The 57671-nt window shown below is 35.4% G+C and carries 55 protein-coding genes (1 of these 55 running past the window's edge); 17 read left to right on the forward strand and 38 right to left on the reverse strand.

The genetic code is table 11. The features are described from left to right. Together GTR01_RS00005 and GTR01_RS00010 are read left to right on the forward strand one after the other, a co-directional pair. On the forward strand, positions 1–185 hold a 185-nt coding region (locus GTR01_RS00005), incomplete at its 5' end, for an integrase core domain-containing protein (RefSeq protein WP_160135854.1). Positions 186–426: 241 nt separating this feature from the next. After that, positions 427–1086 carry a hypothetical protein gene (locus GTR01_RS00010; protein ID WP_160135855.1) on the forward strand — a complete coding sequence of 220 codons (660 nt, stop codon included), beginning with the start codon at positions 427–429 and terminating at the stop codon, positions 1084–1086. A gap of 10 nt (positions 1087–1096) precedes the next feature. On the opposite strand, the gene ruvC is transcribed toward GTR01_RS00010, so the two are convergent. Together ruvC and GTR01_RS00020 are read right to left on the reverse strand one after the other, a co-directional pair. Next, positions 1097–1651 carry a crossover junction endodeoxyribonuclease RuvC gene (ruvC, locus tag GTR01_RS00015; protein ID WP_160135856.1) on the reverse strand — a complete coding sequence of 185 codons (555 nt, stop codon included), beginning with the start codon at positions 1649–1651 and terminating at the stop codon, positions 1097–1099. 95 nt (positions 1652–1746) lie between these two features. Beyond that, a complete protein-coding gene (locus GTR01_RS00020; protein WP_160135857.1) occupies positions 1747–2277 on the reverse strand; it encodes a 2'-5' RNA ligase family protein in 531 nt (176 codons plus the stop codon). Positions 2278–2357: 80 nt separating this feature from the next. Between GTR01_RS00020 and GTR01_RS00025 the strand changes: the two genes are divergently transcribed. Both GTR01_RS00025 and GTR01_RS00030 read left to right on the forward strand, forming a co-directional pair. Then, positions 2358–2681 (forward strand): PadR family transcriptional regulator, encoded by a 324-nt coding sequence (locus GTR01_RS00025; RefSeq protein ID WP_160135858.1) that lies wholly within the window; start codon positions 2358–2360, stop codon positions 2679–2681. A 108-nt stretch (positions 2682–2789) separates the two neighbouring features. Then, positions 2790–3404, forward strand: coding sequence for a hypothetical protein (locus GTR01_RS00030; RefSeq protein ID WP_160135859.1), 615 nt, complete (start codon positions 2790–2792; stop codon positions 3402–3404). Here GTR01_RS00030 and GTR01_RS00035 read toward each other — a convergent pair. Beyond that, entirely contained in the window at positions 3388–4494 is a 1107-nt protein-coding gene (locus GTR01_RS00035; RefSeq protein WP_160135860.1) for a serine hydrolase domain-containing protein, read from the reverse strand. The two genes, GTR01_RS00030 and GTR01_RS00035, sit on opposite strands and share 17 nt — an antisense overlap. 176 nt (positions 4495–4670) lie before the next feature. Between GTR01_RS00035 and GTR01_RS00040 the strand changes: the two genes are divergently transcribed. Continuing rightward, positions 4671–6077: a pyridoxal phosphate-dependent decarboxylase family protein gene (locus tag GTR01_RS00040; protein WP_160135861.1), complete on the forward strand. Its 1407-nt coding sequence runs from the start codon at positions 4671–4673 to the stop codon at positions 6075–6077. 164 nt (positions 6078–6241) lie between these two features. Here the strand turns inward: GTR01_RS00040 and GTR01_RS00045 are convergent, their stop codons facing one another. The 5 genes from GTR01_RS00045 to GTR01_RS00065 all read right to left on the reverse strand — a co-directional run bounded on the left by GTR01_RS00045 (position 6242) and on the right by GTR01_RS00065 (position 13156). After that, positions 6242–6952, reverse strand: coding sequence for a diphthine--ammonia ligase (locus GTR01_RS00045; RefSeq protein WP_160135862.1), 711 nt, complete (start codon positions 6950–6952; stop codon positions 6242–6244). Positions 6953–7060: 108 nt separating this feature from the next. Then, on the reverse strand, positions 7061–8092 hold the full coding sequence (locus tag GTR01_RS00050; RefSeq protein ID WP_160135863.1) for a hypothetical protein: 1032 nt from the start codon (positions 8090–8092) through the stop codon (positions 7061–7063). Between the two features lie 33 nt (positions 8093–8125). Next, positions 8126–9010, reverse strand: coding sequence for a hypothetical protein (locus tag GTR01_RS00055; protein ID WP_160135864.1), 885 nt, complete (start codon positions 9008–9010; stop codon positions 8126–8128). A gap of 97 nt (positions 9011–9107) precedes the next feature. Beyond that, positions 9108–9713 (reverse strand): DUF3841 domain-containing protein, encoded by a 606-nt coding sequence (locus GTR01_RS00060; protein WP_160135865.1) that lies wholly within the window; start codon positions 9711–9713, stop codon positions 9108–9110. A 95-nt stretch (positions 9714–9808) separates the two neighbouring features. Continuing rightward, positions 9809–13156 carry a methylmalonyl-CoA mutase family protein gene (locus GTR01_RS00065; protein ID WP_160135866.1) on the reverse strand — a complete coding sequence of 1116 codons (3348 nt, stop codon included), beginning with the start codon at positions 13154–13156 and terminating at the stop codon, positions 9809–9811. A gap of 256 nt (positions 13157–13412) precedes the next feature. Between GTR01_RS00065 and GTR01_RS00070 the strand changes: the two genes are divergently transcribed. After that, on the forward strand, positions 13413–13745 hold the full coding sequence (locus GTR01_RS00070) for a hypothetical protein (protein WP_160135867.1): 333 nt from the start codon (positions 13413–13415) through the stop codon (positions 13743–13745). Positions 13746–13784: 39 nt separating this feature from the next. Here the strand turns inward: GTR01_RS00070 and GTR01_RS00075 are convergent, their stop codons facing one another. Next, the gene (locus GTR01_RS00075) at positions 13785–14909 is read right to left on the reverse strand and encodes a DUF3667 domain-containing protein (protein WP_160135868.1); all 1125 of its coding nucleotides are present in this window, start codon (positions 14907–14909) and stop codon (positions 13785–13787) included. A 495-nt stretch (positions 14910–15404) separates the two neighbouring features. Between GTR01_RS00075 and rplM the strand changes: the two genes are divergently transcribed. The 3 genes from rplM to rpsB all read left to right on the forward strand — a co-directional run bounded on the left by rplM (position 15405) and on the right by rpsB (position 17222). Beyond that, positions 15405–15860 (forward strand): 50S ribosomal protein L13, encoded by a 456-nt coding sequence (gene rplM / locus GTR01_RS00080; protein WP_027375420.1) that lies wholly within the window; start codon positions 15405–15407, stop codon positions 15858–15860. Between the two features lie 6 nt (positions 15861–15866). Continuing rightward, a complete protein-coding gene (gene rpsI / locus GTR01_RS00085; protein WP_047373582.1) occupies positions 15867–16253 on the forward strand; it encodes a 30S ribosomal protein S9 in 387 nt (128 codons plus the stop codon). Positions 16254–16460: 207 nt separating this feature from the next. Beyond that, positions 16461–17222: a 30S ribosomal protein S2 gene (rpsB, locus tag GTR01_RS00090; protein WP_045501217.1), complete on the forward strand. Its 762-nt coding sequence runs from the start codon at positions 16461–16463 to the stop codon at positions 17220–17222. 239 nt (positions 17223–17461) lie between these two features. On the opposite strand, the gene GTR01_RS00095 is transcribed toward rpsB, so the two are convergent. The 9 genes from GTR01_RS00095 to tsf all read right to left on the reverse strand — a co-directional run bounded on the left by GTR01_RS00095 (position 17462) and on the right by tsf (position 32425). Next, positions 17462–17899 carry a DUF6759 domain-containing protein gene (locus tag GTR01_RS00095; RefSeq protein WP_160135869.1) on the reverse strand — a complete coding sequence of 146 codons (438 nt, stop codon included), beginning with the start codon at positions 17897–17899 and terminating at the stop codon, positions 17462–17464. A 2-nt stretch (positions 17900–17901) separates the two neighbouring features. Beyond that, positions 17902–18579 (reverse strand): DUF6759 domain-containing protein, encoded by a 678-nt coding sequence (locus GTR01_RS00100; RefSeq protein WP_228452122.1) that lies wholly within the window; start codon positions 18577–18579, stop codon positions 17902–17904. A gap of 22 nt (positions 18580–18601) precedes the next feature. Next, positions 18602–19279, reverse strand: coding sequence for a tRNA (guanosine(46)-N7)-methyltransferase TrmB (gene trmB / locus GTR01_RS00105; RefSeq protein WP_160135870.1), 678 nt, complete (start codon positions 19277–19279; stop codon positions 18602–18604). Between the two features lie 100 nt (positions 19280–19379). Further along, a complete protein-coding gene (locus tag GTR01_RS00110; protein ID WP_160135871.1) occupies positions 19380–20153 on the reverse strand; it encodes a DUF6759 domain-containing protein in 774 nt (257 codons plus the stop codon). 494 nt (positions 20154–20647) lie between these two features. Then, positions 20648–21460 (reverse strand): hypothetical protein, encoded by an 813-nt coding sequence (locus tag GTR01_RS00115; RefSeq protein ID WP_160135872.1) that lies wholly within the window; start codon positions 21458–21460, stop codon positions 20648–20650. A gap of 191 nt (positions 21461–21651) precedes the next feature. Further along, a complete protein-coding gene (locus GTR01_RS00120; protein ID WP_185155077.1) occupies positions 21652–25047 on the reverse strand; it encodes a T9SS type B sorting domain-containing protein in 3396 nt (1131 codons plus the stop codon). Positions 25048–25159: 112 nt separating this feature from the next. Further along, positions 25160–27982 (reverse strand): gliding motility-associated C-terminal domain-containing protein, encoded by a 2823-nt coding sequence (locus tag GTR01_RS00125; RefSeq protein WP_160135873.1) that lies wholly within the window; start codon positions 27980–27982, stop codon positions 25160–25162. A gap of 78 nt (positions 27983–28060) precedes the next feature. Next, positions 28061–31321: a gliding motility-associated C-terminal domain-containing protein gene (locus tag GTR01_RS00130; RefSeq protein ID WP_160135874.1), complete on the reverse strand. Its 3261-nt coding sequence runs from the start codon at positions 31319–31321 to the stop codon at positions 28061–28063. Between the two features lie 279 nt (positions 31322–31600). Next, complete coding sequence (gene tsf, locus GTR01_RS00135; RefSeq protein WP_068944942.1) at positions 31601–32425, reverse strand: translation elongation factor Ts; 825 nt, start codon at positions 32423–32425, stop codon at positions 31601–31603. Between the two features lie 143 nt (positions 32426–32568). Here tsf and GTR01_RS00140 point away from each other — a divergent pair, with 143 nt between their 5' ends. Further along, entirely contained in the window at positions 32569–33351 is a 783-nt protein-coding gene (locus GTR01_RS00140; protein ID WP_160135875.1) for a DUF6759 domain-containing protein, read from the forward strand. Positions 33352–33409: 58 nt separating this feature from the next. On the opposite strand, the gene GTR01_RS00145 is transcribed toward GTR01_RS00140, so the two are convergent. From GTR01_RS00145 to GTR01_RS00160, 4 genes are all read right to left on the reverse strand, one after another. Further along, positions 33410–34366, reverse strand: a complete 957-nt coding sequence (locus GTR01_RS00145) for an acetyl-CoA carboxylase carboxyltransferase subunit alpha (RefSeq protein WP_089737962.1) — start codon at positions 34364–34366, stop codon at positions 33410–33412. Positions 34367–34415: 49 nt separating this feature from the next. Further along, positions 34416–36143: a glutamate--tRNA ligase gene (gltX, locus tag GTR01_RS00150; protein WP_160135876.1), complete on the reverse strand. Its 1728-nt coding sequence runs from the start codon at positions 36141–36143 to the stop codon at positions 34416–34418. A 225-nt stretch (positions 36144–36368) separates the two neighbouring features. Continuing rightward, positions 36369–37199: a glycosyltransferase family 2 protein gene (locus GTR01_RS00155; RefSeq protein WP_160135877.1), complete on the reverse strand. Its 831-nt coding sequence runs from the start codon at positions 37197–37199 to the stop codon at positions 36369–36371. Beyond that, positions 37196–38098: a glycosyltransferase family 2 protein gene (locus tag GTR01_RS00160; RefSeq protein WP_160135878.1), complete on the reverse strand. Its 903-nt coding sequence runs from the start codon at positions 38096–38098 to the stop codon at positions 37196–37198. Before GTR01_RS00160 ends, GTR01_RS00155 begins: the two co-directional genes overlap by 4 nt. A gap of 39 nt (positions 38099–38137) precedes the next feature. On the opposite strand from GTR01_RS00160, the gene GTR01_RS00165 reads away from it, so the two are divergent. Together GTR01_RS00165 and GTR01_RS00170 are read left to right on the forward strand one after the other, a co-directional pair. Further along, positions 38138–39262: a glycosyltransferase gene (locus GTR01_RS00165; protein ID WP_228452123.1), complete on the forward strand. Its 1125-nt coding sequence runs from the start codon at positions 38138–38140 to the stop codon at positions 39260–39262. 5 nt (positions 39263–39267) lie between these two features. Continuing rightward, positions 39268–40353 (forward strand): glycosyltransferase family 4 protein, encoded by a 1086-nt coding sequence (locus GTR01_RS00170; protein WP_160135879.1) that lies wholly within the window; start codon positions 39268–39270, stop codon positions 40351–40353. On the opposite strand, the gene rocD is transcribed toward GTR01_RS00170, so the two are convergent. Further along, positions 40350–41600, reverse strand: a complete 1251-nt coding sequence (rocD, locus tag GTR01_RS00175; protein WP_160135880.1) for an ornithine--oxo-acid transaminase — start codon at positions 41598–41600, stop codon at positions 40350–40352. The genes GTR01_RS00170 and rocD overlap by 4 nt on opposite strands. A 33-nt stretch (positions 41601–41633) precedes the next feature. Here rocD and GTR01_RS24725 point away from each other — a divergent pair, with 33 nt between their 5' ends. Beyond that, a complete protein-coding gene (locus GTR01_RS24725; protein ID WP_262885733.1) occupies positions 41634–41759 on the forward strand; it encodes a hypothetical protein in 126 nt (41 codons plus the stop codon). Positions 41760–42214: 455 nt separating this feature from the next. Here the strand turns inward: GTR01_RS24725 and GTR01_RS00180 are convergent, their stop codons facing one another. The 8 genes from GTR01_RS00180 to pdxA form a co-directional block, all read right to left on the reverse strand. Continuing rightward, the gene (locus tag GTR01_RS00180) at positions 42215–42766 is read right to left on the reverse strand and encodes a YdcF family protein (RefSeq protein ID WP_160135881.1); all 552 of its coding nucleotides are present in this window, start codon (positions 42764–42766) and stop codon (positions 42215–42217) included. A 98-nt stretch (positions 42767–42864) separates the two neighbouring features. Continuing rightward, positions 42865–43986 (reverse strand): FAD-dependent monooxygenase, encoded by a 1122-nt coding sequence (locus GTR01_RS00185; protein ID WP_160135882.1) that lies wholly within the window; start codon positions 43984–43986, stop codon positions 42865–42867. A 76-nt stretch (positions 43987–44062) separates the two neighbouring features. Then, a complete protein-coding gene (locus GTR01_RS00190; protein ID WP_228452124.1) occupies positions 44063–44635 on the reverse strand; it encodes a Crp/Fnr family transcriptional regulator in 573 nt (190 codons plus the stop codon). Positions 44636–44781: 146 nt separating this feature from the next. Continuing rightward, positions 44782–46137, reverse strand: a complete 1356-nt coding sequence (gene accC / locus GTR01_RS00195) for an acetyl-CoA carboxylase biotin carboxylase subunit (protein ID WP_065399495.1) — start codon at positions 46135–46137, stop codon at positions 44782–44784. 98 nt (positions 46138–46235) lie between these two features. Further along, positions 46236–46718, reverse strand: coding sequence for an acetyl-CoA carboxylase biotin carboxyl carrier protein (accB, locus tag GTR01_RS00200; protein ID WP_065395338.1), 483 nt, complete (start codon positions 46716–46718; stop codon positions 46236–46238). Positions 46719–46845: 127 nt separating this feature from the next. Beyond that, a complete protein-coding gene (gene rpmF, locus GTR01_RS00205; RefSeq protein WP_007843326.1) occupies positions 46846–47049 on the reverse strand; it encodes a 50S ribosomal protein L32 in 204 nt (67 codons plus the stop codon). Between the two features lie 67 nt (positions 47050–47116). Continuing rightward, a complete protein-coding gene (locus GTR01_RS00210; protein ID WP_160135883.1) occupies positions 47117–47647 on the reverse strand; it encodes a YceD family protein in 531 nt (176 codons plus the stop codon). 84 nt (positions 47648–47731) lie between these two features. After that, entirely contained in the window at positions 47732–48823 is a 1092-nt protein-coding gene (gene pdxA, locus GTR01_RS00215) for a 4-hydroxythreonine-4-phosphate dehydrogenase PdxA (RefSeq protein WP_160135884.1), read from the reverse strand. Positions 48824–48871: 48 nt separating this feature from the next. Here pdxA and GTR01_RS00220 point away from each other — a divergent pair, with 48 nt between their 5' ends. From GTR01_RS00220 to GTR01_RS00230, 3 genes are read left to right on the forward strand one after another with little or no spacing between them, the layout of a single operon-like run. After that, complete coding sequence (locus GTR01_RS00220; RefSeq protein WP_160135885.1) at positions 48872–49456, forward strand: riboflavin synthase; 585 nt, start codon at positions 48872–48874, stop codon at positions 49454–49456. Between the two features lies 1 nt (position 49457). Continuing rightward, positions 49458–50912: a sensor histidine kinase gene (locus tag GTR01_RS00225; RefSeq protein ID WP_160135886.1), complete on the forward strand. Its 1455-nt coding sequence runs from the start codon at positions 49458–49460 to the stop codon at positions 50910–50912. Continuing rightward, complete coding sequence (locus tag GTR01_RS00230; RefSeq protein WP_160135887.1) at positions 50912–51616, forward strand: tRNA1(Val) (adenine(37)-N6)-methyltransferase; 705 nt, start codon at positions 50912–50914, stop codon at positions 51614–51616. The genes GTR01_RS00225 and GTR01_RS00230 overlap by 1 nt, the downstream gene beginning before the upstream one ends. Before the next feature lie 41 nt (positions 51617–51657). On the opposite strand, the gene GTR01_RS00235 is transcribed toward GTR01_RS00230, so the two are convergent. Further along, on the reverse strand, positions 51658–52368 hold the full coding sequence (locus tag GTR01_RS00235; RefSeq protein ID WP_160135888.1) for a cell division ATP-binding protein FtsE: 711 nt from the start codon (positions 52366–52368) through the stop codon (positions 51658–51660). A gap of 154 nt (positions 52369–52522) precedes the next feature. Then, positions 52523–52681, reverse strand: coding sequence for a 50S ribosomal protein L34 (gene rpmH, locus GTR01_RS00240; RefSeq protein ID WP_039365072.1), 159 nt, complete (start codon positions 52679–52681; stop codon positions 52523–52525). 235 nt (positions 52682–52916) lie between these two features. On the opposite strand from rpmH, the gene GTR01_RS00245 reads away from it, so the two are divergent. Further along, positions 52917–53921 (forward strand): DHH family phosphoesterase, encoded by a 1005-nt coding sequence (locus GTR01_RS00245; RefSeq protein ID WP_160135889.1) that lies wholly within the window; start codon positions 52917–52919, stop codon positions 53919–53921. Positions 53922–53982: 61 nt separating this feature from the next. On the opposite strand, the gene GTR01_RS00250 is transcribed toward GTR01_RS00245, so the two are convergent. The 5 genes from GTR01_RS00250 to GTR01_RS00270 form a co-directional block, all read right to left on the reverse strand. Then, complete coding sequence (locus tag GTR01_RS00250) at positions 53983–54789, reverse strand: patatin-like phospholipase family protein (RefSeq protein ID WP_160135890.1); 807 nt, start codon at positions 54787–54789, stop codon at positions 53983–53985. Between the two features lie 44 nt (positions 54790–54833). Then, the gene (locus GTR01_RS00255) at positions 54834–55646 is read right to left on the reverse strand and encodes a hypothetical protein (RefSeq protein ID WP_160135891.1); all 813 of its coding nucleotides are present in this window, start codon (positions 55644–55646) and stop codon (positions 54834–54836) included. A 4-nt stretch (positions 55647–55650) separates the two neighbouring features. Continuing rightward, positions 55651–56433, reverse strand: a complete 783-nt coding sequence (locus tag GTR01_RS00260; protein ID WP_160135892.1) for an alpha/beta fold hydrolase — start codon at positions 56431–56433, stop codon at positions 55651–55653. Positions 56434–56540: 107 nt separating this feature from the next. After that, complete coding sequence (locus tag GTR01_RS00265; protein WP_160135893.1) at positions 56541–57068, reverse strand: ExbD/TolR family protein; 528 nt, start codon at positions 57066–57068, stop codon at positions 56541–56543. A gap of 252 nt (positions 57069–57320) precedes the next feature. Then, positions 57321–57671 carry the final stretch of a protein-disulfide reductase DsbD family protein gene (locus tag GTR01_RS00270; RefSeq protein WP_160135894.1) on the reverse strand. 1716 nt of this gene lie beyond the right edge of the window, so 351 of the gene's 2067 nt are visible here — the last part of the coding sequence; its start codon lies beyond the right edge, outside the window; the stop codon is at positions 57321–57323.

A 57671-nucleotide genomic window follows, 5' to 3' on the forward strand; every position in this document is an offset into this window, starting at 1 on the left:
CATATATTGAACGCTTAAACCGTACATTCAGAGAAGACGTTTTGGATGCATACCTATTCGGGTCTATAATGGAGGTAAATGCAATGGCTTATGAGTGGCAAATCGATTACAACAGTAATCATCCGCACACATCTTTAAATGGACTTAGTCCTTGGCTATATGCTAAAGAATCTTTAGTCAATTAGAAGGGATTTTATATTTATTAACTGTTTGAAAAAAGGTAAGTCTTCAAAAAAGGTAAGTCTTCACTTCTTCTTTAGAAAAAGATAAATGGTATCGTTTTAAAGTTGCTTTAGAAACAAAGATCTGTAAAGATTGTAACTCTATAAGCAATAATTGGATGTACTTTAAAAATTCATTAAACTGATTCTTAAAGAAAAATGTTTTGGATAATGGCTCCGGAATTATTGTAAATATAGAAAAAGTATGAAACAGATCATATTCCTGATGACTTTTATAATGTGTTTGAGCTGTACTCGAAAAGAAATGAAGCTCAACTTCTGTGATACAGTATACCGCACCAAGCAAAATTCCTGTTTTGTACTCGAGAATGATACTGATGTAAAGTATATTTTTTATCCCCCTTCATTTATTGGTGACGAAGAATGGGGCTATTTAGGGGCTATTGTAAAGATAACTGATGAGGAAGGCAAAGAACCACGCGTTAATACAGTTTATATTAATAAGGGCACACCTACGGGAAAAGCAATGGATCAGTTTATGATGAATGCACACAAAGATTATTTGCTATGGAAAAAATTATTGGCTCAGGGTGTCCGTATTGATTACCTGGGAGCAAAACAATATAAGGTAATTACAAAAACAAAATTTGTTTTGAATCCTGGCGACGAAAGGGAAATATCAAAGAAAATTTCCATCTTTCAAAAGGATTTGGAGTCTTCAGGTACTTATTATAGTTTTGATCAAAAAAAGAAATACTTTATTCAGATTGAACTCGACTTTGACAGTACTGAAATTAAAAAATACCTGCCAGCACAACAATTAGATTCTTTGAAAAAGAATAATCTCAAGATATTTCATGGTATTCTAAAAACAAAGAAAATTCCAATACAATTAACCCAATAATGGATATCGATTATTTCAGTCTATCCGGGTTTTGCTTCAAAAAGCTCTCCCATCCTGAATACGACTTGGTATCAGTTATTGTTCCGGAATTAAAATGATGGCAGATTGCTACTGCAAGACCATCAGAAGCATCTAAATATTTGGTGGGAAATTCCTTTAGTTTAAGAAGATTCTGAAGCATTCCTGCTACCTGTTCTTTACTGGCGTTTCCATTTCCGGTGATGGCCATTTTGATCTTCTTGGGTGAATATTCTGTGATGGGAATATTTCTGTAAAGGCTGGCTGCCATAGCTACTCCTTGTGCGCGTCCAAGTTTCAGCATACTTTGTACGTTTTTTCCAAAGAATGGTGCTTCCAGAGCTACTTCATCCGGGTGATATTCGTCAATTAAGGCTAACGTTTTTTCAAAGATATATTTTAGTTTGGTTTCATGGTTAGGGTATTTTTTCAGGATAAGTTCATGAATAGAAACCATCTCCATTTTACCTTTTTTAACGGAAATAAGACCAAATCCCATTACTGTTGTTCCGGGATCAATACCTAAAATTATCTTCTCTGCAATCATTGGGTCAAAGATAGGACTTTATAAAATAATAATGGGATAGGAGATGAAGAGATAGGATTTGAAACTGGGAAATCATGGATAATATGTATTGAGTGCTAAATTACGCCTTTAAAAGATTTCTCTGCAATAGGAACCCAATTTTCGTCGTGACGTAATAATATAATTTTATTAACTAAAAATTTAGTTTTGTATTCTTTGTGTTCGTATTTTTCCCATGCTTTAAGATAGTTCTCCCAGGTTAAATTCCTGTATCCTACAGTCATATGAGGTGTAAAGGAGTATTGGGTGAAGTTGAACTGCTGTTTTACTCTATGATAAAGATCTATTAAGTGAATATTGTCTTCAGGATGTACAAAGATTACCGGGTTGTTGGGATTGGGAAAGCTTCCAAAGCCATTCAGCTCAACTTCAAATGGTAAAAGCTGAGTGTTTATTTTTTGAAAAGCGATGTGAATGTCTTCTTCTAATTTCAACTCTCGGGAAAAAGGTGGGAAAAGCGTAATATGAGCTTCATTTTTCAACGCTTTGGAATTATCATAAGAAATAGCCAGATCTCTTTTAAAAACCTTTATTTCCTCAATGATTTCCTCGGGTGGATAGACGGCGATGAAGTACATTTTTTTCATATAACAAATTAAAAAAAATAAAATAAATTTAAATACATAAAAAAATTATGCATAGATTTGCAATGTATTGAAATGACACCATGAAGAAAAACAGTCTTTATAAAGGAACCTTACAGAACATTATTTTGAAGCTGCTTTCAAAAGAAGTTAAAATGTATGGCTATCAAATTACCCAAAGAGCTAAAGAGCTTACCCAAGGAGAACTTGAGATGACAGAGGGTGCACTTTATCCATTATTGCATAAACTGGAGGGTGATGGAATGATTACTTCTGAAATTCAGAAAATAAATGGAAGAGACCGTAAATATTATCTGCTTACTGAAAAAGGGAAGAAACAGCAGGTAGAGCAGGAGAGTGAAATGAAAAGTTATCTGGTCAATCTTCAATCTATTTTTAGCATATAATGAATACCATGCAGAAAGACAAAATTACAGATTATCTTTTGTGCTCCTAATGCTGATCATCAATAAATATATCTACTCAAAAAAATAAAAACTAATAACCTTTTTTATATGATTACACTTACACAAGAAAAAGAAATACAGCAATACCTTTTATCAAAGCATTTGAATCAAAAATTATTTCTGGAAATTAAAGACCATTTTATTCAACAGATTTCCACTCTTATGGAAGAGCAGAAATCAAATTTTGAAGACGCTTTTCAGGACACCAAGCTAAGTTGGAAGCAAGAATTAGACTTTGTAAAAGCAGATCTATTCTCCTTTCGAAAAATTACAAAAATTGAAAAAGAAATACTTCAGAGAAAATTCAGGAATATTATGCTGTATGCCGCTATTTTCACATTGCTTTTATCTCAATTTGTACTTACGGTATCAAATGTTTTTATGTATTCTGAAATGATATTGATAGGAGCTATGGTCTCACTCTTAATTTATAATGTCATTTTCCAAAAAATGAGACTGTATCATTACCTGCAACTCAGTTTCCATCCTTTGATCTTAAAGAATGCTCTTGCTGGTATTGTACTTTTCACTTCTGCGTATCTTTTGTATAATCATCTGGCAGTGCAGGGAAGCGGAATGATGAAGCTTTTCTTTTTATATGCTATGGCCGTTAAAATTCAGATTCTGTATTACAAAGCACGAAAGATTAATGTCCTGATCTAAGCTGATTAAGAGTGTTTTCAAGATGATCTGTAATCTTTTTTACTTCAATATGCGGCTTGAAGACTAAGCCTTTTCCTTTTTCTTCATCCGCAATATTCGAAAGAATGATAACGGAGGTCTTGGTCTCAGGATAATAAATATTCAAAGAAGGAGACCCCTTTACATAGCCGCTGTGAAAGTAAGAATTGGGTTTGCCAATATTCAGCATAATTCCATAGGCGTAGCCCATTTTTCCGAAGATAGCATGTCGTCTTTCTGCACTTTTTGCCATAAAAAGTTTAAGCGTTTCGGGTTTTAGAATTTTCCCACCGTAAAGTGCATTGTTCCATGTATGGAGATCCTCAATAGTAGAAAGAATTCCTCCTGCAGGAGTGCCAATTTCTTTTCCTCCCAGTCTTTTAGGCATATTCGGCACTTCAGAAGATGTAGTTGCGTTTCCAATATAGGCTGATGCGAAGTTGCTTCCTTTAAAAATGTCTCCGGTAGAAGACTGAGTCATTCCTGATTTTTTGAAAAGGTCCAAGGCATTCTGGTGATATGATTTTCCGGATACTTTTTCCACAATTTTTCCCAAGGCATTAAAACCGTCATTCGAATAGAAGAAATCTGTACCACTTTTAAACATCAGTTTTCCACCCATCAGATTCAACCCTGATGTATGATTCAGAAGCTGATGAATCGTAATATTTTCATATTCCTTGGTTTGAAATTCTTTTAAATATTGAGAAACTTTATCCGTAACATTTAATTTTCCTTGTTCCATCTGAAGTAAGATCATCACAGCAGTGAATTGTTTACTTACTGACCCGATAGCAAAAATAGTATTACTGTTGATCTTCGTTTTTCTCTTAAAATCGGAATAGCCGTTTTCTTTTCTGTAAAGAGGAAGAGAATCTTTAAATACAGCTATACTTCCATTGAAACGATATTTTTTGAATACAGAATCAATCTGTTGCTCCAAAAGGGTTTTCTGAAATGCTGTTATGGTAGAATCAACAATTGCTTTTTTATCAACAGGTGGCACTGGAGTTTCTGTTTTACATGATAATAAAAAACAAAAAGGAAGAAGGAACATTAAATTTTTGATCACGGGTGTTTATTTTTTAAGATTAAAATTGATATTCTTAAAGATATTGAAATTTTTAAGAGTTGTATAGGATGCAAAATGCGTGCTAAGAAGGGATATTCAGGGTATTTAATAGGTATTTAATGATTCTTTCACGACTATTCAATACATTTGAATAGATTATTTGTAATCTCAGTATTATGAAAGAACATTTGGAAAATGACTCAGTAGGTATCAGTCATCTATTGGATATTATAAAAAAGCAAGGGGCTGAATACCTGAACTCTCTTGCAGACAGACCCACCTCCATCAATAATGCTCTTATACCAGAAGCAATAGATCTTCCGGAACATGGGTATGGTACGGAGGAAGTCATTAAGATCTTCAACAAAAGATTTGAACCTATCATGGTAGGATCAGCTGGCCCAAGATATCTTGGATTTGTAACAGGTGGTACAACACCTGCTTCAGTGGTTGGGGATTGGCTGACTACTATTTATGATCAAAATACCCAATCCACAAAAGGACAGGGAGATATTTCGGCGAACGTAGAACTGGAGACCATTAAATTTATCCTGGAACTTTTAGAACTTCCAAATAGTTTTCTGGGTGGTTTTGTCAGCGGAGCAACAATGTCTAATTTTACTTGTCTTGCAGTAGCTCGACAATGGGTGGGAAGAGAGAAAGGTATCGATATAGCGAAAGAAGGCGCTTCTGGTGTGATGAAAGTTCTGACGGCAACCCCTCACTCATCCTCCATAAAAGCCTTGTCTCTTCTGGGAATGGGCAGTAATAATATTATTAAAATTAAAACGGATGGCAGTGATCGTGAAGCTATTTCTATTACAGATCTGGAAGAACATATTATACAGTTGAATAACGAACCGTTTATCCTGATTTCTAGTGGAGGAACTGTAAATACCGTGGATTTTGATGATTTCACGGAGATTAAAAAACTGAAAGATAAATATAACTTCTGGTGGCACATTGATGCTGCATTCGGAGGTTTTGCGGCGTGCTCAGAACATTATAAGCATTTGGTTAAAGGTTGGGAATATGCGGACAGTATTACCGTTGATTGTCATAAATGGCTGAATGTCCCTTACGAAAGTGCAGTATTTTTTGTAAAAGAAGAATACAATATCTTGCAGGTAGAAACCTTTCAGAACTCCAATGCTCCGTATTTAGGAGATCCATTGGAAAACTTTGGATATCTAAATTTCCTTCCCGAGAATTCAAGACGGTTAAAGGCACTCCCAGCATGGTTCTCTTTAATGGCTTATGGAAAAGAAGGGTATAAGAATATTGTAGAAAATAATGTTTCACTGGCCAGAAACTTCGGAAGACTGATTGAGAATAGTAATGATTTTAAACTCTTAGCACCAGTACGCCTTAATACAGTATGTTTTACCCTGAAAGATGAAGGAAAACAGGATGAGGTAATAAAATTTCTTGAAATGCTTAATGACACTGGAAAAGTCTTTATGACTCCTACATTTTATAGCCAGCATAAAGGGATCAGAGCTGCTTTTGTAAATTGGAAGACAAGTGAAACAGATGTCCAGCTGATCTTTGAGACGATGAACAACATCATGGCACAATTATAATAAAAATTGTATCACTGCGAATGCGCAAATAATAGCATTTCTACATCATATTCTATGTTTCTATGTGGTAAAAAAACAGCGTAATTTTTATAACCACATAGAAATATAGATTTTTTTTAACTATTTAGAAATTAATATTGTGTAGATGGAAAAGGATAGGTGTTTTATTTTGAGATCAGATCACAGAACCAGAAAACATATTCTTCATCCTTATCTTCCGGAGCGGATTTTGGTTTAGGATAAGTTTTTTTTACGGTTTCTCCAATTTCAAACTGAACCGGGCTTTTAAAAATAGGCCCATCAAAGGTAAATGTATGGAACTCTCCATTTTCTCCACATGGATCTACATTCTCAGGAAGATCAGCAAGGAATTGCTGATCAATAATTCTTCCTGCAAAACTTTTATCCAGATAGTTGCCATTTACACAGGTAACAATTGTTTTAAATCCTAATTTCAAAAACTCCTGAATAAGATCGGATGTGTTTTGTTTCCATAGAGGAAAGACAGCCTGCATACCAATAGAATTTAATTGGTTTACCCTGTATTGCCGAAGGTCTTCCAGAAAAATATCCCCGAAAATAGAGTGAGTAACACCCTGAGCTTGTATTTCAGCCATGGTTGTGTTCATAATTCTCTGATATTCTTCCATTGAAGGCTCTTTTGGAAGCTCCATTTTTTTCAGGGGAATATCCAGAAGAGAAGCCTGCTGTTCCAAAAGGGATACATTAACACCGTGCATAGAAATTCTCTGAAACTCTTTGTTTATACTTGTCAATAGAGTAGTGATCTCATACTGATCATCTTGTATTATTTTGTAAAGAGCCAATGCAGAATCTTTTCCGCTGCTCCAATTGAATAAGGCTTTAGGCTTCATTATCGATTTTAAAAAATGTAATTTTATTCAAATGTACAATACTTATGACGAAAATAAGTATAAGATAAAGCCCAGAGCTATTTGTATCTTTTTCTTTTAAATGAATCCCTATTTTTTATTCTCAATTTCTCTGACAGGAATAAAATTACCATTGAAATAATCAATTTTCTGCTCATAAGGAATAAGAGGATTGACTGTGAATGAAACTCCAATGCTACCATAAGAGTATGTAGGGGCAATGGCTACCCCTGAGACATTTTGATTTTGCTTTATTTTTCCTACAAAATAATAATCGTTGTCTCTTTTCTCTGCCTTTGTCAACAGATTTTCTATAGAAAGATAAACATAAAGTTCCCCTTTATAGATAATGGCATATATATTATCTTTTTTAATTTCTTTTTCTTCACCGTTTACCGTTTCATAGATTCGGACGATTTTGGGAGCATTACCGTAAAATTTTACCCGGCTAATTTCTTTGCTGGGTTGTTGATTTTTTAAAAATGTATAATCAGTGTATACTCCGTCTTTCAAGTCAGAAGATTGGAAAAAGCCGATAGATTCCTTTGCTACTTCCTCAAAGTTTTTAACTTGCTGATAAGTATAATGGTTCCCTGTTTCCGGTTTTTTAGATGCATTTGCAGCAATAAAATCAACAAGAAACTCACTTCCTTTCTGTAAAATTTCTTTAGTAACATTGGATTTTGCCTTATGATCAATAACTTGGTTGGCCTGATCGATCAGTGAATAGGTATCATCTTCATTTTTTGAAAATAAAAAAGCCTGGAAAAAACAATAGCCATGGATGGTAACTTCCATGAAATTTAATTGCCTAAGATATAAAACTAAAGTACCATTTTCTGCATGCTCTCCATTAAGACTGCTTAAAACACTTTGGAATTGGTCAGAAAGAGGAGTGGCTGCCAGTAAATTTGTTGGAGTATTTAAAAGTCCTGTTCGGACAGTTCCTAATGAAGTTGTATCTGTTCGGCGATCAATAAGTTTAATCGTTTTGTAATAACTCTTATCCAGCTTTTTTGTGGGAAGAGTAATTGTAAATTCTTCGGGAGACTTTTGTGCAGATAATAATACAGTGAAGTATGCTGCAAAAAATACTAAAAGTTTCTTTAAATAGTTTTCCATTATTATTGTTTTTGTAGTGGTTATAAGAGATGCTTATTTCCGATAGGATACAATAGCTCCGTTTTCAAAGTAATAATCATCACCCAAAAGTTCTTCTGCATAGATCTCAGGTAAAAAGTAAGAATCTATTTTGTTTTCTTTTTGGTATTGTTCAAATTCTTTTTTTGTAATTTCTACACCATCCAGAAAATAAATAAAGTCTTTATTCTTAGAATTCGGAGGGTAGCTCTTTACCAGATCCAGATTAATATTTACCGTTTCATCGTCCTTAATTTGTCGTTTATTGACGAAAAGAAAATATTTGTTGTCATTCGGTGTCCCATTTTTAGAATCAGTTCCTTCAAAAACGAATATATTACTCCTCTTGACATGATCTGCCGGAATAGTAATATAGTTTTTAGAGGCATGGCTGGATCTGAATCTTTTGAGAGGAGTAAGAATCGTAATAGACTGATATTGGATGAGGTTTTTCGGATCTCCCGAGGGTTTAATTTCTAGATTTTTGTTTGCTACAGGTTCAGGATAATCATAATCATCATTGTCTGGTCTGTGGGCAATCATAACCATTCCCTGGATCTCACGAGCTTCTAATAAAGTATCAAGCTTTTGCTTTTGGGCATTAAGGTTTGAAGTAAAGAGAAGAGAAAGAAAAATTCCACCCGCTATTTTTCTAAAAGGGAAATGGAAAAAGTTGTATTTGATTGCTGTTGTTTCCTCAGGAATGAGCAGGCGATGAGGTTGAATTCTTCCGCATATAGAAGAACCGGATTGTAATAATGTTTTAATTTCCTCATCCGTTTGATCTGTGAGGTCGTATACTTTCTTTGAACAAAGGGAGCAAAAGCTTCCACCGGAAACTTCACGCATGTCTTCACGGGCAACCGGGCAAGGTTTTTTAATTTGAAATTCCTTTTTCATGTTCATCAGTTTTCTTACTTAAAAGTACAAAAAAATCTCAAGGAAATTTCTCAAGATTTTGATTTATAGTTTTTAAAATTACAGATCGTTTATGTTTTCAACGGGCGATGAACTCTTCAGCTTTTACAACTTCTTCAACAGATAATGTCCAGAAAGTTGCCTGGATGGATTTTTCTTCTTTAGATTGAGTATGATAGGGATCATCAAAATTCATATCCAAAACTCTGTCCCAGCTGTTGATAATTTTCTGCTGAATATTTTCAGGTTGCTGTTTGAAAGACTGATTGGAAAGCCCCCGATTTTCCAGCATTTGGTCAAATTCTAAACTTTCTTTTTCATTTTGACCAATAAAACTATGATAGCTGAAAGGAAAATGCCAAAGCATAAAGTCTGATAATAAAACTTCATGATCGTTTTTATTGATTTCGAGGCGAACTCCCTTTTTTCCTTTCTCTAAAAATGCTTTATTTCGTAAATCAGGTTTTCTTTTTTTACTGTTATGATATTGATACCAGCTCCAGACAGGATAGCATTCAGGAAATGGACGCTTACCAATGAGTTCGTCCATTTTTTTCATGAGCCAATGGTAACCTGTTAAAGCAAATTCCCAGTCTTTATCAATGTTTTTCCGGTCGCCATAAATGATCCCGTCTTTTATCAATTTTTCGTACCATTCAATGGGTTGAATTGTCCAGAGTTGCATAAAAGTAAAATTACTAAGCTGTGAAGATAAATAAAAAAACCTAACAGGATTCTGAATCCTGTTAGGTTTATATATTCAATAAGATGAATCTTGTCTTACATATTTCTTCTGTACTTACCACCCACTTCAAATAAAGCATTAGTGATTTGTCCTAGAGAGCAGAACTTAACGGCATCAATCATTACTTCAAATAAGTTTTGCTGGTTGATTGCTGCGTGCTGAAGTTTACTTAAAGCTTTCTCTGATTTTCCTTCATTGGCTTTCTGGAAGTTGTGAAGAGATTCAATCTGTGCTTGTTTTTCTTCTTCTGTAGAACGGATAACCTCTCCAGGAAGTACTGTTGGAGAGCCATCTTTTCCAAGGAAAGTATTCACTCCGATGATTGGATATTCTCCCGTATGTTTCAGCCATTCGTAATGCATAGACTCTTCCTGGATCTTAGAACGTTGATACATGGTTTCCATCGCTCCCAATACACCTCCTCTCTCAGTGATTCTGTCGAATTCTGCATACACCGCTTCTTCCACAAGATCCGTAAGCTCTTCGATAATGAATGACCCCTGAAGCGGGTTCTCATTTTTAGCAAGACCTAATTCTTTATTGATGATCAGCTGAATCGCCATTGCTCTTCTTACAGATTGTTCTGTAGGAGTGGTGATCGCCTCATCATAAGCATTCGTGTGAAGTGAATTACAGTTGTCATAGATCGCATAAAGCGCCTGGAGCGTCGTTCTGATATCGTTGAAATCAATTTCCTGTGCGTGAAGAGAGCGTCCTGAAGTCTGGATGTGGTATTTCAACATCTGGCTTCTTTCATCTGCTCCATATTTCAGTTTCATCGCTTTTGCCCAGATTCTTCTGGCTACACGTCCGATCACTGAATATTCAGGGTCAATACCGTTAGAGAAGAAGAAAGATAAGTTAGGAGCAAAATCATTGATATCCATTCCTCTTGACAAATAGTATTCTACATAAGTGAAACCGTTGGCTAATGTAAATGCAAGCTGAGAAACCGGATTAGCTCCTGCTTCAGCAATGTGATATCCCGAAATGGAAACAGAGTAGAAGTTTCTTACTTTTTCTTTGATGAAATACTCCTGTACGTCACCCATTAATCTCAAAGCGAATTCAGTAGAGAAAATACAAGTGTTTTGAGCTTGATCTTCCTTTAAAATATCAGCCTGTACGGTACCACGAACGGTAGCAATCGTTTTAGCCTTGATTTCAGCATATACTTCTGCAGGGATAATTTCATCCCCTGTTAATCCTAAAAGTTGTAATCCCAATCCATTATTAGATGGAGGAAGTTCACCGTTATATTTTGGTCTTTCTAAACCTTTATCGTCGAATTTTTCTTTAAGCTTTGCTTCAACTTTAGCTTCTAATCCGTTTTCTTTAATGTATTTCTCAACATTCTGGTCGATGGCAGCATTCATAAAGAAAGCCAGTAGCATTGGAGCAGGGCCATTGATGGTCATGGAAACAGAAGTCAATGCATTGACAAGGTCAAATCCTGAATACAACTTTTTAGCATCATCCAAGGTAGCAATAGAAACTCCGGCGTTACCGATCTTCCCATAAATATCTGGTGGTAATGCAGGATCCTGTCCATACAACGTTACTGAGTCAAATGCTGTAGACAGACGTTTTGCCGGCATTTCTGCAGATACATAATGGAATCTTCTGTTAGTTCTTTCCGGCCCACCTTCTCCTGCGAACATCCTTGTAGGATCTTCACCGGTTCTCTTGAACGGATAAATTCCTGCAGTATAAGGGAAACTTCCCGGAAGGTTTTCCTGCCCTTTCCACTTGATCAGATCACCCCAGTCATTATATTTTGGTAATGCAATTTTTGGAATTCTTAGATGAGATAAAGATTCTGTTGAGGTTTCAACTTTAATTTCTTTTCCTCTTACATAATAGGAATAGAACTCCGCATGGAAAGCCTTTTTCGTCTCATCCCATGTTTTTAAAAAGTCGATGTTTTCCTGTTGAAGCTCTTTTTCTGCTTTTTGATATTCAGCATCTAAAATCTCATTGGAAATAATATTTTTTACTCCTTCAATATGATACATCTTTCTTGCAAGTTCAGCTTGTTTTTCAATATTATTATCATATTGTTTGTTGTTTTCAACAATTTCAGAAAGATAACGAACCCTCTTAGGCGGAATGATCGTTACTTCATCTGTAATTTCCTGTTCAACAAAAGTTTTAAGATCTAAATCAGCAAACTTTTCATTCACTTTTGAAACCAATCTGTTGTAAAGTTCTGTAGTTCCGTGATCATTGAACTGAGAAGCCTTTGTAGCATATACAGGCATATTCTCTAATGGACTTTCCCATAAAAGGTGGTTTCTCTGGAACTGTTTTCTTACTGCCTGAAGCGCATCAAGAGCCCCACGTTTGTCAGATTTATTCAAAGCTACCAAATCAGCATAATCTAACATGTCGATTTTTTCCAGCTGAGTAGAAGCCCCATATTCAGGAGTCATTACATACATGGAAACATCTGCAAAGTCAGAAACCTCAGATCCTGATTGTCCAATCCCTGAAGTTTCAAGGATGATCACATCCGGATGAGCCAGTTTCAATACATTTAATGCAGAATGAATGAAAGGAGAAACAGAAACGTTGTTTTCCCTTGTAGCCATTGAACGCATATATACTCTTGGATCATTGATCGCATTCATACGGATTCTGTCTCCAAGAAGAGCACCACCTGTTTTCTTTTTAGAAGGGTCAATAGAAATGATGGCAATTTTCTTATCTGTATTGGAACGTAGGAAACGTCTTACCAATTCATCCGTTAAAGATGATTTTCCAGCACCTCCGGTTCCTGTGATACCAATGATTGGAATATTTAAATCTTTTGATTTCTCATCAATCGCTTGTACCAATTCAGGTTTTTCTTCTGAAAAGTTTTCCACCGCAGAGATGATTCTTGCAATACTTGTTGAGTTCTCAAAACTGATTGAATCGAGATCATTGGCTGTAACATCTTTCCCGGTAGCGAAATCTGATCTGTGTACCAAATCATCAATCATTCCCTGAAGGCCAAGTTCACGGCCATCATCCGGAGAATAAATTCTATCTATTCCATAAGACATCAGATCTTTAATTTCTTCCGGAAGGATTACACCTCCGCCGCCGCCAAAAATCTTGATTTGCGGTGAATTTTTTTCTCTTAGAAGATCATAAATATATTTGAAATATTCATTGTGACCTCCCTGATATGAAGTTAATGCAATAGCATTGGCATCTTCCTGGATCGCTGTATTCACAACTTCCTCTGCAGATTTATCATGTCCTAGGTGAATCACTTCACATCCAGTTCCCTGAATGACACGACGCATAATATTGATCGCAGCATCATGTCCGTCAAATAATGAGGCAGCTGTTACGATTCTTACCTTGTTGGTTGGAGTATATTTTTGGGTTTCCATAAAAATTCTAGAAAGTTTCTAAGTTTTCAAATATAATAATAAAAAAACAACCTTGTGTTTGATTTTATGAGGTTGATTATCATTTGTTTGGGTGGCGTTATTTAATAAAATGCCTCCATTTTTAGGTTTGAGAATTTGAAAGTATTCAGGTTCGGTAGTTACAGAATTAAAAATGACTTGTAGATTTTGTTTGCAAATTGATATATGCTGAATTACTCAAATTAAAATCTCTACTTTTGCACCATATTTTACAGACATGCAAAAAGCTTTAATATATTTCGTACTGGGAACTGTAGTCAGCTTCCTTATCAATTACTTCTTTTTAAGCTCAGATAATATTGGCCTGGAACTTTATTATGCTGTTGCTTTCGGGGCAGCCTGGGGTGTTGCTTATTATTTTGATACACCGGATTTTACATTACCTAAAAAACTGGGATTGTCTTTTGTTGTGATGGCGGTTCTGGTGCTGATAGGAACTTTATTATTTAAACTTGAGCTGGCCATTCCATCCATTCTGAAGTTTTCAATGGTATTTGTAGCCTATTATGTAATAGCAAGTTTCAGGGCAACAAAGTCACTAAGAAAATAAAATAAATAAGGCTGTCAAATTTGACAGCCTCTTTTTTATTTAGTGAAGCATTAGAAAACTTACTATGGCCAATCCGGTAACTAAGAATGTAAATGCAATTAGATTTAAGAAGAATATAATACCACCAATGATGATGCTTACCATGCCATGAGATTTGTAGACCCTACGATGGGCAATGAAGAAGTAAATCAGTCCGTATATCGAAATTGCAAATATAATAAGTGATAGTAAGGAAGGGAAAAATCTATATTCCGCTAAGAAGTTTACAGCTTTTATGAGCAGGGCGAATATCAAAATACTCACCAGTAAAAATGAAAAATAATGCAGAGTGAAAATACCGTGGTCAAAATACCACCATTTTCTTTTGCTATGAAATATCCATAAAAAGAATGCAAAAATTGGAAGATAGATGAATAAGGCTTTAGGAAGATTGTGGAAAGAAGTTTCTATCAGATTTTTCAGAATATCTCCTTTTTTAACACCTTCTTCTTTTAGACTAAAGAATTTACGGGCAAAAGGATCATTAATAAAACTGAAAATATTTTTTTTATTGGCTGTCCCTTTGTCATATTCTTCCTGAGTTTTGTATCCCAAAAAACCTGATTCATCTGCTATTTTATTTTCAGTATCCATTGTGCTTATAAGGCCTTCTTGGAAACTGCCTTTCTTCAAAGAATCTTGTATGTAATTCTGAGCTTGATTAAGCTGCGTTATTTTCGCAGAATCTTTTACATTCAACTTTTCTGCTTCAATCCCTTCAACAATGTTTTGTACGACCTGATTTTTAATTGGAGTAGTTTGAGCAACATTGTGTTCCTTCTTTTTTGTATGGCCATTATTGACTTTAAAAGGAGGAAACAGTGCAAAAAGGAAAAATGTAATAAAACTGACAAAAATATAAAGCTTTACAGGAGGTACAAATTTTTGTCTCTTACCTTCAAGATATGTGTTGGTAAGTTTTCCCGGTTTAAATAACAGATTTTTTACGGTTCCCCAAAACTGACCATCATAATGAGTGAAATCTTCAATGAAATGGGTGAAAAGGAAATAGAAAGGCTGTCTGCGTTCAGTATTTTCCTGTCCGCAATGAGGGCAGAATCTTTCTTCTACTTGATGCCCACAATTCAGGCAGGTTTTGTCTTCTCGGATCTTTCCGTGGCTCATGGTACTTGTTTGTGCGACAAAGATAATTATTTCGGGAAATAAATAATAAAATCAACAAGCTTTTGGAGGAATCCTTAAAGAAAAATTAAAATTGGTAAATAATACTTCTTGAAAGGAGGTGTATTAACGATGTATATAATAAGGTGAAAGAGCCTTTATATGATTCAATAGTCTATAATAAGGAGATTGGTTAAAAAAGTGGAAATAAATTTTCAGATAAATTTTAGAAGAAAGGTAATAAAGAAAGAGTTGAGGGAAGAAACTCTTGCTTTATCATAATTTGTGTTTTTAGAACCTTCTAAACGTTTTTTTCATCGCCACAACATTTTACAAGATTTGTGCCAAAAGTATAAAAAGTGTTAAAAACTATTGCTATAGGGCTGAATTGCAGATATTATACAGATTAAATGAAATATGTTTTTGGGTTACGAAAATAATTTGTACCTTTGCACACCCTTTTAGGGGTAAATTATGTTTAATCTTTAACTAAAACGTGTGAATACATTAAGTTACAAAACTGTTTCAGCGAACAAAGCTACTGCTAATAAAGAATGGGTTGTGGTAGACGCTGAAGGACAGCCGTTAGGAAGACTAGCTTCTACGGTTGCAAAGATTTTGAGAGGTAAGCACAAAACGAACTTTACACCTCACGTAGATTGTGGTGATAACGTAATCGTTTTGAATGCTGGGAAAATTACACTTTCCGGAAACAAGTGGGCTGATAAGACTTATATCTGGCATACAGGATATCCTGGTGGACAGAAGTCTATGACTGCGGCTGAACTTCAAAAGAAAGATTCTTTAAAGGTATTAGAGAAGTCTGTAAAAGGTATGTTACCTAAAAACAGATTAGGAGCTGCTATCCTTAAGAACCTTTATTTATATGAAGGAACTGAGCACAAACATGAAGCTCAACAGCCTAAAACAATTAATGTTAACGAATTTAAATAATTAATTATGTCTATAGTTCACAAAATCGGAAGAAGAAAAACTTCTGTAGCAAGAGTTTATGTAAGACCAGGTTCTGGAAACATTACAGTAAACGGTAAAGATGCTAAAGAATATTTCTCTACAGACGTGATGGTTTACAAATTAAACCAACCGTTCATCCTTTCTGAGACTGTTGGTCAGTATGACGTTACCGTAAACGTATTCGGTGGTGGTAATACAGGTCAGGCAGAAGCTATCAGATTAGGTATTTCAAGAGCTTTATGCGAAATCAACGCTGAGTTCAGATTAGCATTAAAGCCAGCTGGTTTACTTACAAGAGACGCAAGAATGGTGGAAAGAAAGAAGCCAGGTCAGAAAAAAGCAAGAAAGAGATTCCAATTCTCAAAACGTTAAGATTTGCTGTTGGCGAATGGCTTATGGCTATTGGCTACAGAAATGTACTACATTTTATTTAAACTTAATCTCGGCGAAAAGCCTATTGCCAAAAGCAAGAAGCAGACCGCCAATTGCCCGTTACGTTTAGCATCCAAACGCTTCTCCCATCTAAAGAAGTTGTTGATTGTTTAAAAGACGGAAAGTAAACTAACAAAAACAGAAAACATGGCAAAAGCAAATGTAAAAGACCTTTTAGAGGCTGGCGTACACTTCGGTCACATGACTAGAAAGTGGAACCCAAATATGGCTCCATACATTTTTATGGAGAAGAACGGTATTCACATTGTAGACTTACATAAAACAGCAGTTAAATTAGATGAGGCGTGCAGCGCTTTAGAAAAATTAACTTCTGCAGGTAAAAAAGTTCTTTTCGTAGCTACTAAGAAGCAAGCGAAAGAAGTTGTTGCAAAACACGCTTCTGAACTTAATATGCCTTATATTACAGAAAGATGGCCAGGAGGTATGTTAACGAACTTCGTTACTATCAGAAAGGCTGTAAAGAAGATGAACTCTATCGACAAAATGAAAAAAGACGGTACGTTCGAAACTTTATCTAAAAAAGAAAGACTACAAGTTGACAGACAAAGAGCTAACTTAGAGAAAAACTTAGGTTCTATCTCTGACATGGTGAGACTTCCATCTGCAATCTTTGTGGTTGATATCTTAAGAGAGCACATCGCGGTAACTGAAGCTAAGAAACTTGGTATTCCAGTTTTCGGTATTGTTGATACAAACTCTGACCCTAGAAAAGTTGACTTCGTTATTCCTGGGAATGATGATGCTTCTAAATCTATTGATATGATCTTGAGCATTGTTTCTGATTCTATCAAAGAAGGTCAGTCTCAAAGAAAAGCTGATAAAGAAAAATCTAAAGAAGAAGGAGAAAAGGTATCTGCTGATACAGATGCTGATTTCGATGCAGAATAATTAAAGATTTTCTTTAATATAGGAAAAACGCTGGATTTCGATCCAGCGTTTTTTTGTTGTATAGCTTAGATGACTGAAGATCCTTGTTACCATTTCAAATAAGCCGAATAACGGTCTTAAATCATAGATACTAATAAAGGAGAAGCAATGCTGTGAGAGGGCAGAAATCAATTGTTTCTATAATACTCATGATGATCTATAAAAATGAACCCCACAGGTATTCTGTGGGGTCTTATTTTTTAATTTCTAAGTGTTATATTATAAGAGGTTGTTATGTACTTATTAGATTGATACCTTGAATTACAAAGAATACCGGATAAACTATAGTTTTGGTTCTTAGTGACCATTGTATACCCAATTTTTCCGGCACCTATAGGAATCTTTTTAAAGAATCCGTTTCCACTTATCGTAAGAACCATATTACAAGGAGATTTATTTTCTACAGAAATGGACGTTTTGGGATTGCCTGGATCATCATTATTGAGAAGGTCACTTAACACTTCAGCTGTTTCAGGTTTATAGGTTTTCATCAGCTCATTGTATTCCCTTTCTGTATTAGCTGCACTACCACCACCAGTGTTGGTAGGATAGGGATTTCTAATTGGATAACCACCGTAATTGACACTACAACTGGTAAGGATCATTGAAATCCCGGTAAGAACTAATAGTTTTTTCATACCTATTTATTTTTTACTTTTCTTTTTTTTACTGGTTTTTCAGGGGAAGACTCTATTTTTGAGACTTGCTGACCTGGATTATCTATGGTTACAAAGATACTTCTTTTTATATCTTTTTGGGAAAAGTACTTCATATCACAGACATTACTGTTCAGGGTATAAGCACCTTTATTTACGATAATGAAGTTCTCTCCGTGAGCAGGAACAGCGAGGTTATAATAGTCTTTTCCTTCTATCCGGAGAACAATATTACAGTCTGAATTATTCTTAAATAAAAGAATAGATTCCTTTTTGGTAATATCTTCATTAAGCATAGTATTCAGAAGTTGCTCTGTTTTCTCCTTATGTTCGGCAGATGTTTCGGCAATTAAACGTTTAAATTCTTCCGCTTCATTGGAATTGGGATCTTTCATCACGTTTTTAGGAATATCTGCGATGACGGGTCTTGCTTCCATAGGTTTAGCAGTACGTGCTCCTTTCGTCCACTCAGAGTTTTTTAAAGCTATAAGCTTAGGCTTCAGCACACTTCGTTTAGGATCGTCAGGGTGTGCGTTCTTTAGATATTCTTCAATTTCCTTGATATTTGTGCTTTTTAGAATGTCTTTACTTGCTTTTTGAGCGTAAGCAAAGCCTGGGGTAAGGAAAGTGAAAAATAAAATCGTTAAAAATTTTTTTTTCATCAATAGTGTTTCGTTTAATTCATCAGTTGATCCGGAATTTTATATAAGTTATTGTTTTTCCTTTCGCTGAGAATAGTCCTTCATAATACGTTTGAATATCTCTCAAATGTTCTGTATTCGGGTCGTATTCCGGTGCACCGTAGATATCGTGGTGAGCGCTAATGATTTCATGTCCTGCTCCTTGTAAATATCCAAGAGTATAACCATGAAGGAATTCAGAATCGGTCTTTAAATGAACAATTCCTCCTGGCTTTAGGAATTTTTTATAACGGGCTAAAAAGTCCGGGTGTGTTAATCTATGTTTTGTTCTTTTATATTTTATCTGAGGATCCGGGAAGGTAATCCAGATTTCATCTACTTCATTTTCTGCAAAGAAATAATCTACAAGTTCGATTTGTGTTCTTAAAAAAGCAACATTATTCATACCGCTTTCCACAGCTTCTTTAGCTCCAAACCAGAATCTGGCTCCTTTAATATCAACACCGATAAAGTTTTTTTCAGTAAATGTCTTCGCCAATCCTACGGAGTATTCTCCTTTTCCACAGCCTAGCTCCAGAACAATTGGATTGTCATTTTTAAAGAAGTTCTCTCTCCATTTTCCTTTAAGTTCAAAGCCATTTAAAGCATCTTCTCTTGTAGGTTGAATTACATTTGGTAATATTTTATTTTCTGCAAATCTTGCTAATTTATTCTTGCCCATTGAGTCATTTATAAAATGAGTGCAAAAATACTAAAATTTACACAGAATTAAGGTCTTTTAAAGTTAAAAGACCTATGGTGAAATTATTATATTGTTTTGATTATTTTGGGGTTGCACTTCCTAGAGCAACCATAATTGGTCTTTGAATGGTTTTTTGTGAAGCATATTGTGCTCCGCAGACTAGACTTGTGAAAAGATACTGTCCCTTTTCCACCACAATGGAGTTATCACTGTGAGCAGGAACAGCAAGTCTGTATTTTGTTGTTCCTGTACTTTCCATTCTTACAATTATATTACAATCAGATTGGTTTTGGATAAGAACAATACATTCCCGGGTATTGGGATCATTATCAAATAAAGAATTAAGAATTTTAACTGTTTTGTTTTGATGCTCAATAGGAGAGATGTTCATGAGCATGTTGAATTCTTCGGCTTCTGCATTAGGGATGGCGGCATTGCTTGCTGTATTGACGACAAATGTGTTCTGAGCATTACTTGGAGTATAAGTTTCAGTAGGCTTTTTGGCTGCAAGTTCAGCTTTATATTTAGCTATTTGTTTCTGTTTTATAATAGCATTCATCTCATCAAATGTAATCTTTGTAGAAGGTCGTCTTCTTAATAAAGCCAGCATTTCCTGCATATCTTTTACTTTTTGATCTTCAGGGTGGGCATTTTTGATATATTCTTTCATCATTTCCATTACCCGGGGTTTCAATACGGATCTTCGTGGATCATCAGGATGGGCATCTCTTAGGAAAGCATTGATTTCATAGATATTATTGCTTTTCAATATTTCACTGTAATCTTTGCCCTTTTTTTGAGCAGATAGGCTGAAAAACAAGACCGAAGCAAGAAGTAAAAGTATTTTTTTCATTAATATAGTATTAAGTTAAAAATTCGGTACTTTTTCTTAATTTGGGTTTGGGTCGATTAGCTTTTAATAGGATAACGTAATAGTATTGTTTTTATTCTAAACACATTATTGTGATATAAATTTAAATATATTTTTGAATATAAATGAAATGTATTTAGAAAAAAACAAATGATCGATAAAAGTAGATTTGCTTGTTTTTAATGAACTTTATCACTTACTTTTCCTCATCCGAGGACTTTCAAAATTTCCCGACCGGAACTTATTGGTATAAAATAGAATGATTCCGGTACTAAACAAACGGCTATAAAGTACACCGGATGAATTTTGGTGAAAAACAGAGAATAGCTAGTGAAGACCAGTTTTTTATAGGAATGTCCTCATTACTGATGTGTTTTTTTGTAAACATTTAAAAAATCCATTGCTTATCATAAGTTGTTCATCGAAATAATAAAAAAGCCGTCTCATTATTATGGGACGGCTTCTTTATATAAATTTTACTTGCTGTTTTCAGTCTGTTGAGGACTTATGACCTCCTGAAGATGGGAGTTTTTAAGTCTTTTCTGATAGATAGGGATATACTTTTCAATAGGAATTTTTACCGCTTCAAAGTTTCCTGCCAATACATAAGGCTGGATATTTTCTGAAGTATATACAAATTGTAAAAAGTTATCAATCAGGTTTTCAGGAATTTTAAATTTCGCAAAATAATCTTTTCCTAAATAATTTTTAATTTGGGTGATAGAGCCATTCATCCTTTCATAAGCCTGATAACGCTGCTTTTTCTTTCTTTCTCCGGAAAGCATATCATAGATACTTTCAATGCTGAAGGTAAGTCCGCCATCTCTTAACCCGGCCACCGGAAGTTCTGGTGGGGTTCCGTCTCCCTTAGGCTCAGGAAGTCCAATTACTTTTTTAATGGCCAGTGCTTTATCCTCTTTTCTGAGTGCGTTTACATCATATCTAAGGTTGCCGGTAGGTTTGAACCTGCTCAGTACAATTTCCTGAATTTCATAATAGGCTATTTTCAGTTCTACCAGGTTTTTCTGGCCTAATAACTGTGGAGTCATTTTAATATCTTTCCTTTCCGTTACAATTGAGGTAAAACGGATAACATCTCCTGGATTAGCGGGAACATTAAAATTACCATTATAGTCAGCAAGTACGGTTTTTTGAGTGTTTAGATTGGTAACATATACCTGATTAAGATAAAGGATGGAGTTATCCTTTAGAAATACTTCTCCAGAATATATTTGAGCATTGATTTTTGCCAGAAAGATCAATAGCAACAGAGTAATCAGTTTCTTCATATAATTGGCAAAATTACATAGAAATACAGCAATTTCTATGGAATTAGATAAAGAATAGTGGTTAAAGTTATATTAAACTTTAGTATTAAATTGTTAATGAATGTTATAAACCTATTTCTGATCCGAATCTGAACTTGGATGTATAATAAAATGTTGAAAGAATATTACTTTCTTTCAACATTTTACCTGTATTATCTGTGCCTTACCAATAGCCAGCTTGAGTATTTTATTGATACAGTAGAACCATATTCTGTCCAGCTGATAAAATACCAATAAGTAGCGGTGGGAACATACCTGCCTCCAACACGGCCATCCCAGATATATCGGTTTTCACGAGAACCGCGAAAAATCTCAGCTCCATAGCGGTCGAAGATTCTGAATACCAGATTATCATTAGACATTAAGGCGGAATAATCGATGGCTTCGTTGACTCCGTCGCCATTGGGGGTAATGGTATTGATGAGATTGATAATGGCAAAATCCTTTTTAGCTTCACCACACATTTTAGAGTCCTTTACTCTTACGGTGTGAGCTCCTCTTGGTACGTTATAGAAAATATTAGATGATTGCCAGATTACTCCATCCAGAGAATATTCATAAGGTGGTATCCCGCCACTTGCTCCTACTTTTACTGTTGTTCCGTCAATTTCAATAGAAGTGATGATAGGGATCTGATATTCTGTAACATTTACATGTTGTTTGTAAACGCAGCCCTTAGAAGTCAGCTCTACCCAATAACTTCCTGCCGGGACATTCGTAATTGAAGGGGCTGTTGCTCCTGTACTCCATAAGTATTTATCAAAGCCAGGGCCTGCATCCAGTGTTGTGGTCATTTTAGGGCAGATCATTTGATCTACCAGTAACGCTGATGTTTTAGGAATTTTAATCGTAAGTTTAATAGATGCAACTTCCGGACATACTCCACTTTTTTCAAAACGGATATAAAAAGTCTGTGCTGCAGTAATATTTACATTGGCTACTATTGGGCTCACATTATTCTGTGCATCGGCTAAGCTTGCATGAAAAGTAAACGTAACCGTTGGATCTAAAGTAAACTGGGGAATAAACTGAGTGAGGCTAATTGCTTTGATTCCATCCAGGTCGTCATCACATACATCTTCTTCTGATGCCTGACGACTCAATGGTATTTTGGCTCCAATACTGAATTTTAAAGGTTTAACAACAGAAGCACATCCATCCGGAGAGTCTACTCTGATGTAAATTGTAGTGGCTGTGGTATAATTCCAGTTATTAGGGAGTGTGTTGGTGTTTCCTGTATTGGCATCAGCTAAATTGGCATAATATCTTACAGTAAAATATGTAGGATTATTAAGTACAATAGTGGTGATGTTAGAGAGGATGATATTTACGATTCCATCAAAATTATCGTCACAGAATGTACCATTATAATTATCCAGAACGATTGCTTTATTGTAAAGTGATAGTGTGATTTCAGCAATACTTTTACAACCGACTGCATTTTTAACTACAACATAAATAATTGTACCATTCGCTGCTGAGTAATTGTTAGGGGTAGTAATCTGAGTTGCCGGGTTTTCTGTTTGTGCATCTGCCAGAGTCGGATAATAGGTTTTGGTAACAGGAGCATTGTTTGTTACGCTGGCAGTGGTAAGATCAAATGTTCCTTTTCCATTTACATCACAAGAATATAATATTGAATTGGTGACAGTGATCGCTTGAATTTTTATGGTTACTGTTACGGTTTCACAATCAGGAAAGTCTGGATCATTTCCACAGAAAGTATAGGTAAATGTGTCATTTCCAGGTGTACCTGGATTATTGACAGTATAAGTAATAGCTCCTGTAGCTGGATTTACAACAGCTGTACCCAACGTTGGTGGGGTAGTAACTGTTACAGTAGATGGTACTGGTATTTGTGTTGAAGTACTGAAGGTAGGAGTGATGGTTTGTGAAGAACATACATTATAGGATGTTGCTGTTAGCTTCACACAGTTGGTAACTTTATATTGTTCTGTCACCAAAGGGGTGCAGCTTCCCATGGTTACTTGGCAGGTATAATATCCGGATTGGGAAGGGGTGATGGAAGAGCTGTTGGCTCCCGGAATAAGAATGCCGTTTCTGTACCATTGATAGGAATCATAAATGATAGGATCCACAGTGAGTACTAGCCCTGGAATACAGTTTCCTCCTGATTTTAAAATAACAGGTTGTGTAGGAAATCCGGCAAAAAATCCTCCATATCCTACAGCATTACTTCCTGCTGTAATTCCTGCCGTAATGGCCTTGCTTGAAACGATTGTTATTGTTCCGGTAACGTTAGGGATTCCATAGGTAACCCAATTGCTGGTACCTGTCATACTGTAAGGCCCTGTAGAGACCGGTGGAGTACCTCCGTTCACTGTAACTACAGCTCCTTTTTCTGTGATAAGATTTAGCTTTGTGGGAATATTGAGAATTCCTAATGGGTTGGCATTAGAATAAACAAAATTTTCATCAATAAGTCCTAGCTCATTGATCTGCTTAGGAAGGTAACAGTTTAAGGCCGGAATAAAATTGAAACCTCCGGTGGCCACTTCGGTGGATGTACTTCCATCACCTGCAAGCATTTGATATACATAGGCATTTTTAGAGGTTTTGATGTACAGATTGTAATGACCACTACCCTGAAGGGCATATTTCGTATCAGGAATCACAAAATATTTTCCTGTATTAAGGGTTGCAATCGGGGTTAATTCGTCATTCACATAGATCTGTGTATTGTCTTGGGTTGCAATGATCAGTGCTTTTTCCATATTGGCACCAATACTTCCGTTACCTTTTACGAGAGCAAATTCACTTCCAAGTTTGTCAACGGGCACAGCCTGATCCATTAAGATATCAGAACTGGTAGGATAATCTCCTGCGTATTGGCCATTGAAATTTCCGTTAGTAACATTAACTGGTTTATTTGAAGTAATTTTGGCTCCGATAAACCCGTCGAAGTTTCCTGAATTATTTCCAATCCCGTCTATAATATAAGACTGTCCTTTGTTTAAAGTAATATTTATAATAGGATTGGTGGCTCCTGTTGTTCCGTTGGAGAATTGTACAAGCGGACTATAGTTGGTAATACTGATATTGGTATTATCTTCAGTAGCGAGAATACTGGTCATAAAGTTTAGGATACCATTATTTACACTAATAGGAGCATAAGCTGTAAAGAAGTTTTTCCCTGTAGATGGAATCCCTTTTGAAGTGATGATTTCGGCATGGTTAAATACGGAAAACCTTAAATTCGCATAAAACGGAAATTCTGCTTTTAGATAGAGCCCTTTGGTAGTGGGGGTAAATAAATCTGCCTGTTGGGTGGTGATAATAAAGTTTCTTACTACATCAAACTTCTGAGGATTATTTTTACTGATATTCACCGTTCCTATCAAGACGTTGTTGTTATAAATACTTACTGGAAATGGCGTCGTTCTGCTGGTAGATAAATAGAGGCTCTGATTGGGAGAAGGAGCTCCTGAGCGATCTATCATTGGGGCAAACCAGTGCTCTCTGTCCAATTGAGCAAACGTAGAGGTGAATATATAAAATATAAATAAAAAAGATAAAACTTTCTTCATTCAGGAGTTGTATTTACTACAAATTTAATAATAAAAAGTATTAAAGTGTTGAAAATGAAATAAAAAAACCACGATTTAAAAATCGTGGTTTAAAAATTTTATATCCGGATGGTTATTCTCTGTTTTTTACCATAATCCAACCTGTATATTTTATTTCAGTTTTGTCTTTATTAGGCTCATTCCATGTAACATGATACCAGTATGTGCCTGTAACAAGTTTCTTATCGAAATGTCTTCCATCCCACTTATAATTATTGAATCTGTCTCCTGTAAATATCAGATTTCCATATCTGTCATATACTACAAATTTTAGATTATCCTTATAAGCAAGGTCGCTGTAATCGATATAATCATTGACGTTATCTCCATTAGGTGTAATAGCATTCAATAAATTAGGAACTGTAACTTCCGCTGAAGTAGGGGTACAGTTATAAGCATCTTTTACATAGAATTTATGTTGGCCTCTGCTTAATCCTGTGAAGGAGTTTGAGTCTTGCCAGTTTGTAGTTCCGTCTACAGCAAACTTGTAAGGAGCTTTACCTCCATCTACAACTACTGTAGCTGTGGTATTGTTAATTTCAATACGCTGAATAACAGGATCAGCTGCTTTTTTCACTCTTACTGTCTGAGTGATGAAACATCCGTTTTTCTCAAGAATTACAGTATATTCTCCTACGCCTACTCCTCGGATTCCAGAAGTGGTAGCTCCTGTGCTCCATTGGTAAGAATCATATCCAGATCCTGCTTCAAGATCAGTTTTAGCATCAATACAGATATATTTATCTACAAGAATTGGTGACTTTTTTACTGGAAGAGTAATCAGGTCTATTTTCGCATTAGCAGTACATCCTTGCTCTGTAGTAATTTTTACATATACAGATCCTCCCGTTGCAGGAAAGTTTTCAGGAGTTGTTATTTCATTGATTCCGGCATTAAGATCTTTTAAGGTACGGTAGTATTTTTTTACTGAAAGATTATAATCTGTAACGTTGGCTTTCGTTAGATCAAAATAAGCATACGGCGCTACATCATACCAACAAGCTTTAATAGAAGTATCTTTTACAATGAAAGGTACAACCTTTAGGTTTAGCGTTACTTCTTCACAATCCATAAAGTCTGAGGAATCACCACAGAATGTATACACAATTTTATCTGTTCCTTCGAAATTTGGCTTCGGTGTATAAGTTATTGTTCCATTTGCATTAATTACAGCTGTTCCATTGGTAGGAGCAGTAAGGATTTTTAATGTACTTGGCACAGGTGTCTGAGTTGAAGCACTGAACGCAGGAGTAATAATCTTAGTAGCACAAGATGCCTCTTCTTTAGTTGACTGTATTAAACAGTTAACAACTTTATAAATAGGGGTAGTCAGTGATTGACATGCACCCATTGTTACCCTTACTGTGTAATAGCCTGGTTTTGTAGGGGCATAAGTAAAAGTATTGGCTCCAGAAATGGCAACATCATCCAGGAACCATTGATAGGTATCATAAGTATCTTCTACCTGCAGAACGATTCCAGGAACACAGTTCCCTGATTTTTTAGCAATAACAGGTACTGATGAGAATCCTGCAAAATATCCACCATATCCGGCAGAACTATATCCACCGTTAATTCCTGCAGTTACCGCTTTTGTAGAGGTAATGGTAAGGTTAGGAGGGAAATTCTCCAATGAATAGGTTACCCATAGAGAGTTTCCTGTCAAAGGGTGTGGTCCTTCAGCTGGTGTAGGTGCTGTTCCATTTACAAGTACATTTGCTCCTACTTCAGTTAATATATTAAGTTTTAGATTAATACCACTGGTAATTCCCGGCATTTCATTAATCTTACCAATTTCCTCAATTCTTCTTGGTAAGAAACAATTCAATGGCGGAATATAATTAAATCCATTAGTGGCTGCACTAGCACCAATTCCAATGAATTGATAAAGGTATACATTTTTGGATGTGGAAATAAACATATTGGAGTGATCTCCAGGTCCCGGTTGAAGTACATAACTTGTTTCATCTATTCTATACCATCCACCTTCATTTATAGTGGCAACAGGAGTACCCGATCCATTAATGTATATTTCAGTGTTGTCCTCTGTAGCAACAATAAGACCACCTTCCATCTTAAGATCTGCTTTTGTAGATTTGGTTTTTACCATAGCAAATGTATTCCCTAATCGATCTACCGGTACAGATTGATCAAGAATAGGGTCAGAACCACTTGGTATGGCAGAGAAATTACCATTACAGCTACCATTGGTAAGTGTTACAGGCTTGTTACTAACAACTTTAGCCCCAATGAATCCCTGAGCATTAGCATCTGCATCATCTAACTCTCCCGCAAAAATAAAGGATTGTCCTTTATTGAGAACATAAGAATAGCTGGTTAAGCTGACAGGAGGGCCGTTGACGAATTTTAAGTTAGGATTTGTCCAGCTTACAGTAACGGTAGTATTGTCTTCAGTAGCTAGAATTCCTGCAGTAAAATTATCTAAACCAAAACTTGTTTTTGAATTTCTTGTATTCGGGCTAGAGGCAACATAAAATTTTGTACCAATACCAGCCTTTCCTTTACTGGTGATAATTTCACCATGTGAAAACTCTGCAAGTCTTAAGCTGCAATAGAAAGGTCTTTCAGCTTTTAAATAAAGCCCCTTTGTACCTACAACAAAAGCATCGGTAGCTCCGTCTGCAGAGATAAGGCTTGGGTCTATATCAAATGTTTTAGGGTCTCCTTTGGAGATTGTAACAGTACCAAGCAAGGTATTGGCACTGAATATTTGTACGGGAAAAGGAGTCGTGGAATCAGTGGACAAATACACCTTATTTTGGTAACTACCTTCAGTTACATAATAAGGTGCAATCCAGTGTTCAGTATCCCTTTGCGCGAAGAGGGTATTAATTGTAAAAAAAATTAATACAAAACTGAGTAGAAATCTTTTCATGTGTATGGAATTAGGATTTCTACAAAATTAAAATAAAAAATCAAATACTTTTAATAAAATGTAAATAAAAGTTAAAAATTATTCCCGATTTTTAATTAAAAGCCATCCTGAGTGTGAAACTTGTAATTGGGTGTCTGGTTCAATCCATTTGATGACATACCAATAAGTTCCGGTAGGAAGGTTTCTTCCATTGGATTTTCCGTCCCAGATATAATTCTTATCAGAAGATTTATATACTGAGTTTCCATATCGATCAGAAACCTCTATTGATACATTTTGCTTTATTCTTAATTCTGAGTAGTTCAGGATATCATTAATTCCATCTCCATTAGGAGTGATCGTGTTGATAAGATTGATAACAAGAAATTCTTTGGTTACATATCTACATCCGTCAGAAGCCAATACATATACGGTATGAGTACCTCTAGATAAACCTGTAAATACATTGGAGGACTGATAATCAATACCATTTAATGAATATCTGTAAGGAGGAGTTCCACCTGTTACATACACCGTAGCTGTAGTACCGGAAACTTCTATTTTTGAAATGGTAGGAGCTTGTGCTGTAGTCACTTTTACATATTGACGGTATACGCATCCGTTAAATCCAAGATCTACATAATAGCTTCCAACGGAGGCTGTAATACTTTGTGTGGTTGCTCCGTTACTCCATAGATAAGATGTAAATCCTGCTCCTGCATCCAAAAGAACTTTATCGTTTGAACAGATTACTTTATCCTGAAGTTGGGTAGATTTTTTAGGAGTTTTTAAAGTAAGAGTTAAAACTCCTGTATTGGTACATGCTGTTGGGCTTTGAAATCTCACATAATAGATGCCTCCTGAAGAAGTCAGAATCTGTGATGCTGAAATAGGGCTGTTTCCAGCCTGAGCATCAGTGGCAGAAGTGTGGAATGATAAGATAACATTAGGATCAACAGTAAATAAACCTTTGTAATCATTTAGGTTTACATTCTCTGAGCCATTCATGTCATTATCACAGACATCAGCAGTAGCATTATTTGTAATTAAAGGAACTTTATTTCCTACTGTAAAGTTGATCTGGCCAAGAACAGCAGGGCAATTTCCTACATTTCCCGTAGCTCTTACATAGACTGTTGTATTAGTTGAATACGTCCAGTTTGATGGAAGTGTATTAGTAGTTCCGTTGATAGCATCATTCTGATTAAGGTAATATGATACTGTAAAAAGAGCTGAATTAGCAACAATCTGTGGAGTAACATTATTAAAGTCTACAGATATACTTCCGTCCGATGCATTACTGCAACTATTAGCATTAAAATTAGCAGTGTTGATAACAGGAGTAGGGAATGTGTTGAGAGTAATAGTACCTACTTTAGAACAACCATAAGACGTTACGTTCGCGTATACAACTCCTGTTGGGGCTGTATAATTTGCCGGATTGGCAATAGGCCCTGTTAGATTGGCATTGGTAAAGTAAGTTATTGTTGTTCCTGCGCCTGAAATTGGAGTTACATTAGCCAGTTTCAGATTATAAGTACCATCTCCATTGGTTGCCGGACAAGAATACATAACATCATTTGTTACTGTAAGAACATGAGTATTCACTACTACTGTAAAATATTCAAATGCAGCCGGATTCCCGGATCCCTGAATATAATAAGTGAAAGTATCTGTAGTGTCTGCAGTCAGACCAGCATTAGGAGTATAGGTGATTTGTCCTGTAGTAGGGTGAATAGCAACTGTCCCTTTGGTTGGCTGTACAATAATACTTGTATGAGCCGGATCTATAGTTTGTGTAGCACTTGTAAATGCAGGGGTAATGATTTGATTATTACATGAACCAATATCATAGGTTGTTGTTGTAATAGGTGGACATACTGTATAATCATAGTCTGCAGTAAGTCTGGTCTCACAATTATTTTTGGTGATTTTACAGGTATAGATTCCTGAACCCGTTGGATCAGGATTAAGTGTAAAAGTAGTAGCACCAGGGATTTCAACCCCATTATGGTACCACTTATAATCATCATAACCCGATTCTACCTGTAAAAGAACTCCATGATAACAGTCTCCGGTTTTTGTGATTATAGGAACTGAGGAAAATCCGGCAAAATATCCACCATATCCTACAGCACCGTTTCCTGCTGCGATACCTGCCGTAACAGGTTTGTTTGAGTTAACGGTAATATTTCCTGATACTCCCAATATCGAATAGGTTTCCCAATCTGGATTTCCATCCACTGAATAAGGCCCGTTTCCTGTTGCAATTGGATTTCCATTTACTGTTACAGTGGCTCCTTTTTGTGTAATGATATTCAGCCTGGTGGTAAAGGCATTGCTTCCGATTCTATTGATAAATCCGATTTCTTCTATTTTGGTGGGCATGAAGCAGCTGATAGGGGGAATAAAGTTCATTCCTCCCGAAGCGAACTCATTGCCGCTCGTAGCTCCTGATAATAATTGATATACATACACATTTTTGGTGGCTGAAATATTCATATTATAATGACCATTTCCCTGATTCTTATATTTATTACTTGGAACAATATAGTATTTTCCAGTATTAAGGATGACAGGAGCTCCAGTTCCATTAAAGGTAATCTGTGTATTGTCTTCTGTAGCAACAATTACGGCACTTTCCATCTGTGAAGTAAGTCCACCATTACCTTTTACCATTACAAAGTTCTTTCCAAGTCTGTCTACGGGTACAGACTGATCCATCAATACATCATTATTGGTTACATTCACATAAGCTCCATTGAAATTTCCATTGGTTACGGTAATAGGATGGGTGGCTGTAATCTTAGCTCCAATTAATCCTGTTTTATTGATCGCTTTTTGAGAGCTTACAACATCCAGAATGTAAGATTGTCCTTTATTCAGAGTGAATTTTTTTGTTGGTGAAGTTGTTCCATTCGAAAAAAGAAGAGTAGGGTTGTATCCTGAAATTTCTATATCCGTATTGTTTTCAGTGGCTGTAACTCCAATCGTAGAATTCATATAAGTGGCAGAACCTTCAATAGGAGCCATTGCGGCATAGAAAGTGGTACCTAAACCTGCTGCTCCTTTAGAGGTAAGGATCTCTGCCTGGTTTTTAAGTGAAAATCTATAATTAGCGAAGAATTTTTTGCTTCCTTTCACTTGAAGTCCCATTGAATTTGGGGTGAACAACTGTGACTGAGTGGTTGCAATTAGAAAATTATTAGGGATTGACACTTCCATAGGGGAGTTTTTGCTCACCTGTACTGTCGTATAGAGTGTATTGTTGTTGAAAATCTGTATAGGAAACGGGGTAGCTTCATCGGTAGATAGGTAGAGAAACCCTTGAAGTTGGCTTACATCTGCTTTGGCTGCCATAGGTGCAAACCAATGTTCTGAGTCCAATTGGGCATTAACTATTAAACAAAAAAAAGTGCAAAAAGCGAGTAGATATTTTTTCATGAGTTACTATAAGGGCCGCAAATTTAAGTATTAATAATCACAATTTTATATAAAAAAAATTTGGAATTCTGGAATATTGCATAATTATTGAATATTTAAAATTTAAGTCATTTTGTGTTCATATTGATAGAAATTTGGGCATAAAAAAATCCCGATGAAAAAAATCATCGGGATTTCATATTTTTAAAAGCTGGATTATAAGCTTACTCTGATAAATCCTGTTACTTTTAGATCTGCGTTTACAGATTTTACATAATCAGCAACTGAGATACTAGAGTCTTTGATGAAGTCTTGGTGTACCAAAGTGTTGTCTTTGTAGAATCTCTGCATTTTACCTTTCAAGATATTATCGATGATGTTTGCAGGCTTACCTTCTTCAGTAAGTTTGTGTCTTTCGATCTCTAATTCTTTGTCGATAGTTTCTTGAGAAACTTTAGTTTCGTCAAGAGCGATTGGGTTCATTGCAGCAGCTTGCATAGAAACAGATTTAGCAACTTCGTCAGCTCCATCTACTTTTGCAGAAAGAGAAGTGATCGCAGCGATTTTGTTTCCAGCGTGGATGTAAGCTCCTAGGAATGGCCCTTCGATTCTTTCGAATGTACCGATTTCGATTTTTTCACCGATAACACCTGTCTGCTCGATTAATTTCTCAGCAACAGTCATTCCGTGGAAATCTGTAGCTAATAATTCTTCTTTAGTAGCAGCAAAGATTGCCATTTCAGCTAATTCGTAAGCTAGCTCGATGAAAGCTTCGTTTTTACCAACGAAGTCAGTCTCACAGTTTAAAGAGATAATAGCACCTAAAGTGTTATCTTCGTTTACTCTTGCGATTACAGCACCTTCAGTAGATTCTCTGTCAGCTCTGTTAGCAGCAACTTTTTGTCCTTTTTTTCTAAGGATATCTACCGCTTTTTCGAAGTCTCCTTCAGCTTCAACTAGAGCTTTTTTGCAGTCCATCATACCTGCACCTGTTTGGTTTCTTAATTTAGCTACGTCTGCAGCAACTGGTGTATAAGACATAATATCTATTATTTTTTATTTAAGATTAGTATTAATTTTTAGCTTAATTTTAGAGCAGTGCAAAGATAATGATTTTAATGATAAACTAAAAAATGACTTTTCACGTTATTAATATATTTAATACTATTTTAAAGATTTGATTAATGAAAAAAATCTTCCTTCTCCTGTTTTTATGCATTTTTTCCCTTGGTTTTTCTCAAAAAAAGAAAAAAACAAAATCTAAGGCTGTTGTAGAAAAAGAAACGGTGATTATTTATACAGAGCAGGAAGCCGAAACTTCTAAGGAAGCAAGAGTGATTGCCGGTTTTATTAAGCAAAATCCCGGTCATACAAGAACAGATTATTTCAAGAAAAGACTGATGGATATTATCATGGCTGATAATTCACCGGAAGCAAAACCTACAATCAGACCCATCAGTAAGGAGAAAATTGAAAATATTGTTAAAAATAATGAATTGAACAGTGGAAAAGTAATTGCAGCTAAAAAACCATCTGCTACAAATAATGCTAAACCTGCCAATAATTCGAATAATACAGATAAAGTAAATAATGCTATCAATGCGCTGAAAGAAGAAAGACTGGCGACTTATGCTTCAGTAAGTTCTGCAAAAAGTGCTGGTTCATCGGCTAAATCTGAACCTAGTGAAGCCAATAAGAAAACAGCAGCTATGCTTACGCATCTTTTTAATAATGATATCAACAAAAATGAAGCTTATATCAATATTAAAAACAGGTCAAGTTGTAATCTGATCGTGAAAATAAATGGCAAAAAATATTATAATCTAAGTGTTCCTGCCAAAGGGGAAAACTTTATTCTGATAGATAAAGGAGAGTATGTGCTGACCACAATGGTGTGTGATGCAAAGTATTCTTCACTGAAGAAAATTACTCAGGATATTGAGATTGCTCTCAATGTAGCTGATTAAATAAGAAGAAAACTAAAGTAAAAAAGGTTAAGAAATATTTCTTAACCTTTTTATTTTTTTATCCTTTAAACTGACCCATCGCAATGAATTTATCTTGTCTTTGGGTTTCAAGCTCTTGTCCTGTAAATTTAGAAAAGGCTTTGATATTTTGTAAAATAGAATTTTTCAAGTTCAAGTAAGTGGTCTCCTGATCATAGTGAGCACCTCCAAGGGGTTCTTCAATAATTCCATCAATGAACTTTTCTCTTAAAGCATCTTTTGGAGTAAGATTTAATGCATTGGCTGCATCTTCTTTGTGATCCCAGTTTCTCCATAAGATAGAAGAGCAGCTTTCTGGTGCAATTACCGTATACCATGTGTTTTCCAACATATATACTTTATTACCTACACCTATTCCTAATGCTCCACCACTGGCTCCTTCTCCGATGATGTAAGTGAAGATAGGTGTTTTTAGCTGAACCATTTCAAAAATATTTCTTGCAATGGCTTCACCTTGTCCTCTTTCTTCAGCTTCCAATCCTGGGTAGGCTCCCGGTGTATCTACTAAAGTTACCACAGGGATATTGAATTTTTCAGCAAGCTTCATTAATCTTAAAGCTTTTCTGTATCCTTCAGGATTTGGCATCCCAAATCTTCTGTGCTGTCTTTCCTTAGTTGTTCTTCCTTTTTGAGTCCCTATGATCATTACTCTCTGACCATCCAGGGTAATCAATCCTCCAATCATTGCCGGGTCATCAGCGAAATTTCTGTCTCCATGAAGTTCTAAGAAACTGCCTTTGTCTGCCATTCCGTGAATGTAGTCCAATGTATAAGGACGATCCGGGTGACGGGACAGTTGTACTCTTTGCCAAGGTGTAAGATTGCTATAGATTTCTTTTTTCTTTTCTAAAATCTTATCCTCAATCTGGCTGCATGCTAATTTTACATCAACACCACTTTCTTCTCCTACTAAAGAACACGTCTGGTATTGATCCATCAATTCTTTGATAGGAAGTTCGAAACTTAAATATTCCATTTCTTGAAGTAAATTAAATCTTTCAAATGTATGAAAAATTATGGTAATTCTATTTAAAATTATTTATAGCATTGCTTATTCTGGAGGTACTTTCCTCTTTTCCAATGATTTCCAGGATATCCGGAACGTCTGGGCCTTTCAGCTCTCCAACTAAAGCTAAACGAAGTGGCATCATTACTTTACCCATTCCCAGTCCTTTATTTTCCGCGAAATCATGCATAGTCTGCTTTAAGATTTCCGCAGTAAAGTCTGTAGATTCAAATGTAGTAGCTAATTCTCCTAAAATAGCAGAAGTTTCGTCATTCCATGCTTTTTTAGATGCTTTTTCGTCGTAAGAAGTAGGAGCTTCAAAGAAGAATTTCCCGTTTTCATAAATATCTTTAGGGAAAGTAGCTCTTTCCTTCATCAGAGGAATTACTTTTAATAGTTTTTCATCAGAAGCATTGGATAGATCAAGTCCTGAATTTTTAAGCATTTCAAGAAGTTCCTCGTCCGATCTCATCTGAATATACTGGTGGTTGAACCATTCTGATTTCTCCTTACTGAATCTGGCTCCTGCCTTATGTACTTTATGAAGATCAAATTCCTTAGCCATTTCTTCTAAAGAAAGAACTTCTTTATCATCTGCCGGAGACCAACCTAATAATGCTACCATATTGATGAATGCATCAGGAAGGTATCCGTTTTCTCTGTATCCTTTAGAAACAGCACCTGTTGCAGGATCTTTGAAGTCAAGTGGGAATACAGGGAATCCAAATTTATCACCATCTCTTTTGCTTAATTTTCCTGAAAGTCCTTTCTTTAAAAATTGCTTTACAGCAGCAGTTAATGGATTGTCTTTATCATTTTCACCCAGCATAGATTTGAATCTAGGGCTTTTTACTTCCGCAAAGAATGATTTGATGATTGGTGCAGACTCATCGAAAGAAAACTGACCATTCTTCACCACAAATTCATCCGTGAAAGATTTTGTGATCCCATCGATATTATCTTTATTGATTAATGCCGAAACATCAGGCTTTAGAATCAAAGAAAGGTGAGCAAATTGCGGAGCTTCCCAACCCATTGCTTCATATAATAAAGTATGGAGTCCTAAAGATGGTAACCATTCTTCACCACGGATTACATGAGATATTTCCATTTCGTGGTCATCAATGATGTTGGCAAAGTGGTACGTTGGCATTCCGTCATTTTTTACCAAAACTTTATCATCTAATGTATTGGTGTTAACAGCAGATTTCCCACGGATGATGTCTTCAAGATTTAAGACTCTGTCTACAGGCATTTTGAATCTTACCACATAAGGTGTTTTCTCATCCAATAATTTCTGAACTTCTTCCTCAGAAAGAGCAAGACTGTTTTTTAAACGGTTCCTCGTTTTATTATCATAAGAGAAAACCTCTCCATTGGCTTCGAATTCTGCACGTACAGCATCTAATTCTTCCGGAGTATCGAAAGCCATATAAGCATAATCTGTTTTCAAGATCTGCTCAGTATATCTGTCATAAATATCTCTTCTTTCAGATTGTCTGTAAGGGGCAAATTTTCCTCCTTTCTTAGGACTTTCATCAGGGATGATTCCACACCATTCTAAAGCTTCTTCAATGTATTCTTCAGCTCCTTCTACATATCTGGCGGTATCTGTATCTTCAATTCTTAATACAAATTCTCCCCCTTGATTTTTAGCAAAAAGGTAATCATATAATGCAGTTCTTACGCCTCCCAAATGTAAAGGTCCGGTAGGACTTGGAGCAAAACGTACTCTTACTTTCTCCATTTCAATTAAAATTTTTGCAAATTTACTTAAAATTATACGGTTGTAATACAATTATAACCGATTGTTGTTCTTCAAACTTAAATTTTTCTGCTGTATTTATATAAGACATCTATGAAGAATGAATATTTCAGAAAGCTCTATTGGCTGGTAAATAAAAAAGTACATTAAATCCCTCATATAAGATGAATGAGACTTAATGTACTTCCTGTTATGTAAATGTTTTTTCTAAAAAAGAGACCTTATAGCACGTTCAAGCTTATAAATGGTTTTATAGGTAAGGGTCTTTTTAACCTTTTTAAATGTCTGCCTCGTTTGAAACACATTTTGAATCTCGGCCAGAGAAAGGTCAGAATCTAAAACTTTGGAATAAAGATCACGATGTTTATTGAAAATATAGCCTTCCATTTGATTCTGTTTGGCTTTACTTTCTTGCAGTGATTTTAACATGGAGCTTTCTCTTTGTCTGTAAAAAAACTGTACAGAATCTAATTGTACAACAGCATCCTCTTTCTTTAAAAGTTGAATCCAGAATTCCCAGTCTTCATATCCGAATTTCATTTGAGTATCATACCCCGAAGTTTTCAGATAATCTTCTTTCTTGAAAATTGCCGAACAGAAAATATGATTAGCAAATAATAAAGCTTCATAATCGTACTTTCTAAGTTCCCAAGGTTCATTTTTAGCATCAAAAAACTCAGCTTTACAGTATACTAATGCAAGTTTTGGATTTTTTTCAAATTCCTTTTTAGCGAGTTCTATATATTGAGTTCCAATTTTATCATCTCCATCCAAAGGAAGAATGTATTTTCCTTTGGCTTCTCTTATTCCGTTATTTCTACTGGCGGCAAGGCCTTGGTTTTCCTGATTAAGCTTGACGAAACGAACATCTTTATCACAATAAACATCAATTATTGCTTCAGAGTTATCTGTTGAACCATCATTTACGATGATACATTCCCATGCATCTGAGGTCTGAGCCATAACAGAATCTAAAGTTTCAGCAAGATATTTCTCCTGATTATAGCAGGGAACAATAATAGATACGATTTCATTCATAATTTTCCTGTTTTTCCGATTAACCCATGAACAATTCCTTGAAGGATATTCTTGGAAAATGAACTGTTTTCTTTAAAACTTCCTTTAGAAGAGAAGAATTTTTTGCGGGCAACAATCAAACGTTCCCTGATCACAAAAAATAAACTCCCGGAATATTTTTTAGTGAGCCAGATTCTATTTCTGGTCATATAGTATTCATATACTTTTCCTCTGGAACTGTCAGATTGATACGCGACAAGTTTTGTATCCACTGCAATTTTCCATCGGTTGCTCTTTTTGATCCTGTAACACCATTCCGATTCTTCATAATACATGAATAAATCAGCTTCCATATATCCCATATCATCAAGAACTTCCTTTTTAAACATCATTGCACTTCCATTAATATAAGCCATGTCATAAGTCATTCCTTGAGATTCTACATCTTTTACATTTTTGAGGAAATTGATATGATTTCCTTCAAATCCCTTTTTAGGAAATAATAGACCACCATCAGAAAATATTAACTCGGGATTGCTGTGATACAGTAATCTTGGGCCTATTACTCCCAATGAAGAATCCGATTTTAATTTTATATAAAGCTGTTCAATGGTATCCGCATCTATATGGATATCCGGATTAAGAATGAAAAAATATTTTTTCCCCCATTCAATAGCCTGCTTAATGGCCCAGTTATTGGCATAGGCATATCCAAGATTATTACCCATCTGATGAAAGAAAAAATGATGAGCATTACAGTAGGCTTCTAGCTCTTTTCCATCCGTGGAGTTATTATCAAGAATAATAAAAGAATCATTGCTGATTTCTCCTTTATTGGTAAGCGTTGAGAGCTGTCTGATGATCTCTTTAGAAGAGTTATAATTTAATATTATTATAATTAATTCTTTTATATCTCTCATTAAATAGTCATATTTGTAGCCGCAAAAATAATAAATATAATGAAAAAGAAAGTTCTTTATTTTATGCCTGATAATCCGATGTCTGGAAAGGCCGGAAATACAACCAGGCTTAATTATATGCTTTCTTATTTCAATGAAAACAAGGATCTGGATGTTACTTTTGTCTCTTTAAGAGATTGGGGAATGTGGAAAAAGGAAGAGGAAACCTTGTTTCATGAAAAATTTCCGAATATTCAGTTGTATCTTCTGGATAAGAAATATAAAAAGCATTTTTTGAAATATCTTTTTTTATATAAAATACCTTATCTCTTTAAAAAAAACTCTATAGATACAACAAGTTATATTCTTAGGAAAGAGTTTTCAGATATTGTTAAGAAGTCAGCATTTGAGGTGGTGCTCATAAGTTATGCTACATGGGGAAAATTGATTAATGAAGTTCCTTCCAGCGCCTATAAAATTATTGATACACATGATTTTATTACTGCGCAAAGCCGTCATAAGCGTACCATTGGAAAATTATTTCAGGATGAAATTTCCATTTTAAAACAATATGATAATATTTGGACTTATTCAGTGGAAGAAGAATATATATTCGACCAGTTTACGGATAAAAAGGTAACCCTGATGCCCGTCTCATTTCCTGAGAACATGAGCGAAAGGTCTGATTTTAAATATGATATTCTTTATGTTGCCAGTGATAATCCACACAATATAAAAGGAATTCATTGGTTTTTAAAAGAAGTGTTACCTTTGCTGAATAATGTTAAAATTCATATCATTGGTAAAATTGGTAAGGCAATTGCAGAGGATTACCCAAATGTCATAAAATATGGGATGGTAGATGACTTACAGGAGTTTTACAACCATGCAAAAATTGCTATTTGCCCAATGTTAAGTGGAACAGGTGTAAAAATTAAAGTACTGGAAGCCTTATCTTACGGTTTACCAGTAGTAACAAACAGAAGAGGAGTAGATGGGCTCATTAATAAAAAAGATAACGGATGCTTAGTAAGCCAGGATCCTGTAGAATTTTCAAAAGCGATTCATCAGCTCATGAATGATGATGCTTTTTATGAAAAGATAAAAATGCAGGGAATTTGTTATTTTAAAGAAAACCACAACTCGAAAATAGAAAAAGAAATTCTTGATTCTATTTTTTTATAAAATTTATGAAGAAAAAAATCTTAATTGATCTCGAACGTCTAAGGTACCCCAATTCAGGAATAGCTAATGTGTTTAGAAACCTCGCGAAAGGATTACAGGAGGGGAATTCTAAGTTTGAAATATTTTTTTTCGGTAAAAAAGAACAGCTTGAAAATTTTGAGCCTGCACCGAATTGTGTTTACTGGAACAAAACACATCGTTTTTTTGAGCGTTTCAGTGGAGAATTTGACCTTATCCATGTGAGCCATCAGTTATCCTCTTATTTTCATAGAAATTATAAAGATACAGTAAAGATCGTTACCCTTCATGACCTGAATTTCTTATATGAAAATCTTACCGATTTCAAAAAAAGAAAGATGCTGGGGAAAGTGAGAAGTAATGTGAAAAATGCAGATTATATTGTCTGTATTTCAGAGTACGCAAAACAGGATTTTATTCAGAATAAAAAACTTTTTACTTTTACTAAACTTAAAGATATTGTTGTTATCCACAATGGAATCGACCTTCCTGATAATAGAGAATATCAGCTGGGAAAATACAGTTATTTAAAAGGTAAAAAATATATTTTAAATATCGGGGTACTTTTCAATAAAAAAAATCAGTTGACTTTGGTTGAGATGCTTCCCTATATTGAGGAAGATCTGGTACTTATTGCTTCAGATGAGAAGTCTTCTTATGCAGATGAAGTAAGAAAAAGGATCAAAGAATTACATCTGGAACAAAGAGTACATTTCCTTAAAAACCTTTCAGAGGAAGAAAAATATGCTGTAATTCAGCACTCGGAAGCCATGTGCCATCCATCTATTGCAGAAGGCTTCGGAATACCGCCTATTGAAGCTATGGCTTTTGGTAAACCTGTTTTCCTTTCCCAATATACGAGCCTTCCTGAAATAGGAGGTGATAAGGCTTTTTACTTTGATAGCTTTGAACCCAAATCAATGGCTCAAGTATTTCAGGAGAAAATGAATCTTTATCATAGCCATGAAGAGGAAATGAGCCAGGAAATAAAAAATTGGACAGAGCAATATAGTTATACCGCAATGTCCAATAATTATCTTAAATTTTATGAATCTGTTCTGAAGAAAAATTAAGCTTTATATTCCAGAATAGTTTTTTCAATAATTTTTACACAATCTTTTAGTTGCTCTTCAGTAATTACCAATGGTGGTGCCAATCTGATGATGTTTCCATGGGTTGGCTTAGCAAGCAATCCGTTTTCTTTTAATTGTAAACAAAGATTCCATGCTGTAGAGCTTTCCGGTGTATCGTTGATTAGAATGGCATTTAAAAGCCCTTTTCCTCTTACTTTGGTAATAAGATCTGTTTTTTCTATCAGTTTATTGATCTCAGCTCTGAAAATCTGACCAAGCTCTTCTGCTCTTTCAGATAATTTTTCATCCGCTACTACATCTAATGCTGCTACAGCTACTGCACAAGCAATTGGGTTTCCTCCAAATGTAGAACCGTGTTGTCCAGGCTTAATAACATTCATGATCTCATCATTAGCCAATACTGCTGATACTGGATACATTCCTCCTGAAAGTGCTTTTCCAAGGATTAAAATATCCGGTTGTACATTTTCATGATGGCAAGCGATCAATTTTCCGGTTCTTGCAATACCTGTCTGTACTTCATCGGCAATGAAAAGAACATTATGTTTCTTACATAGTTCAGAAGCATTTTTAAGGAAGTTTTCATCCGGAACATATACTCCAGCTTCACCTTGAATAGGTTCTACAAGGAATGCAGCAATATTTCCTGCTTCTCTGTTAAGTATTTCCTCTAATGCAGAAAGATCATTGTAAGGAATTTTGATGAATCCTGGCGTAAAAGGACCATAGTTCTGGTTAGCATCCGGGTCATTAGAAAAAGATACGATTGTAGTCGTTCTTCCGTGGAAGTTATTTTCACAAACGATGATTTTTGCAGCGTTTTCTGAAATACCTTTTACCTCATAGCTCCATTTTCTGGCAAGTTTTACTGCTGTTTCTACAGCTTCAGCTCCGGAGTTCATAGGTAATACTTTATCAAATCCGAAAAGAGTCGTGATCTTCTGCTCGTACTCTCCCAATTTAGAATTGTAGAAAGCTCTTGATGTTAAAGCTAATTTTTGTGCCTGCTCTACTAATGCTCCTACAATTTTAGGGTGTGAGTGTCCCTGGTTTACAGCAGAATATGCTGAAAGAAAATCATAATACCTTTTTCCCTCTACATCCCAAACGAAAACACCTTCTCCGCGATCCAGAACTACTGGCAGAGGGTGATAGTTATGCGCTCCATGTTTGTCTTCAAGGTCAATAAAGTACTGTGAGTTTTTTGTTGTTTCTGCTGTTGACATATTGTTGGTTTTTCACAAATTTACACAATATTAATGAGATGGATCAACAAAAATAGAGTAGGGTATATGGCTGTAATTGAAGTGTATTTTGAGGGTAAAAGACTATGCCACGGAAATATTTTCTTAGTGGATAAACTGTTGCAGGTATTCTATCTTTAGCAATAAGAAAATTTTGCAGATAAGCTTATTCTATATTTTTTATGGGGCAGATCTTTTCTTAGATATTGAATAGCGGTTCCATTAGGATTATAAAGTTTATAAACGGTATTGATAGAATTTCGGATTCCAATGGATGTTGGGGATTTCTTTAGCAATAATTATCCATGTTAATATCTTGTTCAGAGTTTATTTTTTAATAATTTTCTAAAAATCAATATGCTGAAACAGATCAGAATGAATGTTATACCAAGTGAATATATAACCCATTTCAGAAGTTCTATATTATATTGATCTGGTTCAGTCTTGCCGTCTCCATACATTTCATCGTTGGTGTAAAAAGAATACAAAACAAAAGTTCTGATGAGAAAGAGGATTTCACAAACTATTAGAATGATGACTATGGTTTTGGAAGTTTTGCTAAGTTTCATAAATCATATCTTTATTCATAGAGTTTTTTATAAATAATAAGCAAAAAATTCCCGGAAAACCGAATAGAAATCTCTCATCTCAAAATAGAGAGGACTTGAACTTTCAATATTTTTAAAATAATGATCTCTGAACAGCTTTTTGATTCGGGTCTGATGATAAAATTGGGAGACGGAAATCACTCTGTTATATTTTAGACTATCAGCAATTTTTATTGTATTGATGACGGTCTTTTCAGTGTTATCCCCAAAGTTATCCACAAGAATATGATTGGGAGGAATTTTATTTTTAATCAGATATTTCTTCATTTCTGTGCCTTCCCAGTAACCTTCTTTACCTAGCCCGCCACTTACCAGGATATCTTTAATTTGGTTTTTCTGATAGAGTTCAATGCTTTTATCCAATCTTGCCTGTAGTCGTGGAGAAAGAGTTCTGTCTTCATTTACTTTATTCCCGAAGACCACGGCAAGATCTGCTTTCTGCTTAGAATTTGTAAGCCCATCATAAGTAATATACAAAGAGTGAATAATAAACCAGGAAAGCCCTGCAATGAGAATATATTTGATGATCATTTTCAGCATACCATTATTTTAAAATCAAAGTAATTACTTTTTTATTTATCTGGCCTAAAATAAGTTTTGATATATTTTCCAAAGCTTTTTACCCTTTGGAGTTACTTCTAGTACGAAAGATCAAACACTTTCTCCATTTGTTTTTCGTTGGTAGAGCTAGGCGTTGCCTTTAGTAAAATATTGCGAAGCCAAATTGCTATACTGTTTTCATAATGAGAAACCTTACCAATGGTTGAGCTCGTGTTGACGATATAATGCGCTTTGTTCATACGCAGTTTTTCATATTGTGTGAAGACTTCATCCACACTTTTTCCTTCACTAAAAAGTTTTCCGAGAATATAGGCATCTTCAATGGCCTGACAAGCACCTTGTCCCATATTAGGAGTTGTTGCATGGGCTGCATCACCAATTAAACAAACGCGATCTTTTTGCCACTGATAAATTGGTTCCAAATCGATAATGTCGTTGATAAATATTTTTTCTTTTGGAGTCTCGGAAATCATTTTGGAAACGTCTGGATTAAACCCACTAAAAAGTTCTGTAAGATTATTCGGATTTTTAATCAAGTTCTCGTTAACCACAGCGTACCAATAAATTTTTTGATCATTAATTCTCACAAAACCAAAGCGTCTGCCTTTTCCCCATGCCTCATAGGCTTTGTGATTGTATTTTGCTGCCCAATCGAACTTGCTAACACCACGCCAGCATTTTTGTTGGGAAGATCTTAGTTTTCCAATGTTTAAAATTTGATGGCGTACTACCGATTTAATTCCATCTGCACCAATAACAGCGTCTGCATTAGCGGTGGTTCCGTCTTCAAAAGTGAGTTGATAGCCGTTTCCTTGTTCGATTTTGGATAGGCGTTTAGAGAGTTTAATATGTTCAAAACCAATTTCTTTAGCCAGAATGATCTGTAAATCGCCACGATGAATGGCAACGTTGTGTACCCCATATTTATGCTCGAACTTAGTCAGTTGTATATCCGATAATGTTTTGAGCTGCGGATCAGTAATTTTAATAGTTGAAATTTTGTGACCTGCCTTTTCAATTTTCTGCCGAATGCCAAGTTTATCAAAAACCTGCATTGCATTATTAGCCATAATAATTCCGGCACCTACTGGTTTTATTTCGGGTGCACTTTCGTAAATGGTAATGTCCAGATTATTTTTTTGTAGGGCCAAAGCGGTTGTTAGACCGCCAATTCCGCCACCGATAATTGCTATTTTCATTGTGATTACATTTATATGATGAGGCAAAATTAATGGTCAGAAAAACCAAAAACGTTCACTTAAGGTAATTTTTGAATTAGTAAATCCTTTTCCGGATTCTACTCAGCGATTGTGGGGTAATTCCTAAGTAAGACGAAATATACTTCTGTGGAATTTTGTTCAGAATTTCGGGGGACTTTTTCAAAAGATTGAGATAGCGTTCTTCTGGTGTATAAAAAAACAATTCATCTAACCTTTGCTTTGCATCCAAAAATGCTAAATCAGAAATGTGCTTTGCTACTTCAAGCCAAAAAATATCTTTCTGAATTAAAGTCTCCACATCTTTTTTATCAAAATATAAGACTTCTGTTTTGAGAAGGGTCTGTATAACTGCCATTGTTTTTTTTCCGGTGATATAGCTCGCATAATCGCCAATAACATCATTGTTTACTTGCAAAAGGTAACTGATATCTTCTCCTTTTTCATTGATATAATAAATCCGGACAGCACCGTTCAAAATGAAACCCAAACGGTTGAAAACTCCATTCTTAGGTTCTATCAGTTTGCCTTTATCATAATTTACGATGTAGCAAATTTTCAAAAATTCCTCCGCACGCTCCATTGAAATTTGAAGTGTTTCTGCTAATTTTCCCTGTATTGCTGATGCCATCGCTTCTATTTTAATTGATATACAACAAACTTTATTTTTTGTCACTACAAAAATAACTTTTCCTGCTTGATTAGGAAGAGTCATGTATTGAAACTAAAGAAGGCACCTTTTAGGTGCCTTCTTTTTTATATAAATGATAATTATTTTTAGTGATTATCATATTTTCTATCCATTACAAAATCCTCCATGAATTTTGTAGTATAATTTCCTGCAAGATAATCTTCATTATCCATCAATTGTCTGTGGAAAGGAATCGTTGTTTTTACTCCTTCAATATAGAATTCCTCAAGAGCACGTCTCATTTTTGCAATAGCTTCCTCACGGGTTTGAGCCGTTGTGATAAGCTTAGCAATCATAGAATCGTAGTTAGAAGGGATTGTATATCCGGAATAAACATGAGTGTCTACTCTGATTCCGTGTCCGCCAGGGATGTTTAATCCTGTGATTTTTCCTGGAGACGGTCTGAAGTCTGCATAAGGATCTTCAGCGTTGATTCTACATTCGATTGAATGTAATTTAGGGTAATAGTTGATTCCTGAAATAGGAGTTCCTGCAGCAAGAAGAATCTGTTCTCTGATAAGGTCATAATCAATTACCTGCTCAGTAATAGGGTGCTCTACCTGGATTCTTGTATTCATTTCCATGAAATAGAAATTTCTGTGTTTGTCTACAAGGAATTCGATAGTTCCTACTCCTTCATATCCAATGAATTCAGCAGCTTTTACAGCAGCATCACCCATTTTCTCACGAAGTTCGTCAGTCATAAACGGAGAAGGAGTTTCTTCCGTTAATTTCTGGTTTCTTCTCTGTACGGAACAGTCTCTTTCTGAAAGGTGACAAGCTTTACCAAATTGATCACCTGCAACCTGAATTTCGATGTGTCTTGGCTCTTCAATCAGTTTTTCCATATACATACCTCCGTTTCCAAAGGCAGCTACAGCTTCTTGAATAGCAGATTCCCAATGATCTTTAAGGTCTTCAGCTTTCCAAACAGCTCTCATCCCTTTACCACCACCACCGGCAGTTGCCTTAATCATAACCGGGTATCCAGTTTCTTCAGCAATTTTTACAGCGTGTTCGTATGATTCGATCAATCCGTCAGAACCTGGTACACAAGGTACACCAGCAGCTTTCATGGTAGCCTTCGCATTAGCTTTGTCTCCCATTTTTTCGATCTGCTCAGGAGAAGCTCCAATGAACTTGATTCCATTCTTCTGGCAAATTCTCGAGAAGTTAGCATTTTCAGATAAGAATCCGTATCCTGGGTGGATTGCGTCTGCATTTGTAATTTCTGCGGCAGCAATAATGTTAGGGATTTTAAGGTATGAGTCTTTACTCATCGCAGGGCCAATACAAACCGCTTCATCAGCAAATCTTACGTGAAGACTGTCTTTATCTGCAGTAGAGTATACCGCTACGGTTTTGATCCCCATTTCTTTACAAGTACGTAAAATACGCATTGCAATTTCGCCACGATTGGCTATTAATATTTTTTTGAACATCTTCTTCAATTTGAAAATTAGATAATTTGAAAATTAGATAATGTTATTTTAATGTAGAATTTAATCTAACATCTAATGTCTAACATCTAACCTTTAAATTAAGATGGATCTACTAAGAATAATGGTTGGTCGTATTCTACCGGAGTAGCATCGTCAACTAAGATTTTAACGATTTTTCCGCTGATTTCAGATTCGATCTGGTTGAATAGCTTCATTGCTTCAATTACGCAAACTACTTTACCAACAGAAACTTCATCACCTACATTTACAAATACGTCTTTATCCGGAGATGGTTTTCTATAGAATGTTCCAATCATTGGAGATTTGATTGTTACATATTTGCTATCATCAGATGCAGCTTCAGCTTTTTCTGCAGGTGCAGCAGCAGGAGTTGCAACAGGTGCCGGAGCAGCTACTGCTTGTGGAGCAGTGTGGTATACTGCAGGCTGTGCGTAAACAGCGTCGCTTCCAGCTAATGGAGTTTTAATAGTGATTTCGAAATCCTTAGTCTTGTATTTTACTTCTGAAACTTCAGCCTTAGATACAAACTTAATAAGATTCTGTATGTCTTTAATGTCCATAAATTTGATATTTGATTTTGGGTCAAAGATACCAAAAAAACGCAAAAAACAACAAAAAACCGCCAAATTTTATCAAAATTGGGCGGTTTTTGTATTAAAATGAGGCTTTTTCAGCGAAAAGCGACTCTTAGTTTTCTTCAGTAGTAGCTACTTCTTTTTCCAATACTACTTTACCTCTGTAGTAAAGTTTTCCTTCATGCCAGTGAGCTCTGTGGTATAGGTGAAGCTCTCCTGTTGTTGCATCTTTAGCTAATTGAGGAACTACAGCTTTGTAGTGAGTTCTTCTCTTATCTCTTCTTGTCGACGACTGTCTTCTCTTTGGATGTGCCATTTTCTAATAACTTTTTTAATTGATGAGCGATGAGATTCATCATCTCATCATATTTAAATTATTCTATTTAATTATTGTCTCTTAATTTTCTTAAAGCATCCCATCTCGGGTCACTTTCATGTTCTTCCTCTTCAGTTTCCTCAATATCTTTCGGACTGAACTGGTCAAGAATTTTGATGTCTTCATCACTTACATTCGGTGAAATCTTTTTCATCGGGATAGAAAGCATTACATTTTCATAAATCAAATGTGCTACGTTGAAAGCATGCTCTGCAGTAGGAATAGTAATGACATCTTCATTGCTGTCATCATATTCTTCCCCGAAATTCACCAGAATCTTGATTTCATTTTCAATAGGGTAGTCGAAATCTTCATTTGTAATATCACAAACCAACTCAACCAAACCTTTTATCTTAATCTCAAACTCCAGAAAAGTAGTGTGTTTGTCTAAAAAGACATGTACTTCTATTCTAGGATTTGTAAATTCCTGCTCAGTGTCAAATAATTGAAAGAACGTTTTATCTATCTCAAACTTGAACTCGTGTTTTCCGTTTTTAAGTCCGGAAAAGCTTACGTCATAGTTTCTTAACTTGTCCATAAAATGAGTGTGCAAAAATATGCATTTTTTTTATAATAACAAATAAAATCTAAAACAAATTAATTTAAAATTTGTTTTAACGGATTATGCTTCAGTTTCCTCAGGTAAATCTTCGTCAATTCCATTGTCAACAGCCATTTTTCTCGGCTGAAGGCGGTTGCTCATCAGTTCGTTGTATTCACTTCTGTTCTTGAAAACCTTAATTGCAGTGAAAATAGATTCCATAAAACTCTGTTCATCGGCAACGTTTTTTCCTGCAATATCATAAGCAACTCCGTGATCCGGAGAAGTTCTGATAAACGGAAGTCCTGCCGTATAATTTACTCCTTCCTCATAAGCTAATGTTTTGAACGGAGCCAACCCCTGATCGTGATACATTGCTAATACAGCATCAAAATTTCTGTATTTATTGGGCTGGAAGAAACTGTCTGCCGGGAAAGGGCCAAACGTCAGAATTCCATTATCTGAAAGTTCCTGAATAGCTGGGCTGATGATTTCTATTTCTTCAGTTCCGATCACTCCTCCGTCTCCGGCGTGTGGATTTAATCCTAATACAGCAATTCTAGGTTTCTGAATACAAAAATCCTCAATAAGAGTTTGATTCAATACCCTGATCTGTTTTTTTATCTTTTCCTTGGAAATATTTTCAGCGACCTTCGCAATAGGAATATGATGAGTAGAAACAGCTACTTTAAGATCTTCAGTTACCAGGAACATTAATCCTTTTTTACTGAATTTTTCTTCAAAATAGCCAGTGTGTCCTGCATGTTTAAATCCCATCTTTACCATTTCATCTTTATTGATAGGAGCGGTGACTAAAACATCAATATCTCCTCTCATTAAAGCTTCCGTGGCTGCTTCCAAAGAATCAATAGCCATTTTGGTAGATTCTTCAGTAGGAACTCCTAGCTCAACATTTACGTTTTCCTTTGTCAGATTCACCATATTCAACTTTCCGGGTTGTGCCTGAGAAGCTTCATTAACATAGTTGAAATTCAGATTCAGCTTGAAAATGTTTTTCTGATAAGTGAATAATTTTCCCGAACCAAAAATTACAGGAGTGAAAAAATCTGTAATGGTTTTGTCTTTCAGAGACTTCATAATGATCTCCGGGCCGATGCCGTTGAAATCACCGATTGAAATTCCTACTCGTACTTTATGGTTTTTTGGGCTCATTTTGATTATCTTTGAAGATTATAATTTACAAATTTAGCAAAAAATAATATGTTCACAGGAATTATTGAAGCAGTTGGTGTTATTGAAAAGATTGAAGAGAAAGGAAGCAACATAGATTTCACCCTGACATGCCCTTTTACAAACGAACTTAAAATTGATCAAAGTCTCGCTCACAACGGATGTTGCCTGACGGTAGTTGAGATTAAAGACCATCAATATGTAGTAACAGCAATCAACGAAACACTGGAAAAAACAAACCTTGGAAAATGGGAAGTGGGAAGTGTTGTGAATCTTGAACGTTGTATGAAAATGGATGGAAGACTGGATGGTCACATTGTTCAGGGACATGTTGATAAAACAGGAGAGGTAGTAGGAATCGAAAATAAAGACGGCAGCTATTTTATTACCATGAAATACGAAGGTGATGGAAACTTTGTTACTGTACCTCAGGGTTCTATTACTGTAAACGGGATCAGTTTAACCGTAGCAAAAAGTGAAGATACTCAATTCTCAGTAGCTATTATTCCTTATACTTGGGAATTTACCAATATGAAACACTTGAAAATTGGTGATAAAGTGAACCTGGAATTTGACATCATTGGTAAATATATTGCTAGGTTAATTAAAAAGTAGGATGTCGTTAAATAAATATAAAGGATATAGTTTAAGGAACCGCGTGTTTTTCGGTTTCCTATTGGTATGCTTTTTAAGTGTTGTGGCAACATCACTGGTTCCTTACTTTGTGTTGAGGAATAATTCTCTGCAGCAGAGTAATATTGATATGCAGGAGAAAACCAATGCCGTAATGAGATATCTGGATTATGCTGTAAGCCGTACATTGGTAGAAACGAAAGATCTGCCGAAGGTTTTAGGGAATAAGATCTTTGAGATCGCAGATATTAACCAGCATGATATTGTTATTTATGATCTGAGAGGAAATTATGTGCTTTCCAATAAAGATGAAAGCCTCATTGATCAGAAAACACTTTCGATGGAAATTATCAACAAAATTCTATCTACGGATGCAAGGGTTGATATGACCAGATATGATGCTGCCAAAGATGCCAAGCTTACCTCTTCCTATCTTTTGCTGAAAAACAATGAATTGGAACCTATTGGTATCGTTTATATTCCTTTATATCATAATGAATCCGCTTATCTGGAAGTACTGCACCAGTATGTAAAGTATATTCTTTTAGTCGATATATTTCTTATCCTGTTTAGTATCTGGATCAGCTGGGTGACATCCAACAGTCTGGCAAAAACCATTACGAAGTTCTCTGATATGATTACCCGTATTACATTGTTTGAAAATGAAATGCGTCCTATCAGATATTATAAAAATGATGAACTGAATGCTTTAGCAAGAGCTTACAACAGAATGATTCTGCAAATTCAGGATCAAAAAGAAAGGCTAAGATTTAAAGCATCTGAAGAAGCATGGCGAGAAATGGCAAAGCAGGTCGCTCATGAGGTGAAAAATCCACTGACTCCCATGAAGCTTACCATTCAAAATTTTGAAAGAAAATTTGATCCGGAAGATCCGAATATCAGAGAAAGAGTAAAGCAGATGAGCAAAACAATGGTAGATCAGATTGATCTGATTGCTACTGTGGCTTCTGCATTCTCAGAATTTGCCAAGCTTCCTGAAAAAAATAATGAAGTCATCAATCTGAATACGGAAGTGGAAGATATCCTTCGAGTATTCAATGATGACAGTATCTTTATGCATGCCAACAAGAGTAACATTATGATTAATATGGACAGAATTTATTTGTCTAGAATCATTACCAATCTTGTGACCAATGCCAAGCAGGCGGAAAGTGATGAAAGAAAACTGATTATCAATGTAGATGTAGAACAACATCAGCGAAGAGTCATTGTTTCTGTTCAGGACAACGGAATTGGAATTCCTGAAAATATGTATGAGAGAATTTTTGAACCTAATTTTACATCCAAAACCAGCGGAATGGGACTTGGTTTGTCTATGGTAAGAAAAATGATCGAAGATTATAAAGGAGAGATCTCAGTGAAATCAGAAGTAGGTAAAGGATCTACATTCATTATTACATTGCCTACCAACTTATAGTGAAGTCTTTTAAATTTAAACAATTTGAAATCCAGCAATCCAAAGATGTCTTCCGTGTAGGAACAGACGGTGTTTTGCTTGGAGTCTTAGCAAGTGTTGAATCTGCTTTTCATGTGTTGGAAGTAGGAACAGGAACGGGGTTGATCTCATTAATGTTGGCTCAGAGAAACTTACAGGCAAATTTTTTAGGGTTGGATATTAATGAAGAGGCAGTTAGTATTACAAAGCTTAATTTTCAAAACGCTCCTTTTCATACGAGGCTTAAAAATATCCACCAGGATTTTAAAACTTTTGAAACAAATGAGAAATTTGATCTGATTGTTTCAAATCCGCCTTATTTTGAAGAGTCCGGTTCTGATAAAGATAAGATTGCACGTCAAATGGTGGAGTTGAATTTTAGACAGCTCGTCGTTCAATCGGCAAGGTTTTTATCTGAAAGTGGGCTTCTTTCAGTAATTATTCCGGTAGAAGCAGGTGAGGGTTTCGTTTTTATTGCTGAAGAAAATAATCTTTTTCTAACCAGAAAAATTAATATTAAAGGCATTGAAAATTCTACAACAAAAAGATTGATCTTAGAATTTTCTCCAACAAACAAGAAATTATTAGAGTCTGAATTTATTATAGAAAAAAGTCCGAGAAAATACTCGGACCAATATCTTGAACTCACTAAAGAGTTTCATGTTTTTAAAGAGGCTGGGAATTAGAAAAGAAGTGTTATCCTGTATTTTCTAAGCCCTTTTTATTCTTATTCAAATAGTTCTGCAGTATCTAATACAGATACTTTTCCATCTTCACATCTGATAGCTTCACCGGGGAAGTTTTGGATCATGTGGTAATCGTGAGTTGCCATTACTACAGCAGCGCCGTTTTCAAGGGCAACCTGCTTTAATAAGGTCATGATTTCATTAGAAGTCTCAGGGTCAAGGTTTCCTGTTGGCTCATCCGCTAAGATCAGATCTGGGTGGTTAAGAAGAGCTCTTGCGATAGCAATACGCTGTTGTTCACCTCCGGAAAGTTCGTGTGGCATTTTGTGCTTTTTGCTCTTCATGTTCACGCTTCCCAATACTTCATTGATTCGGTCTTCCATTTTGGTTTTGTCATTCCATCCTGTAGCTTCCAGAACGAATTTAAGGTTCTTTTCAACAGTTCTATCGGAAAGTAACTGGAAATCCTGAAATACAATTCCTAATTTTCTTCTTAGGTTAGGAATATCGGATGGTCTTAATTTAGCCAGATCAAATCCTACCACAGATCCATGTCCTGATGCTAATGGGATGTGTCCATAAAGCGTTTTTAGAAGGGAGCTTTTTCCGGAACCTGTTTTTCCAATAAGATAGCAGAATCTACCTTTTTTAATATTAAGATTTACATCAGAAAGAACAGTAAATTTTTTTTGCGCAATTTTGGCGTGCTGTAAACTTATAATATTGTCTCCGGAGATATTTGTATGTGGCATAATTAAATTTTAAAGGCTATTTTCTAACAAAAATTTTCAATCTTTAAAAATAGAAAAAAGAAGTCTATCTGACTCTAATTTTAATAAATTTTAACAACAAAAAATGCCTGAAAAGTAACTTTTCAAGCATGTTTTGTATATGATAATAAAAAGATTATCTCTTAGCGCGTGCAGCACTTACAGTTAAACTCTTTCTGCCTTTAGCTCTTCTAGCAGCCAAAACTCTTCTTCCATTTGGCGTAGACATTCTTTCTCTGAAACCGTGTTTGTTTCTTCTTTTTCTTTCTGATGGCTGGAATGTTCTTTTACTCATTACTATATGTTTAAATCGTAATTAATCTATTAATTTTCAGGTTGCAAAGATATATAAATTTTTATAAGTTACAAACTTTAATTATCTTTTTTTAAAATTATCTGTAGTGTTTTTTAACCAAACATTTACAAACCCGTATAGATACCTGAATTTCTCTCTGCAAAAATAATATTTAAATGATTTATATAAAAGCTCTATCTTTGAAAACTTAAATTTTAACGAAAATAAACACAAGATGTTTACACCAGCAGAACTTTTAGAGATCAATACATTACTAACACCTGAAAACAAAATAGTTATTCTTACCCACTATAATCCGGATGGTGATGCTATTGGTTCCAGTCTGGGATTGAAACATTATTTAAAGGCAAAAGGGATCTATGCAGAGGTTATTGTACCCAACGATTTTCCAAAATTTTTGAAATGGATGCCGGAATCTAAAAAAATAATTATTGCAGAATATAAAAGAAAGTTGGCGGCAGATATGATTGCTGCTGCGGATGTTATTTTCTGTCTGGATTTTAATTCTCCTTCAAGAATTGGGTTATTGGGTGACTGGCTGGTAAAGGCTCAGGGAAAGAAAATTCTTATTGACCACCACCAACAGCCGGAGCCGTTCGATTTTGTATATTCAGATACGGTGATTCCTGCTACTTCACAAATGATTTATCATTTCATTGAAGCAATGGAGGATGAAAAACTGGTTAATCAGGATATGGCTGAGTGCATGTATACTGGTATTATGACTGATACAGGAGGTTTCCGTTTTCGTTCAACAAGTGCTACTACCCATAGAATTATTGCTAACTTAATAGAAAAAGGAGCTGATCCGGCAATGATCACTTCCAATACCTGGGATACCAATACTGTTTCCCGTCTTCATTTGCTTGCTTTAGTTTTAGGAAGAATAGAAGTGGTAAATGAGGGTAGAGTGGCTATTTTAAGTCTTACCAGAAACGAACTTAAAGAATTTGGCTTCCAGAAAGGAGATACTGAAGGTTTTGTAAACTATGGTTTAAGTATTGCAGGAGTGAAGATGTCTGCATTCTTTATGGAAGATCTGTATGAGGATTTTATCAAAATCTCCTTCAGAAGTAAAGATGATGTGGATGTGAACCAGTTCTCCAGAAAATACTTTAATGGCGGCGGACATATTAATGCTGCAGGAGGTAAATCTAATGATTCTTTACCAGGAACAATTGAAATTTTCAAAGCAAGACTCATCGAAGAGAATTTGTAGAAAGATTGATGGATCAGATTGGAAAGTCAGTTTTGGAATACTCTCAAATCCTCTGACCCCCTCAAACTTTAGTATAACCTTTTTCCTCAAGTTCCCGGCAAGTATATTCGTATACCTGTTGAAACATTTCGTCCATATATTTCTTATTGAAAAGACTGTATTTTGTCATTTTAGGAGGATCTAAAAATATATTGCAGTACTTTACTTTAGAATAAACGGATTTTGCAATGGCTAAGTGGAGGATGCGGTCAAATTCTTTCATCAGGCTCATCTTATTGAGTTCGTCGTAGCTTATTGAATTAACGTGAGAAGCTATAAGAAAGTCGCATTTATCCATGATAGGTTCAATAGGGAGATTATCCAAAACACCGCCATCTACATAAATTTTCTCTCCAATTCTTACAGGGGGAAGGATGAAAGGAACGCTGGAGGAAGCTAGAAGTGGAGTGAAGAGTTCTCCTTCCGAAAAGAAATCAACAATGCCGTGAGTCATTTCTGTGGTAGCCACATACACAGGAATTTTTAGAATATTAAAATTGTCTTCAGGGAAATAATCTTTAAATAGTTTCAAAATGAAATTTGAGCTGAAGATTCCGTTTTTTGATAGTTTCAAAGCAGACCGAGAAAAAAAAGAAGTCTGTCTTACGATATCCATCATTTCATCGGGTGTTTTTCCAAATGAATAAAAAGCCGCAATGATAGATCCCGCACTGGTTCCTGAAATAATATGCGGTTTAAGATTATATTCTTCCAGCGCTTTTAAAACAGCAATATGGGCAATTCCACGCATTCCTCCGCCTGAAAGTGTAAGCCCGATAACCGGTGGTGGTTTCGGAAGTGTCTTTTTTTTGAACGAGAATATTCCCATTGAGAAAATTATACCTTACTAATATACAGGATTTTTCTCAATGTTTATGGTTCATCACATTCAGAATCAATCTTAATGAAAAGGGCATTGAATTCATTATTCATCTTTTCATCTCTGGAAACTCTATGTACTTTATTATTAGCACAGTTTCCCCACCCAAAAGTAATCAGATCAATAATTGCATAATCTCTTTTGTCTGCTGAGTTAAGCTGTTCGTTGAACTGATTGATAATACGTTGTGGATCACTATTGTTTTTGCTCATGCTTTCTCTGAGCTTTTTCCATTCTGAAAACATTTGTTCATCAGTTGAATTTAATGCTTTGGAGAAATTAGGACATGTATTGTTTTTAAGAAGAATTGAAGGATCGGAGTAAGCTATGATCTGGATTTTCTCCATCTCATAAGACTGAACAAGCTCTTCATAGCTTTTCTTCTGAATATCTTTCCAGTAGGGTATATTAACAACTTTCAGATTCATGATCTGAGCTTTCTTTTCTCCAAAATCCTTATCCAGTTTTGCCAGAACCTGATCTTTATTGTTTCTTATTTCATGAAGATCCTTGAGGTTGTTCACGAAGGGAGTATCCAACAATGAGCCACTCAGTTCAAACCAAAGCTTGTAAGTGTCCTCAAGTTCCTTTTTGGAATATTTATTACTGTCAAAATACCCTTTATTATCACAAAGTTCTGTTCCGAAATTGAATATTTCCTGCTTGGGTTGAATGGTTGTTACGGTATCAGCTTTTGGAGCTGATCCTTGAATGGTGTCCATTGATGTAATACTGGGAGTGGATTGATTTTCTTTTTTACAACTCAAGAATGAAAGCAGTAGGATAGATATTATAGCAATTCTCATGTTTTTACATTACTAGTTTTTTCGGAAGATTATGAAGAAGTTCCGTGTTGATGATTTCTGCACAAATACCTGGCTTTTCCCAGTGCCCATTGTGTCCGCAATCCAATACATAGGATTTTATATTCGTTCTGTCCGGAAGATTTTTGATGGTCATATCTGTTTTTACGGCATTGTCGTGTTTACCGGCCAGTACAAGAATTTTGGCTTCCAGATTTTGCATAATATGCTTTTTGTCTGTTCTCTCTACCATGCCTTTTACACAGGCAAGAGCTCCCAGATTATTAGTAGAAAGAGCTGTTTCCAGAGCGATTTCAATTTTTCCTTCCAATATATCCCTTTCATTAGGATTGAACAGGTTGGGGATTCCAACTCTTGCATAATGGACAAAAGCATCTTTAATGATTCTGTAGCTTTTGATACGCTGTTGTTTTTTCTCTTCATCATCCGGAAAATAAGTGGAAAAGAATAGCGTTAAACTTTTCAAAGAGTCCGGATATTTTTCAGCAAAAGCCAGAGAAACATAGCCCCCCATAGAATGACCTAATAAATGAAGTTTTGTAATACTTTGGTTATCTAATACCTTTTTGACTTCATCAGCCATCAATTCCATGGTGTGGATCTCTCCCAGAATCTCAGATTGCCCGTGACCTGGAAGATCAATTTTTAACAATGAGAAATCTTTGGAAAGATGAGGTTCCATATCGCTCCAAATGGATAGATTTTCCATAAAGCCATGGAGGAGTACTAACGTTTCTTTTCCATTTCCTTTTCTTTCAAAGTTCAGCATGATTCCAAAATTATAGAGTTAAAATAGTACAGCATTGAGTTTGCTGTAATCCTGTTGTCCTTTCAAATGTAAACAAAAAAGAGCATTTTTTAAATGCTCTTCCTTTTTTATTGAGTTAATTGTTGATAAATTTTTGTTTCCCAAGGTTTAATATCAGCTACTCCATAACGTTCTTTTTTCGCAATAGCCAGATTGTCCAGCATATCTACAAAATTTTTGTAGCTGGCCTCATCGGTAGGCTTTATAATTACTGTGAAGTTTTCCTTATTGGGAGCATTTTTGTAGGCTTCAGAAATAATTTTTGAAACATTTATCCCACTGAAGCTGGTTTCTTTTAAATTATTGATGTTTAAATCATCCTTATTGCTTTGATGATAAAATATCCGATTATCTTTTCCCAGAATAAAGGTTACCTGATTTTTATCTCTAATAAGCACATCATCAATAAATGGTTTGGGGTTGTGGTCTTTTGCGGGAAGCCCAAGATCCATCACATTGGGTTTTGTAAAATTTGTGGTAAACATAAAAAACATCAATAGTAAGAAATTGAGGTCTACCATTGGAGTCATGTCAATTTTAATTAACTTTTTCTTTTGTTTGCCGGTCTGTTTCTCTTGTGCGATTACTTCAGCCATAATTCATATTTTAAATTGTTAAACGGTATTTGGTGAAAACTTTGAAAACCCGATCGGGATTTTGAAAAGTTGATACAAAGTTGATGCCTAAAATTTAAAATGTGCAATAAATTTTTATTTTCGTTAATGATTTATAATTAAGTTTTGTTAAAAGCTGTTGTTGATTTTATTGAAGATGAATGGTTTATTGAAGGATTAGTAATAAAAAAACTCACACTGAAAAGTGTGAGTTGGAAATGATATATAAATTATTTATTTGCTTTTTTTGAAGTAATTAACGCCGCACTCCAGGAACTTCTTGAAGTCTTCCTTCGGCATGTATCCAGAAACAGGAGTGTTGATTACTTTTCCGTCTGGAGTAATTAAAACATAGTGTGGCTGAGAATTGTTGTTGAAGTTTACCTGTTGGAATAAACTCCATCTGTCACCAATCGTTTTAACCTTTTTGATCTGTCCGTCTCCAAGGTCGATTTTTGTTTTTTGATCTTCAGGAAGCTCTTCTTTATCGTCTACATATAAAGAAGCTAGGACAACATCATTTTGAAGGATTGGTAAAATATCCGGCTCGCTCCAAACAAATTCCTCCATTTTTCTACAGTTTTC

The organism is Chryseobacterium sp. c4a (assembly GCF_009900745.1).
In the GTDB taxonomy this organism is placed as follows: Bacteria; Bacteroidota; Bacteroidia; order Flavobacteriales; family Weeksellaceae; genus Chryseobacterium.

Bases quoted from the DNA above. Each gene is read 5' to 3' on its own strand.
- GTR01_RS00010 (WP_160135855.1), top strand. From the start codon at position 427: ATGAAACAGATCATATTCCTGATGACTTTTATAATGTGTTTGAGCTGT.
- ruvC (WP_160135856.1), bottom strand. From the start codon at position 1,651: ATGATTGCAGAGAAGATAATTTTAGGTATTGATCCCGGAACAACAGTA.
- GTR01_RS00020 (WP_160135857.1), bottom strand. From the start codon at position 2,277: ATGAAAAAAATGTACTTCATCGCCGTCTATCCACCCGAGGAAATCATT.
- GTR01_RS00025 (WP_160135858.1), top strand. From the start codon at position 2,358: ATGAAGAAAAACAGTCTTTATAAAGGAACCTTACAGAACATTATTTTG.
- GTR01_RS00030 (WP_160135859.1), top strand. From the start codon at position 2,790: ATGATTACACTTACACAAGAAAAAGAAATACAGCAATACCTTTTATCA.
- GTR01_RS00040 (WP_160135861.1), top strand. From the start codon at position 4,671: ATGAAAGAACATTTGGAAAATGACTCAGTAGGTATCAGTCATCTATTG.
- GTR01_RS00045 (WP_160135862.1), bottom strand. From the start codon at position 6,952: ATGAAGCCTAAAGCCTTATTCAATTGGAGCAGCGGAAAAGATTCTGCA.
- GTR01_RS00050 (WP_160135863.1), bottom strand. From the start codon at position 8,092: ATGGAAAACTATTTAAAGAAACTTTTAGTATTTTTTGCAGCATACTTC.
- GTR01_RS00055 (WP_160135864.1), bottom strand. From the start codon at position 9,010: ATGAAAAAGGAATTTCAAATTAAAAAACCTTGCCCGGTTGCCCGTGAA.
- GTR01_RS00060 (WP_160135865.1), bottom strand. From the start codon at position 9,713: ATGCAACTCTGGACAATTCAACCCATTGAATGGTACGAAAAATTGATA.
- GTR01_RS00065 (WP_160135866.1), bottom strand. From the start codon at position 13,156: ATGGAAACCCAAAAATATACTCCAACCAACAAGGTAAGAATCGTAACA.
- GTR01_RS00070 (WP_160135867.1), top strand. From the start codon at position 13,413: ATGCAAAAAGCTTTAATATATTTCGTACTGGGAACTGTAGTCAGCTTC.
- GTR01_RS00075 (WP_160135868.1), bottom strand. From the start codon at position 14,909: ATGAGCCACGGAAAGATCCGAGAAGACAAAACCTGCCTGAATTGTGGG.
- rpsI (WP_047373582.1), top strand. From the start codon at position 15,867: ATGTCTATAGTTCACAAAATCGGAAGAAGAAAAACTTCTGTAGCAAGA.
- rpsB (WP_045501217.1), top strand. From the start codon at position 16,461: ATGGCAAAAGCAAATGTAAAAGACCTTTTAGAGGCTGGCGTACACTTC.
- GTR01_RS00095 (WP_160135869.1), bottom strand. From the start codon at position 17,899: ATGAAAAAACTATTAGTTCTTACCGGGATTTCAATGATCCTTACCAGT.
- GTR01_RS00100 (WP_228452122.1), bottom strand. From the start codon at position 18,579: ATGAAAAAAAAATTTTTAACGATTTTATTTTTCACTTTCCTTACCCCA.
- trmB (WP_160135870.1), bottom strand. From the start codon at position 19,279: ATGGGCAAGAATAAATTAGCAAGATTTGCAGAAAATAAAATATTACCA.
- GTR01_RS00110 (WP_160135871.1), bottom strand. From the start codon at position 20,153: ATGAAAAAAATACTTTTACTTCTTGCTTCGGTCTTGTTTTTCAGCCTA.
- GTR01_RS00115 (WP_160135872.1), bottom strand. From the start codon at position 21,460: ATGAAGAAACTGATTACTCTGTTGCTATTGATCTTTCTGGCAAAAATC.
- GTR01_RS00120 (WP_185155077.1), bottom strand. From the start codon at position 25,047: ATGAAGAAAGTTTTATCTTTTTTATTTATATTTTATATATTCACCTCT.
- GTR01_RS00125 (WP_160135873.1), bottom strand. From the start codon at position 27,982: ATGAAAAGATTTCTACTCAGTTTTGTATTAATTTTTTTTACAATTAAT.
- GTR01_RS00130 (WP_160135874.1), bottom strand. From the start codon at position 31,321: ATGGCAGCCAAAGCAGATGTAAGCCAACTTCAAGGGTTTCTCTACCTA.
- tsf (WP_068944942.1), bottom strand. From the start codon at position 32,425: ATGTCTTATACACCAGTTGCTGCAGACGTAGCTAAATTAAGAAACCAA.
- GTR01_RS00140 (WP_160135875.1), top strand. From the start codon at position 32,569: ATGAAAAAAATCTTCCTTCTCCTGTTTTTATGCATTTTTTCCCTTGGT.
- GTR01_RS00145 (WP_089737962.1), bottom strand. From the start codon at position 34,366: ATGGAATATTTAAGTTTCGAACTTCCTATCAAAGAATTGATGGATCAA.
- gltX (WP_160135876.1), bottom strand. From the start codon at position 36,143: ATGGAGAAAGTAAGAGTACGTTTTGCTCCAAGTCCTACCGGACCTTTA.
- GTR01_RS00155 (WP_160135877.1), bottom strand. From the start codon at position 37,199: ATGAATGAAATCGTATCTATTATTGTTCCCTGCTATAATCAGGAGAAA.
- GTR01_RS00160 (WP_160135878.1), bottom strand. From the start codon at position 38,098: ATGAGAGATATAAAAGAATTAATTATAATAATATTAAATTATAACTCT.
- GTR01_RS00165 (WP_228452123.1), top strand. From the start codon at position 38,138: ATGAAAAAGAAAGTTCTTTATTTTATGCCTGATAATCCGATGTCTGGA.
- GTR01_RS00170 (WP_160135879.1), top strand. From the start codon at position 39,268: ATGAAGAAAAAAATCTTAATTGATCTCGAACGTCTAAGGTACCCCAAT.
- rocD (WP_160135880.1), bottom strand. From the start codon at position 41,600: ATGTCAACAGCAGAAACAACAAAAAACTCACAGTACTTTATTGACCTT.
- GTR01_RS24725 (WP_262885733.1), top strand. From the start codon at position 41,634: ATGAGATGGATCAACAAAAATAGAGTAGGGTATATGGCTGTAATTGAA.
- GTR01_RS00180 (WP_160135881.1), bottom strand. From the start codon at position 42,766: ATGCTGAAAATGATCATCAAATATATTCTCATTGCAGGGCTTTCCTGG.
- GTR01_RS00185 (WP_160135882.1), bottom strand. From the start codon at position 43,986: ATGAAAATAGCAATTATCGGTGGCGGAATTGGCGGTCTAACAACCGCT.
- GTR01_RS00190 (WP_228452124.1), bottom strand. From the start codon at position 44,635: ATGGCATCAGCAATACAGGGAAAATTAGCAGAAACACTTCAAATTTCA.
- accC (WP_065399495.1), bottom strand. From the start codon at position 46,137: ATGTTCAAAAAAATATTAATAGCCAATCGTGGCGAAATTGCAATGCGT.
- accB (WP_065395338.1), bottom strand. From the start codon at position 46,718: ATGGACATTAAAGACATACAGAATCTTATTAAGTTTGTATCTAAGGCT.
- rpmF (WP_007843326.1), bottom strand. From the start codon at position 47,049: ATGGCACATCCAAAGAGAAGACAGTCGTCGACAAGAAGAGATAAGAGA.
- GTR01_RS00210 (WP_160135883.1), bottom strand. From the start codon at position 47,647: ATGGACAAGTTAAGAAACTATGACGTAAGCTTTTCCGGACTTAAAAAC.
- pdxA (WP_160135884.1), bottom strand. From the start codon at position 48,823: ATGAGCCCAAAAAACCATAAAGTACGAGTAGGAATTTCAATCGGTGAT.
- GTR01_RS00220 (WP_160135885.1), top strand. From the start codon at position 48,872: ATGTTCACAGGAATTATTGAAGCAGTTGGTGTTATTGAAAAGATTGAA.
- GTR01_RS00225 (WP_160135886.1), top strand. From the start codon at position 49,458: ATGTCGTTAAATAAATATAAAGGATATAGTTTAAGGAACCGCGTGTTT.
- GTR01_RS00235 (WP_160135888.1), bottom strand. From the start codon at position 52,368: ATGCCACATACAAATATCTCCGGAGACAATATTATAAGTTTACAGCAC.
- rpmH (WP_039365072.1), bottom strand. From the start codon at position 52,681: ATGAGTAAAAGAACATTCCAGCCATCAGAAAGAAAAAGAAGAAACAAA.
- GTR01_RS00245 (WP_160135889.1), top strand. From the start codon at position 52,917: ATGTTTACACCAGCAGAACTTTTAGAGATCAATACATTACTAACACCT.
- GTR01_RS00250 (WP_160135890.1), bottom strand. From the start codon at position 54,789: ATGGGAATATTCTCGTTCAAAAAAAAGACACTTCCGAAACCACCACCG.
- GTR01_RS00255 (WP_160135891.1), bottom strand. From the start codon at position 55,646: ATGAGAATTGCTATAATATCTATCCTACTGCTTTCATTCTTGAGTTGT.
- GTR01_RS00260 (WP_160135892.1), bottom strand. From the start codon at position 56,433: ATGCTGAACTTTGAAAGAAAAGGAAATGGAAAAGAAACGTTAGTACTC.
- GTR01_RS00265 (WP_160135893.1), bottom strand. From the start codon at position 57,068: ATGGCTGAAGTAATCGCACAAGAGAAACAGACCGGCAAACAAAAGAAA.